The sequence below is a fragment of the Halalkalibacter sp. APA_J-10(15) genome (genome assembly GCF_023017105.1).
In the GTDB taxonomy this organism is placed as follows: domain Bacteria; phylum Bacillota; class Bacilli; order Bacillales; family Bacillaceae_D; genus Halalkalibacter.
Window position 1 is genome coordinate 1 of record NZ_JALKEV010000018.1, and the last position, 55,446, is coordinate 55,446.

Here is a 55,446-nt window from a genome sequence, read left to right on the forward strand (position 1 = left end):
CGTTCCCATGCCGAACACGGTCGTTAAGCTCTTCTGCGCCGATGGTAGTTGGGGGCTTCCCCCTGTGAGAGTAGGACGTTGCCGGGCGAACAAGTACAATCCGATAGGGTTGTGCTTTTTTTATGTGCACAAAAGGGAGTGCTCAAGGTGCAGACGAGCACTGTTCCGGAAGGAACAGCATCATCTGTGAAAGAACCGATGGATCGCCGTGAAGAAGCATCAAGAAAAGCAACAGGTCCCCCTGTGAGACGAATGGTTACTCTTCGTCAAGCAACAAGAGAGAACATCGAAGCGGAGTCTCCAAGATGATCATCCCGGTAGAAGAGAAAGCAAGAGCCAGGACGTTGCCGGGCGAACAAGTACAATCCGATAGGGTTGTGCTTTTTTATGTGCACAAAAGATGAAGAATAAGCCACAGAGGAGCTCTGTTTGAATGATTAGGTTAAGGAACGTGTTGCAAATCTATTATTTTCAGAACCTAGTAAGTAGGAATAGTTCTACAAAAAATGGGTATACTAAAAGCATTAGGGTTGCAATTCAAAAATAAAGTAATTATAATATGGTTAAAGTCAAAGATAGTCAAAGTCAAATAATAATTAATTTATAGAAAGGGGGGATAACATATGCGAAATATATCAGATATTATCGAAGAGTATCTCAAAGCAACCATTCAAAAAAGTGGAGGAACTCCACTGGAAATAAAAAGGAGTGAGATTGCCAAAAAGTTTCAATGTGTCCCCTCGCAAATTAATTATGTCATTCAAACACGATTTACATTAGAAAAAGGCTATCAAGTGGAAAGTAAAAGAGGCGGAGGAGGATATATACGAATTGTCAAAGTTAGTCCACATAATCAACTTGGCTTATTTGAACATATGATTCAATTAATCGGAAGACGTATTGATCAACATACAGCTGAAAATATTATCATAAGGTTGTATGAGGAGCAGATCATTACGAAGCGCGAAAGTCTTTTAATGCTAAGTGTTGTTGATAGGTCTAATTACCATTCGACTATATCACACCGAGATGAAGTACGAGCAAATATGCTTAAATCAATGATTAATTGTTTGAAATATAAAGAATTACATTAATGGAGAGGAGGCTGTCTTGTGTTATGTCAAGAATGTAATCAACGTGAGGCAACATTACATTTTGCGAAGATTATTAATGGAGAAAAAACAGAATTTCATATTTGCGAAAAATGCGCAAAGGAAAAAGGAGAGTATTCGCCTGGCTCTAATAGTTTTTCCATACATCAGCTTCTTTCCGGGTTGCTACATTTTGAACAACCAGTCCAAAGTGATAAAGGTCAAAAGAAAACGCATGAGGATCTAAACTGTTCAAAGTGCGGGATGACTTATGTTCAGTTTACAAAAGTCGGCCGATTTGGCTGTGCCCATTGTTATAAGAGCTTCTCTTCTAAACTAGACCCAATCTTAAAACGGGTTCACAGTGGAAATCATACACATGCAGGAAAGCTCCCTAAGCGGATAGGAGGAGGCATTCAAATACAAAGGAAAATTGATGGACTTAAGCAAAAGCTAAGGGGATATATTGATGATGAGGCTTTTGAAAAAGCGGCAGAAATACGTGATCAAATACGTGCATTAGAAAAAGAAAAAAATGAGCAAAAGGGGGGATGATCGATGTCGCTTGAACAATTTATATCAGAGGCATTAAGTCCATGGATGAAAAAGGACGGGCCGGATTCAGATATAGTCTTAAGCAGTCGTATTCGTCTCGCTCGAAATATAGAAGAATATAATTTCCCAATATTAGCAACGATGGAAGAGTCGTACGCCGTAATCAAACATGTAGGAGAAGCATTAACAGTAAGTCCTTATGACGAAATTGGCCCACTTGAAGTGTTTCATGTAGATGATATGAAGGCCAATGAAAAGCGAGTGCTAGTGGAAAAGCATTTAATTAGCCCCCACCTTGCTGATCATGCTAAGCACGGAGCAGTTTTATTAGATCGTGATCAGTCTGTCAGTATAATGGTTAATGAAGAAGATCATTTGCGTATTCAATGTCTGCTAGCAGGGTTTCAATTAGAAGAAGGATTAAAGAAGGCAAGTAATATAGATGATTGGGTAGAAAAGCGTGTAACGTATGCTTTTGATGAAAAAAGAGGTTATTTAACAAGCTGCCCAACAAATGTTGGGACAGGATTACGAGCATCAGTCATGATGCACTTACCTGCATTAGCGATGACACAGCAATTAAATCGAATTTTACCTGCAATTAATCAATTAGGACTCGTTGTTAGAGGGATTTATGGTGAAGGTAGCGAAGCTTTAGGTAACCTCTTTCAAGTCTCTAATCAATTAACATTAGGTAAATCAGAGCAGGACATTGTCGAGGATTTACAGGGGGTTGTTGCCCAACTTATTCAACAAGAGCGAGTTGCTAGACAATTGTTGATTGAACAGTCTAAATTACAATTAGAGGATCGTGTATATCGTTCCTTTGGCATTTTAGCTCATAGCCGTATGATTGAATCGAAGGAAGCTACTCAACGATTGTCGAACGTCCGATTGGGAATTGATTTAGGTTTGTTAAAAGGTTTATCAGGTAATATTTTAAATGAGTTAATGATTTTAACACAGCCTGGTTTTTTACAGCAATATGCACAAGAGGTGTTAACACCGGAACAACGCGACGAACGAAGAGCTAGTTTAATTCGTGAACGTCTAAAATTAGAAGAACAAATGGGTTAACTATTTTCGGAGGTGAATGAATCATGATGTTTGGACGATTTACAGAAAGAGCACAGAAAGTATTAGCGTTAGCACAAGAAGAAGCTGTTCGATTAGGGCATAATAATATTGGAACAGAACACATTTTATTAGGATTAATTCGCGAAGGTGAAGGAATTGCTGCTAAAGCATTACAAGCATTAGGACTTGGATCGGAGAAAATCCAAAAAGAAGTTGAATCGTTAATTGGAAAAGGACAAGAAGGATCTAAGACGATTCATTATACACCAAGAGCGAAGAAAGTAATTGAATTATCAATGGATGAGGCTCGTAAATTAGGCCACTCCTATGTCGGAACCGAGCATATCTTATTAGGACTTATTCGTGAAGGGGAGGGCGTCGCGGCTCGGGTTTTAAATAATTTAGGTGTAAGTTTAAATAAAGCCCGTCAGCAAGTTCTTCAATTATTAGGTAGTAATGAAGTTAATAATTCTTCTTCACAAGGTAGTGGATCCACTCATGCTAACACACCAACACTCGATAGTTTAGCTCGCGATTTAACAGCAGTTGCGAAGGAAGAGTCATTAGATCCAGTGATTGGACGTAGCAAAGAAATTGAGCGTGTGATTCAGGTGTTAAGTCGTCGAACAAAGAATAACCCTGTCTTAATCGGGGAGCCAGGTGTAGGTAAGACGGCAATAGCGGAAGGGTTAGCACAAGCGATTATTAATAATGAAGTTCCTGAAACGTTACGTGGGAAGCGCGTTATGACATTAGATATGGGTACGGTTGTAGCAGGGACGAAATACCGTGGGGAATTTGAAGATCGTCTGAAAAAAGTGATGGATGAAATTCGTCAAGCACAAAATGTCATTTTATTTATTGATGAGCTTCATACTCTTATTGGGGCAGGTGGAGCAGAAGGGGCGATCGACGCTTCAAACATTTTAAAGCCGTCCCTTGCTCGTGGAGAACTACAGTGTATCGGGGCAACAACATTAGATGAATATCGTAAGTACATTGAAAAGGATGCAGCGCTGGAGCGTCGTTTTCAGCCTATTCAAGTGAATGAACCTACACTTGATGAGTCTATTCAAATTTTAAAAGGGTTACGAGATCGGTATGAGGCCCACCACCGTGTAACTATAACAGATGATGCTATTGAAGAAGCGGTTAAGTTATCAGATCGATATATTTCAGATCGATTCTTACCAGATAAGGCGATCGATTTAATTGATGAAGCAGGTTCTAAGGTGCGACTTCGTTCGTATACAGCTCCACCAAATTTAAAGGAGCTTGAACAACGTTTAGAGGAAACACGTAAAGAAAAGGATGCAGCTGTTCAAAGCCAAGAGTTTGAAAAAGCAGCGTCATTGCGTGATTCAGAGCAACGTTTACGTGAAGAATTAGATGAAATGAAGAATGAGTGGAAAAAGAAGCAAGGTCAGGAAGCAACGGAAGTGACAGTGGATGACATTGCCCAAGTTGTTGCAAGCTGGACGGGAATCCCAGTATCAAAGCTAGCAGAAGAGGAAGCAGATCGCCTACTTAAGATGGAAGAAATCCTGCATGAACGTATCGTTGGTCAGGAAGAAGCAGTTGATTCGATTTCAAAAGCGATTCGACGAGCAAGAGCTGGATTAAAGGATCCAAAACGCCCAATTGGTTCGTTCATTTTCTTAGGACCAACAGGTGTAGGTAAAACAGAGCTAGCTCGAGCTGTTGCGGAAACGTTATTCGGTGATGAGGATTCCGTTATTCGAGTAGATATGTCTGAATATATGGAGAAGCATGCGACAAGTCGGTTAGTCGGATCACCGCCAGGGTATGTTGGTCATGACGATGGCGGTCAGTTAACAGAAAAGGTTCGTAGAAAGCCGTACTCAGTTATCTTACTCGACGAAATTGAAAAGGCTCATCCAGAGGTTTTTAATATTTTGTTACAAGTATTAGAGGATGGACGTTTAACGGACTCAAAAGGGCGTTCAGTGGATTTCCGTAATACCGTTATTATCATGACGTCCAACGTTGGAGCAAGCACCTTACGAAAAAATAAATTCTTAGGTTTTGCTGTTGACGGTGACAATCAAGAGTATTCGGATATGAAGAGCAAAGTGATGGATGAGCTAAAACGTAGCTTCCGTCCAGAGTTTTTAAACCGTATTGATGAGTTAATCGTATTCCACTCATTAGAGAAGAAGCATATTCGTGAAATTATCACTTTAATGGCTGATCAGTTGAAAAAACGCTTGAAAGAGCAAGGAATTGAATTTGAATTAACAGAAGCTGCAAAGGATAAGATTACAGACTTAGGCTATGATCCAGAATATGGAGCGCGCCCGTTACGTCGCGCACTACAAAAGCAAGTCGAGGATCGTTTATCTGAAGAACTTCTTAAAGGAACGATTGTAAAAGGACAAAAAGCAATTATTGATGTAAAAGATGATGAGCTGTTTGTTCAAACAATAGAAGACGTGCACGTGTAATAAAAAAGAAGGGCACTGAAAAAGTTGGATTTTCAACTTTTTTGGTGCCCTTTTAAAAAGTGGTGTACTTACGATTTATATCACCCCATAATGCTTTTTGGTCATATCAATGAATGCAGACAATGGAGCGGTAAGTGTTTTATCGTTATGCCATGCAAGCTGAGTATAGATATCTCTCACTTGTCCTATCCATATGATCTCTGAAACGGTTCCTTGATCAAGCTCTTTTTCGATCGTCATTCTAGGTATGAGGGCTACTCCTAATCCGGCGACAACGCACTGCTTTAATGCTTCAATACTAACAAATTCGATTTTGTCCAATGGATCAAGCTTTGAAAGAGAAAAGAAATCCTCTAGCGCACTGCGGTATGAGCAACCGGTTTCAGTAAGAAGCAATGTTTCTTTTGCGAGGTCTTTAGGTGTAACATATTCCTTTTGAGCGATCTGATGCTCAGGTGACGCGACAAGCACTAAATCTTCTTTGATCAAGGGCATAATTGTAAAATTTTCGTTTTCAATAAGGGAATCCATGATAAATGCAATATCTAATTTTCCATGGATGAGGTCTTCTCTACCAGCCTCATTAGAATGAACCGGTTTAAAGACCATCCTTACTTGGGGAAAGGACTTTTTAAATGTTTTTAAGATCGGGGGAAGACGATAGGTACACTGGCTTTCTTGAGCGCCGATGATGAGAGTACCAGAAACTTTACTATGGTTTTCTACAACGATTTTTGCTTGATGTGAGAGTGTCACGATGTTTTCTGCATAGTCTTTAAAGAGCTCTCCTGCTTCTGTTAATATAATTCGTTTTCCTAAACGTTCGAATAGCGGGCTTCCTAGTTCTTTTTCCAATGTTTTAATTTGTGCTGTCACACTCGATTGGGCAAAGTTTAGTTTCTTAGCAGTTTTTGTAAAGTTTAAACTTTCTGAAGCATCTATAAACGTAATCAATTGCTTGATTTCCATATTTCCCTCCTTTCAAATCGTAAATATCGATTGATCCAAACAAAATAATCAGCTTTAACGATTGTTAACTCCAGTATAGAATATAATTATAGTTCATTTCAACTAGAGCTATAGAAACGAGATCGTTAATCGGTATGAAGATTGAAGAAGTCATGATGATTGTGAAGGAGTGTGGAAATAGTGAGTGCGAAGTCCGTTTCAGTTAAACAAGGTGTAATGTTTCTTTTAGAAGAAGCTAATAGAAAAGGCTCTCTTAATAAAGCTAGATTAGAAAGTTATAAGAAGTCCTTGAATATTCTGATCGAGCTAGATCTTTTAGAAAAAGGTGAAGGAGACAGTTATTGTTTAAAGAAAGAGGTCATAAAGGAACTCTCTGCTTTATTCAAACGTATTTGCCCTGATAGTGAGGAAGATCTTTTAAAACTAAAGCCAAAGTATTATGTTTTATAAAAAAACGAAATGCCCTAGCTTCCATTTAAAGAGCTGGGGCGTTTCGTTTTTCTTTACATATAAAAAGTTATAAAGGTTTTCTTGAATAAAAATTGGTAATGTTTTTATCTTTTACATAGACTATAGAGTGACTATTTGAGCATGAGGGAGATCCGTCGTTTTTCTCTGAAAACTTTGCTACAATAAAGAGGAAGTGACCGTAAAGGAGAGAACGGCATGGCGAAAAAGAAAACAAAATTTGTTTGCCAAGAATGTGGGTATGAATCGGCGAAATGGATGGGGAAATGTCCTGGCTGTCAAGGCTGGAATACAATGGTCGAAGAGTTTGAACCGAGTGCGAAAAGCACCAGTCGAAGCTTTGTTACGTCAACGAGTACGGCAGGCTCAAAGCCGCAATTGATTATTTCCGTAAAAAGTGAGACAGAAGCTCGTATTAGTACAACGATGCTGGAGCTTGATCGAGTACTCGGGGGTGGCGTCGTGCCTGGATCACTTGTTTTAGTTGGTGGAGATCCTGGTATTGGAAAATCAACGTTACTTTTACAGTTAAGCTCGAAGCTTGCGGATGCCAAGCAACGAGTTCTATATATTTCTGGTGAGGAATCTGTTAAACAAACGAAGTTGCGTTCTGATCGATTAGGTGTGACTTCTTCTGATCTTTATGTATTAGCTGAAACGGATATATCGTTTATTGAGCGTGCTATCGATGAAGTTAAGCCGGCACTTGTGATCATTGACTCGATTCAAACGGTTTATCAAGAAGAGGTAACATCTGCACCTGGTAGTGTGGCACAAGTGAGAGAATGTACGGCAGCATGTATGCGCATTGCGAAAACAAAGGGGATTGCGATCTTTATTGTTGGTCACGTAACAAAACAAGGCTCGATTGCTGGTCCAAAGTTATTAGAGCATATGGTTGATTCGGTATTGTATTTTGAAGGTGAGCGTCACCATACATATCGCATATTACGCGCGGTGAAAAACCGTTTTGGCTCGACAAATGAGATGGGGATTTTTGAAATGAAGGAAAGTGGGTTAGAAGAAGTGTTAAACCCTTCTGAGATCTTTTTAGAAGAAAGATCGGATGGAGCTGCTGGGTCGATTGTAGTGGCTTCAATGGAAGGAACAAGGCCCGTCTTAGTGGAATTGCAAGCACTTATTTCGCCTACAAGCTTCGGAAATCCACGGCGAATGGCAACAGGAGTTGACCATAACCGTGTATCCTTGCTTATGGCTGTGCTTGAAAAGCGCGTTGGGCTCCTACTTCAAAATCAAGATGCTTACTTAAACGTTGCAGGGGGTATAAGGTTAGATGAACCGGCAATTGATTTAGCTATTGCATTAAGCATTGCTTCGAGCTTCCGTAATCAAGTAACAAGTCCGATGGATGTTGCCATCGGAGAGGTAGGTTTAACCGGTGAGATCAGACGGGTTTCAAGAATTGAGCAACGTGTGAACGAAGCTGCGAAACTAGGCTTTAAACGGGCCATTATTCCTGAAAAGAATTTAGGAGGCTGGACTTATCCAAGCAGCATACAGATTGTAGGCGTTCCAACTCTAGAAGAGGCGTTGGAAGTCGGACTAGGAGGATAGCTATGGCAGAAGCACAGAAAACAGAAGCATTTGTTCAGAATTTATTGAAATTTGTTGCACCTGGTACTCCATTGCGTTCTGGAATTGATAATGTGTTACGTGCCAAGACAGGTGGACTGATTGTTGTAGGCTATAATAATGGAATGGTTCCGATTGTCGATGGAGGATTTTTTATTAACTCGGATTTTTCACCAGCTTATTTATATGAGCTAGCGAAAATGGATGGTGCGATCATTATTAGTGAAGATGCGAAGAAAATTTTGTATGCAAACACACAATTAGTACCTAACAATACGATTTCATCAAATGAAACGGGGATTCGTCATCGTACCGCTCAGCGAGTAGCGAAGCAAACGGGTCATTTAGTTATATCAATTTCTCAAAGGCGAAATGTCATTACACTCTACCAAGGCGATTATCGTTATTCATTACGAGATATTGGAGTCATTTTAACAAAGGCTAACCAAGCGATTCAGACGTTAGAGAAGTATAAGGTTGTTCTCGATCAAGGCGTTACTAATCTAGGGGCGCTTGAATTTGAACAGCTTGTGACATTACATGAGGTGACACAAGTTATTTATCGTATACAAATGGTATTACGTATAAAGCGAGAGATTATTAAGTATGTAAATGAATTAGGTAGTGAAGGTAGACTTGTCTCTATGCAATTAAATGAGCTAGTAGGAAATACCGAGAAGGAAACGCTCCTTTTATTAAAGGATTATGTGAAGGAGCAAGTAGATGATGTGGAGGAGGTTTCGAAGGAATTATCGAAGCTAGATTCAGAAGAATTGTTAGATGAACATGCGATTGTAAAAGTGCTAGGCTATCCGAAAAGTGTCAATATTCATGAATATTCTTTGTCACCACGTGGATATCGTATTTTAAACCGGATTCCGCGGTTGCCTGCTCCTATTATTGAAAATTTAATTGATAAATATGGCAATTTATCAAATATTATGTTCGCGAGCATGGAAGAATTAGATGAAGTGGAAGGAATTGGAGAACCGAGAGCGAAAATGATAAAGGAAGGATTAAACCGAATTCAAGAGCAGTTATTTATTGATCGACATATTTAAACATAATGATACGAATGCGGAATAATTCTCATAATTTATGTGAAATCCAGTTTGATAGGTTTTAAAACGGAAATCTTGTCTATACTAGTAGGAGGAGGTGAATATGGATGTTAAAAAGGATGGTGCAGCTTTTCTTTTTGATTGCTGGTGGAACTATTGGATTTTTATTTATTCCAGATCTTATCCATATTTTAAATGTTGGCGAAATGCCTAGTTGGTTATTGCACCCATATGCAGGGGCTGTCATTGGAGCAGTATTATTTTATGTCTTAACGTTTTGGTTGGCGGATTATATCGTTGATTTTATGAAGCTAATGGAAGAAGCGATCGTCAAAGCGCCAATAACAGATGTCTTATTTGGATCGATGGGATTAATTATCGGATTAATTGTCGCTTACTTGATTACAATTCCCTTAAATGCTATTAATTTACCTGTTTTCAGTACCGTATTACCGATTTTTGTGACGATTTTCCTTGGTTATTTTGGTTTTCAGATTGGCTTCAAAAAGCGTGATGAACTTATTAATTTATTTACCATTACAAGGAATTTAGGTAAGAAAAAAGAGGAAGAAGCTAGCGCAGAAGGGAAGCACCTGAAAATATTAGATACAAGTGTGATTATAGATGGACGTATTGCTGATATTTGTAAGACAGGGTTTCTAGAAGGCACATTAGTGATTCCTGGTTTTGTGCTTGAAGAACTTCAGCATATTGCCGATTCTTCAGATGTTTTAAAACGCAATAGAGGCCGAAGAGGGTTGGATATTCTAAATAAGATTCAAAAGGAGCTACCTATTGCAGTTGAAATATATGAAGGCGACTTTGAGGATATTGCTGAAGTCGATAGTAAGCTAGTGAAGCTCGCTAAATTACTATCTGGTATGGTCGTAACAAATGATTTTAATTTAAACAAAGTATGCGAGCTTCAAGGTGTGTCCGTCTTAAATATTAATGACTTAGCAAATGCAGTTAAGCCAGTCGTGTTACCTGGTGAAGAGTTGACGATTCAAGTCATTAAAGATGGTAAGGAGCAGCATCAAGGTGTCGCTTATTTAGATGATGGAACGATGATCGTTGTTGAAGGTGGCCGTGATTATATCGGTAAGGACATTGAAGTCGTTGTGACAAGTGTGTTGCAAACAAGTGCAGGTCGTATGATATTTGCGAAGCCTAAATTACTTGAGAAAGCACTTTAAACGTTTGGTGGTTTTCCCCTTTTTGAATGACCTCGAAGCAATGAGTGCAGTCGCTACATCTTTTAAAATCCTGTGGTGAGTGGTTTTCCCGCCACTAGACGAGACGCGTAGCAAACGGAGCCATTGTCACATTTTTTATTGCTTTTTTGAACAGGATATAAACAAATATCAAGCGTTGAGACTACAAATCAGATTAATGTACTTGAATATCATTGAGGACACTGAAAAAGGACAATTTAACTTTTTCGGTGTCCTCTTCTATGATTGCGAGGAGGAACGTGCTAAAATAAGAACGATTTGGGATGTGTTAGGGGCGAGTGAGATGAAATATAGCGTAGTCATTGTAGCGGCAGGGCAAGGAAAAAGAATGAAAGCAGGAAAAAATAAAATGCTGCTGGAGTTAAGAGGTGAACCACTTGTGATTCATACTCTTCGCTTGTTTGTTCATGATGACCAATGTGATGAGGTAGTTCTTGTTGTGAATGAACATGAAATAGAAGCTATGAAGAAACTCGTTGGAGTAGTTGAAATGAATAAGCCATGTAAAATCGTTGCAGGAGGTAAAGAACGCCAGCACAGTGTTAAGAACGGAATAGATCAATTGCGTCATAAAGGGATTGTGTTAGTGCATGACGGAGCGAGGCCGTTTGTTCGAAATGATGTTTTACAGAAGCTTGTTGCTCAAGCAAAGCAAAGTGGAGCAGCAACAACTGCTGTCGCTGTTAAAGATACAGTGAAAAGGGTTCAGCACCATCGAGTGGTTGAGACATTAAATCGCAGTGAGCTATGGGCGGTACAAACACCTCAAGCGTTTGAGGTTGTATTGCTACAGAAAGCACATGAGAAGGCAGAAGAAGAGGGTTTCTTTGGGACTGATGATTGTAGCTTAATTGAATGGTTAGGCCACGAGGTTGTGATTGTTGAAAGTGATTACCATAATATTAAGCTTACAACACCCGAAGATTTGCTTTTTGCTGAGGCGATTTTACAAGAAAGGGAGAGACATTTATGAGAATAGGACAAGGCTTTGATGTTCATCAGTTAGTGGAGGGTAGGCCACTTATTTTGGGAGGAATTGAAATTCCATATAAGCAAGGGTTACTTGGGCATTCAGATGCAGATGTATTACTTCATACGATTACAGATGCTGCTCTTGGAGCAATAGGTGAAGGTGATATTGGACGTCATTTTCCAGATACAGATATCGCGTATAAAGATGCTGATTCTGCGAAACTGTTAACCGATGTGTGGGAGCTTGTGAAGCAACGGGGCTATCAATTAGGAAATATTGATTGTACGATTATTGCTCAAAAACCGAAAATGTCCCCTTATATTGAACAGATTCGTGGCCGGATTGCTGAGCTGTTAGAAGCAGATGTTAGTCAAGTGAACGTAAAGGCAACAACAACAGAAAAGCTAGGGTTCACAGGACGAGGGGAAGGGATTGCTGCACAGGCTGTGATCTTATTAGCTACGTAACGAAAACTTGACCATTGCAGTGTAATTGGTGCTAAAATAGAACAATGAAGGCGAGCAGAGGCTCGAATACAGGAGGTATAATGAGGATGGGAAGCGAAGTAAGAGTAAGGTTTGCTCCGAGTCCAACTGGACATTTACATATTGGTGGTGCACGTTCCGCCCTTTTTAACTATTTATTTGCTAAAAGCCAAGGTGGGCAATTTATTTTACGAATTGAAGATACCGACCAAGCACGAAATGTAGAGGATGCAAAAGAAAAGCTTTTAGAAAGCTTAAAGTGGTTAGGAATTCAATGGGATGAAAGCATTGATGTCGGTGGAGAATATGGTCCTTATAGCTGTATGGAGCGTACTCATATTTATCAAGAATATCTTGAGCGGCTATTAAAGGAAGGGAAGGCGTATTACTGTTTTATGACGGAAGAGGAGCTTGAGGCGGAACGTGAGGAGCAACGCTCACGTGGAGAAACACCAAAGTATAGTGGGCGTGATCGTGATTTAACAGAGGAGCAGCGTAAGGACTATGAGGCAAAAGGATTAAAGCCAGTCATTCGCTTCCGTGTGCCTGAAGGACAAATCATCAAAATTGATGATGCGATACGCGGGGAGGTATCGTTTGAATCTGATGGAATCGGGGACTTTGTCATCGCACGAAAAGATGGTATTCCGATGTATAATTTTGCCGTTACAGTTGATGATCATTTAATGAAAATTTCTCATGTGATCCGTGGGGAGGAACACCTTTCTAATACACCTTTACAAGTATTATTATATGGAGCATTTGGATGGGAGGTGCCACGTTTTGCTCATGCCTCTTTAATCTTAAATGCTGACCGCCAGAAGATGAGCAAGCGGGATGAATCCATTATTCAATTCGTAGAACAATATAAGGATTTAGGTTATAAACAAGAAGCATTAGTCAATTTCTTGGCACTACTTGGCTGGTCTCCTGGTGGAGAAGAAGAAATCTTTACATTGGCGGAGCTAGAAGAAATCTTTTCATTAGAGCGAGTATCAAAGGCTCCAGCGATATTCGATACAGACAAATTAGCATGGATGAATAATCAATATTTAAAGGAAGCTGATCTTGATGAGGTTGTTGCTTTATCATTACCTCATTTAATTAAAGCAGGTAGACTTCCGGCTGATTTAAGTGAGGAACAACGTCATTGGGCTAGAGACCTTATTGCCCTGTACCAAGAACAGCTTCAATATGGATCAGAAATTGTTGAGTTGACGGAACTTTTCTTTAAGAAGGAAATTGAGTATAATGAAGACGCACAAGTCGTATTAGACGAAGAACAAGTTCCTGAGGTGCTCGCTCAATTTGCAAAAGAGCTAAGTAAGCTAGAGGAGTTTACGGCGCAAGATGTGAAGAGCGCGATTAAAGCAACGCAGAAAGCAACAGGACAAAAAGGGAAGAAGCTGTTTATGCCAATTCGTGTAGCAACGACAGGCTTAACGCACGGCAGGGATCTTCCAGAATCGATAGCACTTATTGGAAAAGATGTTATTTTGGCACGCTTAGAGCAATTACGTGCATAAGATGGAGCATTATCATAATGAAAAGCGATGAGAGGGAAAAGTAGGATGAAGAAAGCCTCACAGAGAGAACTACATGAGCTGAAAGTAGTTTAGGTAGACTTTTTTTGAACATGCACCCTTGAGCCTCTTTCTGAACGAATAATCTGTGTAGGAAAGAGCGTGTTGCGGCGTTATTCGCATAGAGATAACAGATTTTGATCTGTTAAACAGAGTGGAACCGCGTAAATAAAGCGCCTCTGTGCTATGACGAGCACAGAGGCGCTTATCTTTTTGTAGATAGAAATAGAAAATGAAGGAACGGAAAGGGGGAGATGAAGTTGAGGAGGATGATTCGAACATTGCTTAATGATGTTGATGTCGTTTTTGATCAGGATCCTGCAGCTAGAAGTAGAATGGAAGTCATATTCACTTATTCCGGCGTACATGCGATTTGGTCTCATCGGCTCGCTCATTGGCTCTGGAAACGACGTATCTTCTTTTTAGCACGGTTTATCTCACAAGTTAGTCGCTTTTTTACAGGCATTGAAATTCACCCTGGTGCTGTTATTGGCCAACGTGTGTTTATTGATCATGGTATGGGTGTAGTGATAGGGGAAACGTGTGAAATTGGCGATCATGTTACGATTTACCAAGGGGTGACTCTCGGTGGAACTGGAAAGGAAAAGGGCAAGCGTCACCCGACAATAGAAGATCATGTCTTAATTGCTTCAGGGGCAAAGGTACTCGGTTCGTTTACGATTGGTCAGCATTCTCGCATAGGTGCAGGCTCTGTTGTATTAAAGGAGGTCCCCCCTAAGTCCACAGTTGTTGGTATACCAGGGAAGATTGTTGTTCAGGATGGAATCAAGGTTGAACATGGTTTAAATCATCATCAACTTCCAGACCCGATCGCTGATAAGTTAAAGGAATTAGAAGAAGAAATAAAAGAATTGAAGGCTGCTTTGAAGGAGCAAGATCATTCGTAAAGAAGGAGGGAATTGAAGGATGTCGATACATCTTTATAATAGCTTAACGAAGAAAAAGGAGCGATTTGTTCCGTTAGAAGAAGGTAAGGTGAAAATGTATGTATGTGGGCCGACGGTTTATAACTACATTCATATTGGAAATGCCAGACCAGCGATTGTATACGATATGGTACGACGCTATTTAGAGTATCGAGGATATGAAGTTGAATTTATTTCCAATTTCACAGATGTTGATGATAAAATCATCCGTGCTGCTAAGGAAATGGGAGAGGATGTCTTCGCTGTTGCTAATCGTTTTATTGATGCCTACCATGATGATACGTGCGCACTTGGTGTGAGAGAAGCTGATGTCCATCCGAGAGTGACAGATACGATGCCTGAAATTATAACCTTTATTGAAGGGCTTGTTGAAAAAGGTTATGCATATGAAGCTGATGGAGATGTGTATTTTCGCACACGGAAATTTAAGGATTATGGGAAGCTGTCAGCTCAGCCTCTTGAAGAATTACGTTCGGGTGCAAGAATTGAAGTTGACTCTCGTAAAGAGGACTCGTTAGACTTTGTTTTATGGAAAGCGGCGAAGCAAGGTGAGATTTCCTGGGAAAGTCCGTGGGGGAACGGACGTCCTGGCTGGCATATTGAGTGCTCAGCAATGGTCAAAAAATATTTAGGTGATACGATTGATATACATGCAGGGGGGCAAGATTTAACATTTCCTCACCATGAAAATGAGATTGCTCAAACTGAGGCTTTGACGGAAAAGCCAATGGCAAAATATTGGCTCCATAATGGATTTATAAATATTGATAATGAGAAAATGTCGAAATCGTTAGGAAACTTCGTATTGGCAAAAGATATTATTCAACAGCATTCGGCAGAAGTTGTCCGTTTCTTTATGTTAACGGCACACTATCGTAGTCCAATTAATTTTAGCGATGAGCTTCTTGAAGGAGCGAAGAATGGTCTCGAACGATTGAAAACGGCTGTTTCGGCGATTGGTCATCGTCTTGAAAAATCAGCTGACTTAGGAGATCGAGGAGACTGGATTGAAAAAATTGATCAGTTGAAACAACGTTTTATTGTAGAGATGGATGATGATTTTAATAGTGCTAACGCCATTTCAATTATGTTTGATTTAGCTAAAGAAGCCAATCGTTATTTACGTGAGGAACAGACGTCAAAGGAAATTCTTTCACGCTTTTTTGAGCAATTGAAGGAGTTTGCTGATGTACTAGGACTCTCTTTACAAGATCAGAGTGAATTATTGGATTCTGAAATTGAGGAGCTTATTGAAAAGCGTAACAGAGCGAGAAAGGAAAAGGATTTCTCATTAGCAGATGAAATACGTGATCAATTAAAGGAACAAGGGATTATTCTTGAGGATACACCTCAAGGGGTTCGTTGGAAGAGAGGCTAATCGATTTATGAAAATTATTGATCCTACCATTGATTTGACACAAGTAAATGCCTTGGCCCTAGCATATATGGGGGATAGCGTCCTTGATATGTATGTTCGCTATTTCCTCATCGCTAAGGGGAAGGTTCGACCACATCAATTACACGTAGAGGCGACGAAATATGTATCAGCTAAGGCGCAGGCGAACGCTGTCCGCTATCTTATCGATGAGGAATTTCTAACAGAGCAGGAAATGGCCGTTTTTAAGAGGGGCCGCAATGCAAAGTCTGGAACAATACCAAAGAATACTGATTTAAACACGTATCGCTATTCGACAGGGTTCGAAGCGGTACTCGGATTTTTGTATTTCCAGGGGAATAATGAACGGTTAGATAAGCTGATGATAAAAGCCATTTACTTTATTGAAAATGAAAGGAAAGGAGGCTAGGTGATGAGTCAGGAATTCATTTATGGAAAAAACCCTGTTATTGAAGCGTTAAAGTCTGGACATGCCATTAATAAAATTTGGATTGCAGAAGGATCACAAAAGGGACAAATGACAAAGGTTATCCAATTAGCAAAGGAAAAGGGTGTTTTAATTCAAAGTGCACCGAAGAGAAAGCTGGATCAGCTTGTTCAAGTTGATCAGCATCAAGGTGTCGTTGCGTCTGTGGCTGCCTATGAATACGCCGAGATTGATGATTTGTTTAACCGTGCAAACAAACAAGGTGAGGAACCCTTCTTCCTCATATTAGATGAAATAGAGGATCCGCATAACCTTGGCTCAATATTAAGGACAGCAGATGCTGTCGGAGCGCATGGAGTGATTATTCCTAAAAGGCGGGCGGTAGGTTTAACGCAAACCGTTGCAAAGGCATCTGCTGGTGCGATTGAATATATTCCGGTTGTGCGTGTGACTAATATCGCTCGGACAATGGAAGAGTTGAAAAAACTGGGCTTGTGGTTTGTTGGAACAGATGCAAAAGGGCAAGAGGATTACCGACAAGCGTCGTATGATATGCCAATTGGATTAGTCATTGGAAGTGAAGGCAAAGGGATAAGTCGATTAGTGAAGGAAAAGTGTGATTTCCTTGTGCAAATCCCAATGGCTGGTCGCGTCACTTCACTTAATGCATCTGTAGCAGCAAGCTTACTCATGTACGAAGTATATCGAAATCGCCACGAGCTAGGAAGAACGTGAGGACATGAAAGACATTTTATTAGTGGATGGCTACAACATGATTGGTGCATGGCCGAAGTTGAGTGATATGAAAGAGAAAGACTTTGAATTAGCACGTGATTGCCTTGTAGAAATGATGGCTGAGTATCAAGCATTTACAGGGTTTAAGGTTTACGTTGTTTTTGATGCTCATATGGTTGAGGGAATTGGAAAGACGTATCATAACTTTCGAGTTGATGTGATATACACAAGGAAAAATGAGACGGCTGATGAGCGCATTGAAAAGCTCGTTCATCAGCTTAAGCGGATCGATACGAGGATCCATGTGGCGACATCTGATTTTACAGAGCAGTCATTAATATTTGGTAGTGGGGCCTTGCGAAAATCAGCCCGTGAATTACTTATTGAAATTGAGTCAACAGAGAAAGGGATTGACAAAGAAGTACAAAATACTCTAAAACAACAGCGTTCGACAAACTTGCAATTAAAAGATGAAATTTTAGAAATTTTTGAAAAATGGCGTCGAGAGCGCTAAACAAAGGTTGACCGACTGGAAATATGTACTATATAATGTTTATAAAATTTCAATCAGAGCTGAGGTCGGAGGGGTTGTAAGTGGATATGAGCCTTCAAAGAACAGACGTAACGCCTATTTATGACAAGATTGATGATGATGCTTTAGTTTTATATGTTCGAAATGGTGATAGTGTAGCATTAGAATATTTAATTGATAAGTATAAAAATTTTGTTCGCGCAAAGGCTAGATCGTATTTTCTCATTGGTGCAGATCATGAGGACATTGTTCAAGAAGGGATGATTGGCCTCTATAAGGCTGTAAGGGATTTTAACGGCGATAAGTTGTCTTCTTTTAAAGCGTTTGCAGAGTTGTGTATTACTAGGCAAATTATTACAGCTATTAAGACGGCTACTCGTCAGAAGCACATTCCGCTAAACTCATACGTATCGTTGGACAAGCCTCTATATGATGAGGAATCTGAACGGACATTACTGGATGTTATATGTGGAACGAAAGTAACAGATCCGGAAGAGCTATTAATAAACCAAGAAGAATTTCAAGATATTGAACTTAAGATGGGCGAGCTGTTAAGCGATTTAGAAAGACAAGTGCTTATGCTCTATTTAGATGGACGCACATATCAGGAGATTTCCGTTGATTTAAATAGGCATGTGAAATCGATTGATAATGCCCTTCAACGTGTAAAGCGTAAGCTAGAACGATATGTTGAATTGAGAGGAGTATCACTTGCATAAGATTTTATTAAGAGGATACTGTTCGAATGAAAGGTACTGAAATAGTATAAATGAAGAGGCCACTTAAAAAGCACAAATTTTCAGTCGCATCGTTCGTAAGTATCCTCTTTTCATAATTCAAGAATAGAAAAAGGAGCGGTTCCTTTTGATCCATAAAACGATCACGATTCAAACGAAGCATACGGAAGTCCCCTTATATACATATTTTCTCAACCAATCACCTGAGATTGATCCAGAAAGAAAGCGGCCAATCGTTATCGTTTGTCCTGGTGGAGGTTATGAACGTACTTCAGACCGAGAGGCTGAACCAGTGGCCATTAAGTTTAATGCAATGGGGTTTCATGCGTGTGTCCTTAGATATAGTGTTAAACCCGCTCCGTTTCCAACATCATTAATTGAACTAGCCAAAGCAGTTGCCCTTATTAGGGAGAACGCAACAGAATGGAATGTGGACACGAGTAAAATTATTGTCGCTGGTTTTTCTGCTGGCGGACATTTAGCAGCAAGCTTGGGTGTATTTTGGAGGGAGTCTTTTCTCGCTGAATCATTAGGTGTATCGAGTGATGAACTGAAACCTAATGGCTTGTTGTTAAGTTATCCTGTTATTTCGTCTACAGAATATGCGCATAAAGGGTCATTTCGTGCATTATTAGGAGATAACTATAAAGAACTTTTATCTCAAGTTTCATTAGAAAATCATGTTACGGCACATACTCCGCCAACTTTTTTATGGCACACATATACGGATGAAGCAGTGCCTGTTCAAAATAGTTTCTTGTTTGCACAAGCCTTGTTAGAGTATCAAGTCCCGTTAGAGATGCATATTTATCCACGAGGAATACACGGACTATCACTTGGTACTGAAGAAACAAAGGCTTACAATAATCAAGCGACTGTTCAGGATGAAGTCGCAAATTGGATTGATATGGCTGGTGAGTGGATTAGAGGCATGTAATCTATATGGCCGCTGAATGAATAGGACAGAAGTGGTAAAAAAGGTCGCAATGATCTTACCACTTCTTTTTTTTGAATGATAAGAAAGTATAAAATTGTTAGACGCTTCATCAAGGAGGAAGTAGGTGGTATGACGGCATTGAGCAGGGCTTTGGAAAATCAACCATTTTAATTAAGCGCTTTCAAATATGTAAATTGACATTGTAGGTGGTTTATACTAGAATGAAATAGTATGTATGTTAGAAGGTGATGGTGCAAAGTGCGAACAAAGGTTGTACTAGCTTGCGAGAATTGTCATTCGAGAAATTACACAACACAAAAGAATACGCAAACCAAACCAAACCGCATTGAGGCGAGGAAGTTCTGTAAGACTTGTCAAGAGCACACCCTTCATCGTGAGACGAAGTAATGGAGCGGTTCTTTTTTATGAGCGGAAATGAACCTGCCTGTTTGATGGACAAGTTATTGCTTGATTTGTCCGAATAGATTTTGGCTCGTTTGTCTATATTGAATTGTGCTGGAGGTGTCTGTCATGGCTGACGGAGAAAAGAAAGGGATTGGCAACTTTTTTAGAGGTGTTGTAGCAGAGATGAAGCGCGTATCTTGGCCGACACGTAAGGAGTTAACACGGTACACGTGGGTTGTTATTGGTACAGTTATCTTTATTTCTATTTATTTCTTTGTAGTAGATTTAGGAATTTCTGAACTAGTTCGCCTCCTACTCGGTTAATGTTGGTTGATTTTGGTGAAACTGCTAAAATAGAGAGGAGGGAAGGGCATAATTGTCCGATTAATTGTGGAGAAAAATTGGTATGTAGTACATACGTACTCTGGTTATGAAAATAAGGTGAAGACAAATTTAGAAAAACGTGTCGAGTCGATGGAAATGGCAGATAAGATTTTCCGCGTGCTTGTTCCTGTCGAAGAAGAGACGGAAACGAAAAATGGAAAGAGTAAGACGGTTACCAAAAAGGTCTTTCCTGGTTACGTTATTGTAGAAATGATTATGACTGATGACTCATGGTATGTTGTTCGTAATACACCTGGAGTGACTGGATTTGTTGGGTCTTCGGGTGCAGGTTCTAAGCCAACAGCGCTTCTGCCTGAGGAAGCTGAAGTGATCTTGAAACAAATGGGTGTCGAGCAACCTAAAGTAGAAGTTGATTTCGAGTTAAAGGAATCCGTCAAAGTTAAAGAAGGTCCTTTTGCCAACTTTATTGGGGTCATTGAAGAGATTCAGGACGAAAAGCAGAAATTGAAAGTTCATGTAAATATGTTTGGGCGCGAAACGCCTGTTGAGCTCGAATTCAACCAAGTTGAAAAGATTTAAGAAATAACTTGATATCTTTCTCTGGAAGTGATAGAATCTTCATGGTTGACATTGGTTTATTACATGAGCCACCGGGTGCATGAATGCATCCGTTTTTTGAGTGGGAGGGTATGAGAATACGTACCCGATAACCACATCACGGACTAAGGAGGTGTGTCACGTGGCTAAAAAGGTTATTAAAATGGTAAAGTTACAAATTCCTGCTGGGAAAGCTAATCCAGCGCCACCAGTTGGTCCTGCATTAGGTCAAGCAGGTGTAAATATCATGGGTTTCTGTAAAGAATTTAACGCGCGTACTTCAGATCAAGCGGGTCTTATTATTCCTGTTGAGATCACAGTGTTTGAAGATCGTTCGTTTACATTCATCACAAAAACTCCGCCGGCAGCGGTTCTACTTAAAAAAGCTGCTGGGATTGATTCAGGTTCTGGTGAGCCGAACAAAACAAAGGTTGCTACATTAAAGCGTGATAAAGTACGCGAAATCGCTGAGACAAAGATGCCTGATTTAAACGCTGCAAACGTTGAGTCTGCAATGCGTATGGTTGAAGGTACAGCACGTAGCATGGGAATTGTGATTGAAGATTAATTAGTTTGATGAGATTCGCTAGCGTGAGGTTGCAACCAGTTGGTTCGCAACCTTTCATAGTGGGAGGTAACTACCGCTAAAACCACATTCGAGGAGGAAATAAACATGGCTAAGGGAAGTAAGAAGTATACAGATGCTCTTAAGCTTGTAGATCGTGATACAGCGTACCAAGTAGAAGAAGCAATTGAATTAGTGAAAAAGACGTCTACGGCTAAGTTCGATGAAACAGTTGAAGTGGCTGTTCGACTTGGTGTAGATCCGAAGAAAGCAGATCAACAAATTCGTGGAGCTGTTGTCCTTCCAAACGGAACAGGAAAAACGCAACGCGTATTAGTATTTGCTAAAGGTGAAAAGGCGAAAGAGGCAGAAGCAGCTGGTGCAGATTTCGTAGGAGAAGAGGATTTAATCAATAAGATCAACCAAGGTTGGTTTGACTTTGATGTAATCGTAGCGACTCCAGATATGATGGCGCAAGTTGGTAAGCTAGGCCGTGTGTTGGGGCCGAAAGGTTTAATGCCGAACCCTAAGACTGGTACGGTAACATTTGATGTTTCTAAGGCTGTTAATGAGATCAAAGCGGGTAAGGTTGAATACCGTGTTGATAAAGCCGGAAACATACATGTTCCGATTGGTAAAGTTTCATTTGAATCTGAGAAGCTTGTTGAAAACTTCACGACAATCATTGAAACGTTAGTAAAAGCAAAGCCGTCAGCGTCTAAAGGGACTTACATGAAAAATGTTGCGGTCGCTTCAACAATGGGACCAGGCGTGCGTGTGAACGCAACAGCGTTTTCAAAATAAAGATTGACTTCATTCAGTCGTGTCTGTATACTAATTAAGGTGTCATAACAGATGCGTTAAAATTTAAAAGTCATACCGTAGACAGTAGGAGTGCTTAGCACTTAATTACCTACCGAGGTAAGCAATAGATGCAGATAATAAAACTGTGTTTGTGTGCCCTCATGTCTACATGAGGGCACTTTTTATGCTTGAACGGTATAGGACAGCATAATAGGAGGTGTAAGGATGAGTGTATTAGAACAGAAGAAACAGGTTGTTTCAACGATTGCGACTAAGCTTCGTGATAGTAAAGCGACGGTTGTTGTTGATTACCGTGGTCTTAATGTTGCAGAAGTGACTGAGCTACGTAAACAACTGCGTGAAGCTGGAGTAGAATTTAAAGTATATAAGAATTCATTGGCTCGTCGTGCGACAGCTGAAGCTGGACTTACAGAGCTTGATGAGCAATTAGTTGGTCCGACTGCGATTGCTTTTAGTGAAGACGATGTTATTGCTCCGGCGAAAGTGTTAAACAACTTTGCTAAAGAACATGAAGCTTTAGAAATTAAAGCGGGTGTTCTTGAAGGTCAGGTTGTATCAGTAGCTGAAGTGAAGGCTCTTGCTGAACTTCCATCAAGAGAAGGCCTTCTTTCTATGCTTGCAAATGTACTACAAGCTCCAGTTCGCAGCTTCGCATTGGCTACAAAGGCCGTTGCCGAGCAAAAGGAAGAACAAGGCGCTTAATAGTGCGTAATGAAATGCGATTATTAATCGTATAGCTCGATTCGAAATAAAACCAATAAATAGGAGGATTTAAATCATGAGTAAAGAACAAATCATTGAAGCGATTAAAGAAATGTCAGTATTAGAACTTAACGACCTAGTTAAAGCAATTGAAGAAGAATTTGGTGTAACAGCAGCAGCTCCTGTAGCTGTAGCAGCAGCTGGCGGAGACGCTGGCGCAGCTGAGCAAACTGAGTTTGACGTTGTTCTTGAAGCAGCTGGTGGTTCTAAGATCAATGTTATCAAAGTTGTTCGTGAGCTTACTGGTCTTGGTCTTAAAGAAGCGAAGGCACTTGTTGATGGTGCTCCAGCTCCAATTAAAGAAGGCGTTGCGAAAGAAGAAGCGGAAGAAGCGAAAGCTAAGCTTGAAGAAGCTGGTGCTTCAGTAGAAGTTAAGTAAGTTTAATGCTGATATGAAAAAGACTCGCATTTGCGAGTCTTTTTCAATATAATCAGCTTCAATATTCAAGAAAGGGATGCTAAGACCAACAAACGTTTTTAGCTGAAATTCTGAGCAGTAGGGAAGAGGCTTTTGTCCCAGCACCTTTTCTAAAACGAAGGAGGATATGCGAACATTGTCAGAGCATTATTATAGTGAGAAGCCGACTGTCGATAGTGATGCGAAGGAATGGTCGGTCAATTTAAATGGTGAAAACTTTCTATTTGCGTCTGATCGAGGTGTCTTTTCGAAAGAAGGGATCGATTTTGGAAGTCGGTTATTAATTGAAACATTTGAGCTGCCGTCAGTTCCAGGTGGTATTGTTGATGTAGGTTGTGGGTATGGACCGATTGGAATTTCAGTTGCGTCCATGGACTCCTCAAGGGTGGTTCATATGGTTGATATGAATGAAAGAGCGCTTGCTCTAGCTAAGCATAATGCCAAACGCAATCAATGTGAAAATGTTGAGGTTTACAAAAGTGATTGTCTTGCGCAGGTTAAGGGCACTTTCGCTGCTATTGTGACAAACCCGCCGATACGCGCAGGGAAAAAGGTGGTTCATACCATTTTTGAACAGGCATCAACATCTCTTATCGAACAAGGTGAGTTATGGGTTGTTATTCAAAAAAAGCAAGGAGCTCCTTCTGCAATTGAACGTTTAAAACAATTATTTAATTCAGTGGAAGTTACCGTAAAGAAAAAAGGTTACTTTGTTTTATTAGCAAAAAAAGTTTGACCTGACTTGTCTTTTGTGATATTGTTATTTAATGCGTATAACTACCTATTTTTAGATCAAATCGTTCAAGAAAGTCAAGACTTTTTTGATGAATAGACTTGGATAAATGTGGTTATACTGGAGTAATCGTAGGGAAACGTACATAATCGTGTGTGCGCATTTTTGTGTGAATCTTAAAAATCATTCATTTCCCTTCATTATATTATGTAATTGAAGATGAAGAGATATGATTGTTTTTAGATACTATAACGCCAGATTTGAGGGGTGAATCAGTTGACAGGTCAACTAGTTCAGTATGGACGCCACCGCCAGCGAAGAAGTTATGCAAGAATTAATGAAGTGTTGGAGCTGCCGAATTTAATTGAGATTCAAACAGCATCCTATCAGTGGTTTCTTGATGAGGGATTAAGGGAAATGTTCCAAGATATTTCTCCTATTCAAGACTTCACAGGAAATTTAGTCCTAGAATTTATTGACTATAGTCTTGGAGAGCCGAAGTATCCAGTCGATGAATCAAAAGAACGTGATGTCACTTATGCAGCACCATTACGAGTGAAGGTTCGATTGATTAATAAGGAGACTGGAGAGGTCAAGGAACAGGAAGTCTTTATGGGAGATTTTCCATTAATGACTGAGACGGGTACGTTTGTTATAAATGGAGCAGAACGTGTCATTGTTTCACAGCTTGTTCGTTCGCCAAGTGTTTACTACAGTCAAAAAACGGACAAAAACGGTAAAAAAGGTTTTACGGCAACTGTTATTCCGAATCGTGGGGCATGGTTAGAGCTTGAAACAGATGCGAAAGATATCGTTTACGTTCGAATTGATCGTACGCGAAAGGTACCTGTTACAGTTCTATTGCGTGCGTTAGGTTTTGGATCTGATCAAGAGATCATTGATTTATTAGGGGAAGATGAGTATCTTCGTAATTCGTTGGAAAAGGATAATACAGACGGGACAGAAAAGGCACTTTTAGAAATTTATGAGCGCCTTCGTCCAGGTGAACCGCCAACTGTTGAGAATGCGAAGAGCTTACTTGATTCGCGTTTCTTTGACCCTAAAAGATATGATTTAGCTAATGTTGGTCGCTATAAAATCAACAAAAAGCTTCATATAAAGAACCGCTTATTTAACCAGCGCCTAGCAGAAACACTGATTGACCCTGAAACAGGTGAAGTGATTGCTGAAGAAGGCACGTTATTAGATCGACGTACGTTAGATCGCGTACTTCCTTATCTTGAAAATAACGTAGGCTTCCGTCGAGTTCGCGCTTCGGGTGGAGTTGTTGAGGATGCTGAGATTGATATTCAATCAATCTTAATTTATGCACCAGATGATCAAGATGGAGAGAATACCATTCGTGTTATTGGTAATGGATTAGTAGAGCGTGAAGTGAAGCATATTACACCTTCAGATATTATCGCTTCTATCAACTATTTCTTTAATTTATTACACAGTGTCGGTGATACAGATGACATTGATCATTTAGGAAACCGCAGGCTGCGTTCAGTTGGAGAGCTTTTACAAAACCAATTCCGTATTGGTTTATCACGTATGGAGCGTGTTGTTCGTGAAAGGATGTCCATTCAAGATCCTAACATGATCACACCACAAGCGCTTATTAATATTCGTCCGGTCATTGCTTCTATTAAGGAGTTCTTTGGTAGCTCACAGTTGTCTCAGTTTATGGATCAAACGAATCCATTGGCAGAGTTAACTCATAAGCGTCGTCTTTCAGCGCTAGGACCAGGTGGACTGACTCGTGAACGTGCTGGTTTTGAAGTGCGTGACGTTCACTACTCCCACTATGGCCGTATGTGTCCGATTGAAACGCCAGAGGGCCCTAATATTGGTCTTATTAACTCATTATCTTCTTACGCTAAGGTGAATGAGTTTGGGTTTATGGAAACTCCTTACCGTCGTGTAGACCCTGAGACGGGTAAAGTGACCGATCAGATCGACTACTTAACGGCTGATGAAGAAGATAACTACGTTGTTGCACAGGCAAACGCCATCTTAAAAGAAGATGGGTCATTTGTGAATGATAATATTATTGCTCGTTTCCGTGGTGAAAATACAGTTGTTCCGCGTGAACGTATTGATTATATGGATGTATCACCAAAACAAGTTGTTTCAGCGGCGACGTCATGTATACCGTTCTTAGAAAACGATGACTCTAACCGAGCATTAATGGGAGCGAACATGCAACGTCAAGCGGTACCGTTGCTCGTTCCTGAAGCGCCGTTTGTTGGAACTGGTATGGAACACGTTTCAGCGAAAGATTCCGGTGCAGCAATCGTTTCGAAGACGAAGGGTATTGTTGAGCGAGTGACAGCTAAGGAAATTTTGGTACGTCAATTAGAGGTTGTGGATGGTCAAGAAGTCAAAGGTGATTTAGACAAATATCGATTACAAAAATTTGTCCGTTCGAATCAAGGTACTAGTTACAATCAACGCCCGATTGTTGCGGAAGGTAATGTCGTTGAGAAGCGTGAAATCTTAGCTGACGGTCCTTCGATGGAGCAAGGTGAAATGGCACTAGGACGTAATGTACTAGTTGGATTTATGACTTGGGAAGGGTACAACTATGAGGATGCCATTATTCTGAGTGAGCGTCTTGTGAAAGATGACGTTTATACATCTGTCCACATTGAAGAATATGAGTCAGAAGCACGAGATACAAAATTAGGTCCTGAGGAAATCACTCGTGATATTCCGAATGTTGGTGAAGATGCGTTAAGAAATCTTGATGAGCGTGGAATTATTCGTGTCGGTGCTGAGGTGAAGGATGGAGACATTCTTGTCGGTAAAGTAACGCCAAAAGGTGTAACGGAATTGACAGCTGAAGAGCGCTTATTACATGCAATCTTCGGTGAAAAGGCGCGTGAAGTACGTGATACTTCGCTTCGAGCACCTCATGGTGGCGATGGAATTGTCCTCGATGTGAAAATATTTAATCGTGAAGATGGCGATGAATTACCTCCGGGTGTGAATCAGCTTGTACGTGTTTATATCGTACAGAAACGTAAGATTCATGAAGGGGACAAAATGGCTGGACGTCACGGTAACAAAGGGGTTATATCACGAATTCTTCCTGAAGAAGATATGCCTTATTTACCAGATGGAACACCGATTGACATCATGTTAAACCCATTAGGGGTACCATCACGTATGAATATTGGGCAAGTACTTGAGCTTCACTTAGGTATGGCTGCAAGGAAACTCGGTATTCATGTTGCTTCACCAGTATTTGATGGTGCGAGTGAGGATGATGTGTGGAATACGTTAGAAGAAGCGGGTCTTGCTCGTGACGGTAAAACGATCCTTTATGATGGACGTACTGGTGATCCGTTTGATAACCGAGTGTCTGTTGGTATTATGTATATGATTAAATTGGCACACATGGTTGATGATAAGTTGCATGCTCGTTCTACAGGACCGTACTCACTCGTTACACAGCAGCCACTAGGTGGTAAAGCACAGTTCGGTGGACAGCGTTTTGGTGAGATGGAGGTTTGGGCGTTAGAAGCATATGGCGCTGCATACACTCTCCAAGAAATCTTAACGGTGAAATCAGATGATGTTGTTGGACGTGTAAAAACGTATGAAGCGATAGTTAAAGGCGAAAATGTTCCTGAGCCAGGTGTACCAGAGTCATTTAAAGTATTAATTAAAGAGCTTCAATCGTTAGGTATGGATGTGAAAATGCTCTCGAGCAATGAAGAGGAAATTGAAATGAGAGAGCTTGATGATGAAGACGATCATGCAAGCGAGAAGCTTAACCTGAATTTTGAATCAAGTGAATCGAGCGTTTAATGGACATTTTGGGGGCTAGTTAGGTAACTAGTTCCCAGAACTGTCTCATTCTCATTATAGTTGAATGATTGGCAATTGAATTGATCCGGAAACCAAAAGGGAGGTTAGCCCCTTGATAGATGTAAACAACTTCGAATATATGAAAATTGGTCTTGCTTCACCAAAGAAGATTCGTTCTTGGTCAAGAGGAGAAGTTAAAAAGCCAGAAACCATTAACTACCGTACTTTAAAGCCAGAGAAAGACGGGCTTTTCTGTGAGCGTATTTTTGGTCCGACAAAAGATTGGGAATGCCACTGCGGAAAGTATAAGCGTGTACGCTACAAAGGTGTTGTCTGTGACCGCTGTGGTGTGGAAGTAACACGAGCAAAGGTTCGTCGTGAGCGTATGGGTCATATTGAACTAGCTGCACCTGTATCGCATATTTGGTATTTCAAAGGAATACCAAGTCGTATGGGGTTAGTATTAGATATGTCTCCTCGTTCTTTAGAAGAAGTCATTTATTTTGCTTCGTATGTTGTCACAGATCCAGGTGATACAGCTCTCGAGAAGAAGCAGCTGCTATCAGAAAAGGAATATCGCGCGTACCGTGATAAATATGGTCGTTCATTTCAAGCTCAAATGGGCGCGGAAGCGATTCGTAAGCTACTTGCGGATATCGATCTTGAAAAAGAAGTTTCGTTATTGAAAGAGGAGCTTGTCACAGCACAAGGCCAACGTCGTACACGAGCGATTAAACGCTTAGAAGTATTAGAAGCATTCCGTAATTCAGGAAACGAACCATCATGGATGATTCTTGATGTGTTACCTGTCATTCCACCAGAGTTACGACCAATGGTTCAATTAGACGGTGGTCGATTTGCTACATCTGATTTAAATGATTTGTATCGTCGTGTTATTAATCGAAATAATCGATTAAAGCGTCTATTGGATCTAGGAGCACCTAATATTATTGTTCAAAATGAAAAGCGAATGCTCCAAGAAGCAGTTGATGCGTTAATTGATAACGGTCGTCGTGGTCGTCCGGTTACTGGACCTGGGAATCGTCCGTTGAAGTCTCTTTCCCATATGTTGAAAGGGAAGCAAGGTCGTTTCCGTCAAAACTTATTAGGGAAACGCGTTGACTATTCAGGTCGTTCGGTAATCGTTGTAGGACCGAACTTAAAGATGTACCAATGTGGTCTACCGAAGGAAATGGCACTTGAGCTCTTTAAGCCGTTTGTTATGAAGGAATTAGTCAGCAAAGGTTTAGCTCATAACATTAAGAGTGCTAAACGTAAAGTGGAGCGCGTCCATCCAGAAGTTTGGGATGTGCTTGAAGAAGTCATTCGTGAACATCCGGTTCTTTTGAATCGTGCACCTACATTACACCGTCTTGGTATTCAAGCGTTTGAACCAACATTAGTAGAAGGGCGTGCAATTAGATTACACCCTCTAGTATGTACAGCGTATAACGCTGACTTTGACGGGGATCAGATGGCTGTGCACGTACCGTTATCAGCAGAAGCGCAAGCTGAAGCTCGTATTTTAATGTTGGCTGCTCAGAATATTTTGAATCCGAAAGATGGGAAGCCAGTTGTTACGCCGTCACAGGATATGGTTTTAGGGAACTACTATTTAACGATGGAGCGTAAAGATGCCATTGGTGAGGGGTCTGTCTTTAAGGATACGAATGAAGCGTTGATTGCTTATCAGAATGGCTTTGTACATTTACACAGTCGTGTTGCTATCCCTGTTCAATCACTAGGGAAAACGACATTTAGAGATGATCAATATGATAAGTTGCTCTTAACAACGGTTGGAAAGCTGATCTTTAATGAGATCTTACCTGATTCGTTCCCGTATGTGAATGAGTCAACGTTGATGAATTTAGAAGTAGCAATACCTGATAAATATATTGTACCAAGCTCGACAGATGTGAAAAAGCACTTTGCTGAAAATGAATTAGTTGAACCGTTTAAGAAAGGCTTCCTAGGTCTTGTTATTGCTGAAGTATTTAAGAAGTTTGCGATTGCTGAAACGTCTAAAATGCTTGATCGTATGAAGGAGCTTGGGTTTAAATATTCTACGCGCGCAGGTATTACAGTAGGTGTCGCTGATATTGTTGTATTAGCTGAGAAGAAAGAAATTTTAGCTGATGCTGAAAAGAAAGTTGATAAAGTACAAAAGCAATTCCGTCGTGGTTTAATTACCGAAGAGGAACGCTATGATCGTGTCATTTCAATCTGGAGTGAAGCGAAGGATATTATTCAAAGTAAGCTAATGGGCACGTTGGATCGTAGTAACCCAATCTTTATGATGAGTGATTCAGGTGCACGTGGTAATGCCTCAAACTTCACACAGCTTGCAGGTATGCGTGGATTAATGGCGAATCCATCTGGACGAATTATTGAATTACCGATTAAATCAAGCTTCCGTGAAGGTTTAACGGTATTGGAATACTTTATCTCTACACATGGGGCGCGTAAAGGTCTGGCAGATACTGCGCTTAAGACTGCCGATTCAGGTTACTTAACACGTCGACTCGTTGATGTTGCTCAAGATGTCATCGTTCGTTCTGATGACTGTGGTACAGATCGTGGCTTAGAAGTGAAAGCTATTAAAGAAGGTAATGAAGTCATCGAAGACTTATATGACCGTTTAGTTGGTCGGGTTGCCTTTAAGACGGTTAAGCACCCAGAAACAGGTGAAGTATTAGTATCAAGAAATGAACTTATTCATGAGGACATTGCGAAACAAATCATTGAAGCTGATGTAGAAGAAGTAACGATTCGCTCTGTGTTTACTTGTGATACACGTCACGGTGTTTGTAAGAAGTGTTATGGGCGTAACTTAGCGACCGGCAGTGATGTCGAAGTAGGTGAGGCAGTCGGAATTATCGCTGCTCAATCAATCGGGGAACCAGGTACACAGCTTACAATGCGTACATTCCATACTGGTGGGGTTGCAGGAGACGATATTACACAAGGTCTTCCTCGTATCCAAGAATTGTTTGAAGCGCGTAACCCTAAAGGGCAGGCGGTTATTACTGAAATCGATGGAGAAATTATTGACTTCAAAGAAGGCGATAAGCGCGAAGTCGTTATTAAGAGTGAAATGGAAACGAAGAATTATGCGATCCCGTACGGTTCTAGGTTGAAAGTTACAGTTGGTGACTTCGTTCAAGCGGGTGAGCCTATTACAGAAGGTTCAATTGATCCGAAAGAGCTTCTGAAAGTAAAAGGTATGAATGGCGTTCAAGAGTATCTCTTAAGAGAAGTGCAAAAGGTTTATCGAATGCAAGGGGTAGAAATTGGTGACAAGCACGTAGAAGTGATGGTTCGTCAAATGCTACGTAAAGTACGTGTCGTTGACGCAGGTGAAACGGCTGTCCTACCAGGTTCGTTAATTGAGATTCAGCAATTTAACGATGAAAACAAAAAAGTGCTCCTTGATCGTAAGCGCCCTGCTACTGGGAAGCCAGTCTTGCTTGGTATTACAAAAGCATCTCTTGAAACAGACTCATTCTTATCTGCTGCTTCCTTCCAAGAAACAACTCGTGTCTTAACCGATGCAGCGATTAAAGGCAAGCGTGATGAGTTGTTAGGTCTGAAGGAAAATGTTATTATCGGAAAGCTTGTCCCAGCTGGGACAGGAATGAATCGTTATCGCAATTTAGCGATTCGCTCTAAGTACGATGAAGAACAGCCAGAAGTGGCGGAGGAATCCGTGGCTGAAGAAGCTCTAACGCACGAATAAATGTTGTTAAAGACCTTGTTGTTTAAAAAGCACCAAAAATGATGGCGAGGGCTCCGTTCTTTACTCGTCTTGTGGTGAGAAAAGCACTCACCACAAGACTTTAAAAGATGTAGCGACTACATTCATTGCTTAGAGGTCATTCAAAAAGGGGAAAAACGCTCTTTTTGAACAACCTCTAAAAGAAACGTTGACACTTGATGCATCAAAGTGTTAATATATCAAAGTGTGCCTGATAAACCTGTTGCTTTGGAGGATCATTCATGTCTTATGAAAAAGTTTTACAGGCTAGTAACCTAATTATAGGGACAAAACAAACCCTTAAGGCGCTTGATGATGGAATTGTTTCTGAAGTATTAATAGCAAAAGATGCGGAGTACCGTGTGATCTATAAGGTTGAGGCATTAGCTAAGGAGAAGCAGGTTCCATTAGTATATGTCGACTCGATGAAGCGACTTGGAAAGGCTGCTGACATCGAAGTCGGTGCAGCCACAGTAGCTCTAAGGAAATAAATATGTTTTTGCCAGACGGGGCCATCCGGATGGCAAAAACTTTCCTTTTGTCTAAAGATGATCCACCAGGATCAGTGGTCTTAATTCAGTATGAGAGAGGAGGAAAAAAGATGCCTACAATTAATCAGTTAATTCGTAAAGGTCGTGTAGCAAAGTCTAAGAAGTCTGACTCGCCAGCACTTAACAAAGGTTATAATAGTTTCAAAAAGTCTCAAACAAACCTTTCATCACCACAAAAGCGTGGGGTGTGTACGCGTGTTGGTACAATGACACCGAAGAAGCCAAACTCAGCTCTTCGTAAATATGCTCGTGTACGTTTAACGAACCAAATCGAAGTAACAGCATATATCCCAGGTATTGGTCACAACCTTCAAGAGCACAGCGTTGTTCTTATCCGTGGAGGACGTGTAAAAGACTTACCAGGGGTTCGTTACCATATTGTCCGTGGTGCGTTAGATACTGCTGGTGTTCAAGATCGTATGCAAGGTCGCTCTAAGTATGGTACGAAGCGTCCTAAGAAATAATAAATAAGAATGGAAAGGAGGGGGAATTATGCCTCGTAAAGGACCAGTCGCTCGTCGTGATGTATTACCTGATCCGATTTACAAATCTAAGCTTGTTACACGTCTTATTAACCGTATTATGGAAGATGGTAAGCGTGGTAAAGCACAAACGATTCTTTACAATGCATTTGAACTTGTGAAGGAACGTAGTGGTAATGATCCAATGGAAGTATTTGATCAAGCACTTAAAAACATTATGCCAGTTCTTGAAGTTAAGGCTCGTCGTGTTGGTGGTGCAAACTATCAAGTACCAATTGAGGTTAAGCCTGAACGTCGTACAACATTAGGTCTTCGTTGGTTAGTCAATTATTCACGTTTACGTGGAGAAAAGACGATGGAAGAACGTCTTGCTAATGAAATCCTTGATGCTGCGAACAACACAGGTGCTTCTGTTAAGAAGCGTGAAGATACTCATAAGATGGCAGAAGCGAACAAAGCATTCGCTCACTATCGTTGGTAAGATCAAACTATTAATAAACTTTGAATTAGGAAGGAGAAAGACATTATGGCAAGAGAGTTCTCCTTGAAAGATACGCGAAATATCGGGATCATGGCTCATATTGATGCTGGTAAAACAACAACTACAGAGCGTATTCTTTTCTATACTGGACGTATCCACAAAATTGGTGAAACTCACGAAGGTGCTTCTCAAATGGACTGGATGGCACAGGAGCAAGAGCGTGGTATCACGATCACTTCTGCTGCGACAACAGCACAATGGAAAGACCATCGTATTAATATCATTGATACTCCAGGGCACGTCGATTTTACAGTTGAAGTAGAACGTTCATTACGTGTATTAGATGGTGCTGTAGCGGTACTTGATGCTCAATCGGGTGTTGAGCCACAAACAGAAACGGTATGGCGTCAAGCGACAACATACGGAGTACCACGTGTCGTGTTCATTAACAAAATGGACAAAACAGGTGCTGATTTCCTTTATTCAGTAGGGACGCTTCGTGACCGACTTCAAGCAAATGCTCACCCAATCCAATTACCAATTGGAGCTGAAGATGAGTTTAATGGTATTATCGATTTAATTGATATGGTTGCGTACTTCTATGAAGATGACCTAGGTACTCGCACGGAAGCGAAAGAAATTCCTGATGAGTATAAGGACAAAGCGCAAGAATTACATGAGCAACTAGTCGAAGCAGTAGCTGAACTAGATGAAGAGCTCATGATGAAGTATTTAGAAGGTGAAGAACTAACAAAAGATGAATTAAAAGCAGCGATTCGTAAGGGTACGTGTAATGTAGAATTTTACCCAGTACTTTGTGGATCTGCATTTAAGAACAAAGGTGTTCAGTTAATGTTAGATGCTGTTCTTGATTATCTTCCATCACCTCTAGATGTACCAGCAATTAATGGTACAGTACCTGAAACAGAAGAAGAAGTAACTCGCGAACCTGGTGATGACCAACCTTTCTCTGCTTTAGCATTTAAGGTTATGACAGATCCATACGTTGGTAAGTTAACATTCTTCCGAGTATATTCAGGAACATTAGATTCAGGTTCATATGTAAAGAACTCTACTAAGGATAAGCGTGAACGTGTAGGTCGTATCCTACAAATGCATGCGAACTCTCGTGAAGAGATCTCTACTGTGTACTCTGGTGATATTGCAGCAGCAGTAGGTTTGAAAGACACATCTACTGGGGATACTCTATGTGATGAGAAGAATCTTGTTATTCTTGAATCTATGGAATTCCCTGAGCCTGTTATCTCACTATCTGTTGAGCCGAAATCAAAGGCTGACCAAGATAAGATGGGTATTGCATTAGCTAAGCTTGCTGAAGAGGATCCGACGTTCCATACTGAAACGAACGAAGAAACAGGTCAAACGATTATCTCTGGTATGGGTGAGCTTCACCTTGACATTATCGTTGACCGTATGAAGCGTGAGTTTAAAGTAGAAGCTAACGTTGGTGCTCCACAAGTATCGTATCGTGAGACAATTAGACAATCTGCTCAAGTAGAAGGAAAGTTCGTCCGTCAATCTGGTGGTCGTGGACAATTCGGTCACGTTTGGGTAGAGTTTTCTCCAAATGAAGAGGGAGCAGGCTTCGAATTCGAAAATGCGGTTGTCGGTGGATCGGTTCCTCGTGAATACATCAGTTCTGTTGAAGCGGGTATTAAAGAGTCTTTGCAAAATGGTATGATCGCTGGGTATCCAGTTATTGACCTCAAAGCGAAACTTTATGATGGTTCATATCATGATGTTGACTCAAGTGAGATGGCATTTAAGATTGCCGCTTCAATGGCACTTAAGAATGCTAAATCAAAATGTAGTCCTGTACTACTAGAGCCACTTATGAAAGTAGAAGTTGTTATTCCAGAAGAGTACATGGGTGATGTAATGGGTGACGTTACAGCACGTCGTGGACGCGTTGAAGGAATGGAAGCACGCGGAAACGCACAAATCGTTAAGGCGTTTGTTCCTTTAGCAGAAATGTTTGGTTATGCAACTTCACTTCGTTCACGTACTCAAGGTCGCGGAACGTACTCAATGTTCTTTGATCATTATGAAGAAGTACCTAAGAGTGTCGCTGAAGAAATTATTAAGAAGCAAACTGGCGAATAATTTTTCGTTTAGGAATTGTTTCGACATTATGTTTGTTGTAAGCTAAGAAAGGTGATATTCTACAATGGGTACGCACCTTTCTTACCCATAAAATACTTATACTTTTCTTAATTAAGGGAGGAAATGAATCATGGCTAAAGAAAAATTCGACCGTTCCAAAACACATGCCAACATTGGTACAATTGGACACGTTGACCACGGTAAAACAACTTTAACTGCTGCAATTACAACAGTATTAGCTAAGCAATCTGGTAAAGGTACTGCAATGGCGTATGACGCAATTGACGGTGCACCGGAAGAGCGTGAGCGTGGAATCACAATCTCAACGGCTCACGTTGAGTACGAAACTGAAACTCGTCACTATGCACACGTTGACTGCCCAGGACACGCAGACTACGTTAAGAACATGATCACTGGTGCTGCACAAATGGATGGAGGTATCTTAGTAGTATCTGCTGCTGACGGTCCAATGCCTCAAACTCGTGAGCACATCCTATTATCTCGTCAAGTAGGTGTTCCATACCTTGTTGTATTCTTAAACAAGTGTGACATGGTTGATGACGAAGAATTACTTGAGTTAGTAGAAATGGAAGTACGTGACCTTCTTTCTGAGTACGATTTCCCTGGTGATGATGTTCCTGTTATCCAAGGTTCTGCTCTTAAAGCACTAGAAGGAGATGCTGCATGGGAAGCGAAAATCATCGAGCTTATGGAAGCTGTTGATAGCTACATCCCAACTCCAGAGCGTGACAACGAGAAACCATTCATGATGCCAGTTGAGGATGTATTCTCAATCACTGGTCGTGGTACAGTTGCTACTGGTCGTGTTGAGCGTGGACAATTAAATGTTGGTGATGAAATTGAAATCATCGGTATCACTGAAGATGCTCAAAAGACAACTTGTACTGGAGTAGAAATGTTCCGTAAGCTTCTTGACTATGCAGAAGCTGGTGATAACATTGGTGCGCTACTTCGTGGTGTAAGCCGTGAAGAAGTACAACGTGGTCAAGTACTTGCAAAGCCAGGTTCTATTACACCACATACAAACTTCAAAGCTGAAGTTTATGTTCTTTCAAAAGAAGAGGGTGGACGTCATACTCCATTCTTTTCAAACTACCGTCCTCAGTTCTACTTCCGTACAACTGACGTAACTGGAATTGTTCAACTTCCAGAAGGCGTTGAGATGGTAATGCCTGGTGACAACATCGAAATGACGGTTGAGCTTATCGCTCCAATCGCAATTGAAGAAGGTACTAAGTTCTCTATCCGTGAGGGTGGACGTACAGTTGGTGCCGGCGTTGTTGCTTCAATTCAAAAGTAATTAATTTCTATTTAAAGAAGACTCCTGTCATGTGACAGGAGTCTTTTCTATTCTTTTGAAAGCAATCATGCAGATAGGTGCGATCAAGGTAAGAAGTCCAATAGTCGTGAAGGCAGCTCCCCATGAATAATAGTCTAGGATGAATCCAAACAATAATGGAGCAAATATAGTAGTCGAAAACCCAACAATTGATTGAATCCCAAGAGCTAGCCCTGTTAATTCTGGATCAGTGACTTCACTAATCGCAGTGCTGTAAATGGGTGAGTCTGCTATAATACTGAAGCCATATACGATTAAAAGAATAACCATGAATGCAATCGGTAAAGATGTTAGCCAACCGATGACGACCGAACAACTAATGCTTGTCATAAGAAACCAAGTTGATGTGGTCCCTCTTCCAAATCGATCAGAAGCCTTTCCTCCTAGATAAGAGGCGATTCCACCTAGCATGATGATGAAGGATGCTAACATATTTCCGGCGGTAATCGCATTTGTTGCATGAACACCATGAACGGTAAAATAATAGACTAGAAATGGACCTATCCATGACCACATCGCATATAGCTCCCAACAATGAGCAGCATACCCTCCGTTAATGAGAACATTCCTTTTTCGGAAACGTCCTGTAGTAATTGTTTAGAAATGACTAAAGGTTTAGAAGGAAGCTGTGGTATCTTTGTCATGAAAACAACGAAGCCTGCAATTAAACTAAACACAGAGGTTAACAGTATGACACCTTTCCAGCCAATAGAAGAAATAAGAAATCCTGAAATGAATAATGAAAATCCTGAGCCGATGACAAGTGACCCAACATAGATCCCCATTGCCTTCCCACGAGTCGAGGGTGGGAATAATTGAGATACTAGCTTCATTCCGGGAACGTAAATACCTGCAACGCCAACCCCTGTTACTGTTCGTAAAATGACAGCTGTCCAAAAACCGTTAGCTAGAAGAGGGAACCATACCCCGGATAGACCCGCAATAAGAGCGCCAATTATGATGATGTACTTTGGGTTATAGGCTGATAGAAAGAAACTGTAACTAATAATAGCTAGAACATATCCGATATGAAAGAAAGCAATAATGATGCCAGACTGAGTTGCTGTTAGCATCCATTCGCTTTCTAAGACAGGTATAATAGAAGAAAAATTAAACCATACTTGCATAATAAGAAATTGCGCAATAGACAAAGTCCACAAAAGTCTCGTTGATTGCTGCATTACTTACTGCCTCCGCTGACGTACATTATTTGTGATACGATAATGTATTGTAACATGAAACATATGGAAACGAAGAAAATTGAGATTTCTTGAATAAAACATTGCTTTTTGCATGTTAGACTATTATAATAGATAAGGTGTGATCAGCGTAGGTTCTTCACTTGCACTGGTTATTATTTTTGTGTATAATGTTGAACGTTGGTCACTGACAGCGATGAAGCGAAAGGTTGCTGACACACCCGGCTCCTTTGCCATGGCAGGGTGTAGGAAATTTTCGCAGAGTATGTCTGTTTATAAAATGGACGATAAAGGAGGGGCTATTATGGCAAAACAAAAGATTCGCATTCGTTTGAAAGCATATGATCACAGAGTCCTTGATCAATCAGCAGTGAAGATTGTAGAAACAGCAAAACGTTCTGGTGCTAGTGTATCGGGTCCGATCCCACTACCAACTGAGAAATCTGTTTACACGGTTTTACGTGCTGTACACAAGTATAAAGATTCTCGTGAGCAATTTGAAATGCGCACACATAAGCGTTTGATTGACATTGTGAATCCTACACCGCAAACGGTAGATGCGCTAATGCGTCTGGATTTACCATCTGGTGTGGACATTGAAATTAAGCTATAAACATTTTGATGAGAAGGTCGTTTCTCATTTAATGATATGAAAATGGCAAAATAAACTGAACAATAATAGGAGGTGTAACGGATGTCCAAAGGAATCTTAGGTAGAAAAATTGGTATGACACAAGTATTTGCTGAAAATGGTGAAGTAATCCCGGTTACAGTTATTGAAGCAGAGCCAAACGTTGTTCTTCAAAAGAAGACAGTTGACTCTGATGGATATGAAGCTATTCAAGTCGGTTTTGCTGATCAAAAGAAAGCAAATGTCAACAAGCCAGCTGAAGGCCATGCTGCTAAAGCAAACACGGCTCCTAAGCGCTTCATCAAGGAAATCCGTAACGTTAATCTTGACGATTATGAAGTTGGTCAAGAAGTTAAGGTAGATACATTTGCAGAAGGTGACACAGTTGATGTGACAGGCACTTCTAAAGGTAAAGGATTCCAAGGTGCGATTAAGCGTCACAATCAATCTCGTGGACCGATGTCCCATGGTTCTCGTTATCATCGTCGTCCTGGTTCAATGGGTCCAGTTGATCCGAACCGTGTATTTAAAGGGAAGCTTCTTCCTGGACGTATGGGTGGAGAGCAAATTACAGTACAAAATCTAGAAATCGTAAAAGTGGACACAGAGCGCAACTTGCTACTAGTTAAAGGGAATGTTCCTGGAGCTAAGAAAAGTTACGTAGAAGTTCAAAGTGCGATTAAAGCAAAATAAGATTGACAGAAAGGAGGACACATCATGCCAAAAGTAGCTTTATTTAATCAAAGTGGATCTCAAGTTGGAGATGTTGAATTAAATGATTCGGTATTTGGTATTGAACCAAATAACAGTGTACTTCATGACGCAGTAGTAATGCAGCAAGCATCTCTACGTCAAGGTACACACAAAACAAAAGGACGTTCTGAAGTACGTGGTGGTGGTCGTAAGCCATGGCGTCAAAAGGGAACTGGACGCGCTCGTCAAGGGTCAATCCGTTCTCCACAATGGGTTGGTGGTGGAGTTGTATTTGGGCCGACTCCTCGTAGCTACAGCTACAACCTTCCAAAGAAAGTTCGTCGCTTAGCGATTAAATCTGCTCTTTCTAGTAAGGTGAAAGCAGAAGAGATTATTGTTCTTGAAGAGCTTGCGTTTGATGCTCCGAAGACAAAGGAAATGAAGTCAGTGCTTGCTAACATTTCAGCTGATCGTAAAGTGTTAGTCGTAACAGCTGACTACAATGATCAAGTTGCACTATCTGCTCGTAATATCCCAGGTGTTACGTTTGTTTCAGCAGACGGAATTAACGTTCTTGATCTATTAAAGCATGATAAGCTTGTCATAACGAAAGGTGCCGTTGAAAAGGTAGAGGAGGTGCTTGCGTAATGTCAAATGCTCGTGATATCATTAAGCGCCCTGTAATTACAGAACGTTCAACAGATTTAATGAGTGATAAGAAATACACGTTTGAAGTGGACGTTCGAGCAAACAAAACTCAAATTAAAGATGCAATCGAAGAGATCTTTGATGTGAAGGTTGATAATGTAAATACGCAAAATTACAAAGGTAAATCTAAACGTTTTGGTCGTTATACAGGTTTTACTGCTCGTCGTAAAAAAGCGATTGTTACATTGTCAGCAGATAGCAAAGAATTAGAATTCTTTGAAGGTGTTTAAGAACTACTAGTGAAGGAGGGAATTAAAGATGGCGGTAAAGAAGTATAAACCAACCAGTGCCGGTCGTCGTGGTATGTCTGTATTAGATTATGCAGAAATCACTACAGACAAACCAGAAAAGTCATTGTTAGCCCCTTTACACAAAAAAGGCGGACGCAATAACCAAGGTAAATTAACTGTACGTCATCAAGGTGGCGGACATAAGCGCCAATACCGTGTGATTGACTTTAAGCGTAATAAAGATGGAATTCCAGGGCGCGTTGCTACAATCGAGTATGATCCGAACCGTTCAGCGAATATCGCACTTATTCATTATGTTGATGGTGAAAAGCGTTATATTTTAGCTCCGAAAGGTCTTAAGGTTGGAGTAACAATTGAATCTGGTCCGGAAGCTGATATCAAAGTTGGGAATGCATTACCACTTAAGAACATCCCTGTTGGTACAGTTATTCATAATATCGAATTGAAGCCAGGTAAAGGCGGTCAATTAGTACGTTCAGCCGGTGCAGAAGCACAGCTTTTAGGTAAAGAAGGCGATTATGTACTTGTTCGTTTGAAGTCTGGTGAAACTCGTTATATTCTAGCAACTTGCCGTGCGACAATCGGTCAAGTAGGAAATCTTGAGCACGAACTTGTTAACATCGGTAAAGCAGGTCGTTCGCGTTGGTTAGGCAAGCGCCCAACTGTTCGTGGATCTGTTATGAACCCTAACGATCACCCACATGGTGGTGGTGAAGGTCGTGCGCCGATCGGTCGTAAGTCTCCTATGTCTCCATGGGGTAAGCCGACTCTTGGCTACAAGACTCGTAAGAAGAACAAAGATACTGATAAGTATATTGTACGTCGTCGTAAAAAATAACGGGATTGGGCTACGGTTCTTAATAAGAACCGTGGGACGGTCACGAAGGGAGGAATTCTCATGGGTCGCAGTTTGAAAAAGGGACCTTTTGTCGATGATCATTTAATGAAGAAAGTTGAAGGATTAAATGAAGCAAATGACAAGAAGGTTGTTAAGACATGGTCTCGTCGTTCAACTATTTTCCCTGAATTTATCGGTCATACAATCGCAGTATATGATGGCCGTAAGCATGTACCTGTTTACATTTCTGAAGACATGGTAGGACACAAGCTTGGTGAGTTTGCACCTACTCGTACGTATAAAGGTCATGCAGCAGATGATAAGAAAACAAGACGTTAAATGTAAGAGGGGAGGTCAATCCTATGCAAGCTAAAGCTATAGCAAAACAAGTCCGTATTGCTCCTCGTAAGGTGCGTCTAGTCGTGGATCTTATTCGTGGAAAGCAAGTCGGTGAAGCTATTGCCATTCTTCGCCACACGCCAAAAGCAGCATCTCCTGTAGTAGAGAAGCTTTTGAACTCAGCGATTGCGAATGCAGAGCACAACTATGAAATGGAGCCAAATAATCTTGTAATTAGTGAAGTTTTTGTTGATGAAGGCGTAACGTTGAAACGTTTCCGTCCTCGCGCAATGGGGCGCGCAAGTCGCATCAACAAGCGTACTAGTCATATCACATTAGTGGTAACAGAAAAGAAGGAGGGATAAAACGTGGGTCAAAAAATAAATCCTACCGGACTTCGAGTCGGTGTTATCCATGACTGGGAGTCAAAATGGTATGCTGATAAAGATTTTGCTGATCTACTACACGAGGATATTAAAATTCGTGAGTATATCGAAAAGCGTTTGAAGGATGCTTCAGTTTCTAAGGTTGAAATTGAGCGTGCTGCAAACCGTGTAAATATTACCGTTTCTACTGCTAAGCCAGGTATGGTGATCGGTAAAGGTGGTTCAGAAGTAGAGGCGCTACGTAAAGCCCTAAATACACTAACAGGTAAAAGAGTTCATATTAACATTTTTGAAATTAAGCAAGCAGATTTAGATGCGAAGCTTGTTGCAGAGAACATTGCTCGTCAATTAGAAAATCGTATTTCATTCCGACGTGCGATGAAGCAAGCGATTCAACGTACAATGCGCTCCGGTGCAAAGGGGATTAAGACTCAAGTGTCTGGTCGTCTTGGTGGTGCGGATATCGCTCGTGCTGAACATTATAGTGAAGGAACGGTTCCACTTCACACACTTCGTGCTGATATCGATTATGGTACAGCAGAAGCTGATACAACATACGGTAAGTTAGGTGTTAAAATCTGGATTTATCGTGGTGAAGTCCTTCCTACAAAAGGAACGAACAAAGTGGAAGGAGGCAACTAATCATGTTAATGCCTAAACGCGTAAAATATCGCCGTGAGCACCGTGGTAAGATGAGAGGTCGTGCTAAGGGCGGGACTGAAGTGCATTTTGGCGAATATGGTCTACAAGCACTTGATGCTTCATGGATCACGAATCGTCAAATTGAAGCTGCTCGTATTGCAATGACACGTTACATGAAACGTGGCGGTAAAGTTTGGATTAAGATTTTTCCTTCAAAGCCATATACTGCTAAGCCATTAGAAGTTCGAATGGGTTCTGGTAAAGGGGCTCCTGAAGGTTGGGTAGCTGTTGTTAAACCAGGTAAGATTATGTTTGAAATTGCTGGTGTTCCTGAGGAAGTTGCACGTGAAGCATTACGTCTGGCCGCACATAAGTTACCAGTGAAATGTAAGTTTGTAAAACGCGAAGAAGTGGGTGGTGACGCAAATGAAAGCTAATGAGATTCGTAACTTAACCACTGCTGAAATTGAGCAAAAGACACAATCATTAAAAGAAGAGTTGTTTAACCTTCGCTTTCAACTAGCGACTGGTCAATTGGATAATCCAACCCGTATTCGTGAAGTTCGCAAAGCAATCGCTCGTGCGAAGACTGTACTACGTGAACGTGAGCTTGGAATTAACAACGGCTAAAAAGGAGGTTTGCTTAAATGGAACGCAACCAACGTAAGGTTTATACAGGGCGCGTTGTTTCAGACAAGATGGATAAGACCATTTCGGTTCTTGTTGAAACATATAAGAAAGATCGTCTTTACGGTAAACGCGTAAAGTATTCTAAGAAGTTCAAAGCGCACGATGAAGAAAATAGTGCAAAAGTTGGCGATATCGTTAAAATCATGGAAACTCGTCCGCTTTCTAAAGATAAACGTTTCCGCTTAGTAGAGATCGTTGAAGTAGCGGTAATTATCTAATAAGATCCTTTAGTTGAAGGGAGGTAAGATCTTATGATCCAACAAGAAAGTCGTTTAAAAGTTGCTGATAACTCTGGTGCTCGTGAAGTGCTTTGTATTAAAGTACTAGGTGGCTCAGGTCGTAAAACAGCTAATATTGGTGATGTTATTGTTTGTTCGGTAAAACAAGCAACACCAGGCGGCGTTGTCAAGAAAGGTGAAGTCGTTAAAGCGGTTGTTGTACGTACGAAGAGTGGTGCTCGTCGTAAAGATGGTTCTTACATTAAATTTGATGAGAATGCAGCGGTTATTATCCGTGACGATAAGAGCCCAAGAGGTACTCGTATTTTTGGACCTGTTGCACGTGAACTTCGTGAAAATCAATTCATGAAAATTGTTTCTCTTGCTCCAGAAGTTCTTTAATTAAGATATAAGTTAGGCCCGCTCAAGGAGGTGCAATAATGTCAATGCATGTCAAAAAAGGTGATACGGTTAAAGTCATCTCAGGAAAAGACAAAGGAAAACAAGGTGTAATTCTAGAGGCATTTCCTAAGAAGAGTCGCGTTCTTGTAGAAGGAGTTAACATGATCAAGAAGCATGCGAAGCCTTCTCAAGATAATCCACAAGGTGGGATCTTGAACCAAGAAGCGCCAATTCACTCTTCTAACGTAATGCCAATTGATCCTAAATCTGGCGAACCTACCCGAGTAGGTTTCAGAGAAGAGAATGGTAAAAAGGTAAGAGTTGCGAAAAAGTCTGGCGAAGTTTTAGATAAATAGTCAGAGTGTGAAAGGAGGTCAATAGTATGAGTCGTTTAAAGGAGAAATATTCAACTGAAATTGTTCCTTCTCTTGTTGAGAAGTTCAACCATTCTTCAGTAATGGGTGTACCTAAGCTTGAGAAAATCGTTGTCAACATGGGTGTTGGTGATGCTGTATCAAACGCAAAGGCACTTGATAAAGCTGTTGAAGAATTAACAGAAATCACAGGTCAAAAGCCATTAATTACGAAGGCGAAAAAGTCTATTGCTGGATTTAAATTACGTGAAGGTATGCCGATCGGTGCTAAGGTGACATTACGCGGAGAGCGTATGTATCAATTCCTTGATAAGTTAATTACTGTTGCATTACCTCGTGTACGTGACTTCCGTGGTGTATCAAAGAAAGCATTTGACGGCCGTGGGAATTACACATTAGGTGTGAAAGAACAATTAATTTTCCCTGAAGTTGACTATGATAAAGTGGATAAAGTTCGCGGAATGGATGTTGTTTTAGTAACAACTGCTGAAACGGATGAAGAAGCTCGTGAATTATTAACACAAATGGGAATGCCATTTCAAAAATAATCGAAGACTTTTCGAAGAGGAGGGAAAACGTTGGCGAAGAAATCTATGATTGCAAAGCAAAAGCGCACACAAAAGTATAAAGTACAAGAGTATACTCGTTGTGAACGTTGCGGTCGTCCTCATTCAGTATTACGCAAGTTTAAACTTTGCAGAATTTGCTTTAGAGAACTTGCGCATAAGGGTCAAATCCCTGGTGTGAAAAAAGCTAGTTGGTAATCCCTAGAACGGGAAGGAGGTAAAGAATAATGGTCATGACAGATCCAATTGCAGATATGCTTACTCGTATCCGTAATGCTAATACGGTACGTCACGAGAAGCTAGAACTACCTGCTTCAAAGGTAAAGAAGGAAATTGCTGATATTCTTAAGCGCGAAGGGTTTATTCGTGATTATGAGTACATTGAAGATAACAAACAAGGTGTCATCCGTATTTTCTTGAAATATGGTGTAACTAATGAGCGTGTTATTACTGGTCTAAAGCGTATTAGTAAGCCTGGACTTCGCGTATATGCGAAAGCTGGCGAGCTTCCTCGTGTATTAGGTGGACTAGGAATCGCTATTGTTTCTACATCTAATGGTGTAATGACGGATAAGGATGCACGTCAACAACAAGTCGGTGGGGAAGTTTTAGCGTACGTTTGGTAATAGATATGATAAGAACGGAGGTGTAGACGAATGTCTCGTATTGGTAAAAAGCCAGTTGAGGTCCCAAGTGGTGTTACTGTAACACTTGATAGTCATCTTATGACAGTTAAAGGTCCTAAAGGCGAACTTAAGCGAAAGCTACACGAAGAAATGAAGATCAATATTGCTGAAAACGAAGTGACAGTAGAACGTCCTTCGGATAATAAAGTACATCGTGCTCTTCATGGTACAACTCGTAGCTTAATTCAAAATATGGTTGAGGGAGTAACAAAAGGTTTCGAGCGTTCTCTTGAACTTGTCGGTGTCGGTTACCGTGCTAGTAAATCAGGTCAGAAGCTTGTACTAAACGTTGGTTACTCACATCCGGTTGAAATTACTCCTGAACAAGGAATTGAAATTGAAGTTCCTTCAAACACGAAAGTGATTGTAAAGGGGATTGATAAGGAACGCGTAGGTGCGATTGCATCTAACATCCGTTCTGTTCGTTTACCTGAACCTTATAAAGGTAAAGGAATTCGTTATGAAGGCGAATATATTCGTCGTAAAGAAGGTAAAACAGGTAAATAATCACTAACATACGGAAAGGATTGACGTTCAATGATTACGAAGCCTAATAAAAATGCGGCACGTAAAAAACGACACTTACATGTACGTCGTTCAATCACTGGAACACCTGAACGTCCTCGTCTAAATGTATTCCGTTCTTCGAAGCACATTTACGCGCAATTAATTGACGATGTAAATGGGGTTACACTTGCGTCAGCATCTACTTTAGATAACGAAGTAAATGCGAGTGAGTTAACAAAGACGGAAGCAGCGAAGGCCGTAGGCGAACTAGTTGCAAAACGTGCAGTTGAAAAAGGTCATGAATCAGTAGTATTTGATCGTGGCGGATATTTATATCATGGTCGAGTAGCGACGCTTGCAGATGCAGCGCGCGAAAACGGTTTGAAATTCTAAAAAAGGAGGGAAAAACGAATGCGTCGTATTGACCCTAACACGTTAGAACTTGAAGAAAAAGTAGTAGCTGTCAATCGTGTAGCGAAAGTTGTTAAAGGTGGACGTCGTTTCCGCTTTGCTGCACTTGTTGTTGTCGGCGATAAGAATGGACACGTAGGATTCGGAATGGGTAAAGCACAAGAGGTTCCAGAAGCAATTCGCAAAGCTGTCGAAGATGCAAAGAAGAACCTTATCGAAGTACCAGTTGTGGGTACGACAATCCCTCATGAGATTGTTGGACACTTCGGTGCAGGTCGCGTTCTACTTAAGAATGCATCAGAAGGTACTGGAGTTATTGCTGGAGGACCGGTACGTGCGGTACTAGAGCTTGCTGGTGTTGGTGACATTCTATCTAAATCACTAGGTTCAAACAATCCAATCAATATGGTTCGTGCTACAATCGAAGGCTTAAAGAACCTAAAACGTGCTGAAGAAGTTGCGAAACTTCGCGGAAAATCAGTAGAAGAACTGTTAGGTTAAGGGAGGGATAGGAATTGGCTAAGAAATTAGAAATTACCCTCACTCGTAGTCTTATCGGACGTCCAGAAGACCAACGTGTAACGGTTAATACACTTGGTTTACGTAAAATGCACCAAACGGTTGTTCAAGAAGATAATGCTGCGATTCGCGGTATGGTGAACAAAGTTGCTCACCTTGTAACTGTAAATGAAATCGAAGCATAATAGGATTACTTAAATTTGAGGAGGTGTCAACATGAAACTTCATGAGTTGAAGCCTGCAGAGGGATCTCGTAAAGTACGTAACCGTGTCGGACGCGGGATCGGTTCTGGTAATGGGAAAACAGCAGGAAAAGGGCACAAAGGTCAAAATGCTCGTTCAGGCGGTGGAGTAAGACCAGGTTTTGAAGGTGGTCAAAATCCAATTTACCGTCGTCTACCTAAGCGCGGATTTACGAATCCTACTCGTAAGGAATGGACGATTGTGAATGTAGAAACGCTGAATCGTTTCGATGCAGGAACTGATGTAACTCCTGAGTTGCTAATTGAAACAGGTGTAGTAAAGAACGTTAAGCATGGTATTAAGATTTTAGGAAATGGAAATCTTGAAAAAAGCCTAACTGTGAAAGCTCACAAGTTTTCTTCTTCAGCATTAGAAGCGATTGAAGCAGCTGGCGGAAAAACTGAGGTGATTTAATGTTCCGGACGATCTCCAACATTTTTCGGGTGGGTGATTTACGAAATAAAGTAATTTTCACCCTACTCATGCTCATTGTTTTTCGGATCGGAAGTTTTATTCCTGTTCCAGGCACGAACAAGGACGTATTAAATTTCTATGACGATCAAGCAAATGCATTTGGGTTTTTAAACACGTTTGGTGGTGGAGCATTAGGGAACTTTTCTATTTTTGCGATGGGGATTATGCCATACATTACAGCATCGATTGTCGTTCAATTGTTGCAAATGGATGTCGTCCCTAAATTCGCAGAATGGGCGAAAGAAGGGGAAACTGGTAGACGTAAATTAGCTCAGTTTACCCGCTATGGAACAATCGTATTAGGCTTTATCCAGGCGCTCGGAATGTCAATCGGATTTAATTCGATTTTCCCAGGATTAATTCCTAATCCATCTGTGCCAACATATATCTTTATTGCACTCGTACTAACAGCGGGTACGGCCTTCTTAATGTGGTTAGGTGAACAAATCACAGCTAAAGGCGTTGGTAATGGTATTTCTATCATTATCTTTGCAGGTATCGCTGCTGGTATTCCAGGTGGAGTCAATCAATTATATGCGACACAAATTGAGACTGCTGGAGAACAGCTATTTTTAAGTATTGTTACAGTGCTTCTACTTGCACTTGCCGTGTTAGCAATTGTCGTTGGAGTCATTTTTGTTCAGCAAGCATTAAGAAAGGTGCCTGTACAATATGCAAAGCGTTTAGTTGGTCGTAGTCCAGTAGGCGGTCAGTCTACTCATTTACCGTTAAAGGTTAATGCAGCAGGGGTTATTCCAGTTATCTTTGCACTCTCTCTCTTTATTTTCCCACCAACGATTGCTGGATTCTTTGGTTCAGGAAATGAGATTGCAAATTGGGTAACGAGAGTTTTCGACTATACGAATCCTATCGGCATGGTCATCTATGCTGCGTTGATTATTGGGTTTACGTATTTTTACACGTTCATTCAGGTCAACCCTGAAAAAATGGCTGACAACCTGAAGAAGCAAGGTGGCTATATTCCAGGAATCCGTCCAGGTAAAACAACGCAATTTTACTTAACACGCATTTTATATCGTTTGACGTTTGTTGGCGCGCTATTCTTAGCTACAGTTTCCATTATTCCTGTGTTCTTCACAAACTTAATGGACTTACCAGCCGCTGTACAAATTGGCGGTACTGGATTATTAATTGTAGTTGGTGTAGCATTAGATACGATGAAGCAAATTGAAAGTCAGTTGATAAAACGTTCTTATAAAGGCTTTATTAAGTAATAGGGGGAACAGGGGAAGGTGTTCTTCCTGTTCGCCTGTTGTTAAGACCGAAGATGGGGTGAATGAACGAATGAATCTTATTTTGATGGGTTTACCGGGCGCTGGTAAAGGAACTCAGGCTGAGCGTATTGTCGAGAAGTATGAGATCCCTCATATTTCAACGGGAGATATGTTCAGAGCTGCAATTAAAAACAAAACCGAGCTTGGTTTAGAAGCGAAATCTTACATGGATAAGGGAGAGCTTGTTCCAGATGAAGTAACGATTGGAATAGTGCGTGAACGCTTATCTGAGTCAGATTGTCAAAAGGGCTTCTTGCTAGACGGCTTTCCTCGAACAGTAGCACAAGCTGAAGCATTAGAAGAAATGCTCAATTCTATGGGTCGTAAGCTTGACTTCGTGCTAAATGTTGAAGTTCCTGTTGAGCTTTTGCTTGAGCGTCTAACAGGTCGTCGCGTTTCTCCAACGACAGGAAGAACATATCATGTCTTATTTAACCCACCAAAGGTTGAAGGCAAATGTGATGTCGATGGTAGTGAATTAATTCAGCGTGATGACGATAAACCCGAAACTGTTAAGAAAAGACTAGAAGTTAACCAACAACAAGCTAAGCCGCTTTATGATTTCTATTCAGAAAAAGGATATCTCAAGAACGTCAATGGCGACCAAGATATCAATGAAGTCTTTGCAAATATTGACTCATTGCTGAAAGGGATTCATGCATGATCATTTGTAAAACGGAACGAGAATTAGAAATCATGCGGGAAGCTGGTAAGATTGTTGCTCTGACACATCAAGAGTTAAAGCAGCATATTCAACCCGGTATATCTACTAAGGAATTGGATGGGATTGCAGAAAAGCTGATTCGTTCACATGGTGCAACACCCTCATTCAAAGGTTATAATGGATTTACTGGTAGCATCTGCGCTTCGGTAAATGAGGAATTGGTGCACGGTATTCCTGGTAAGCGAGTGCTTAAAGAAGGGGACATCATTAGTATTGACATTGGTGCAAAGCTAAATGGCTATCATGGAGATTCAGCTTGGACCTATGCCGTTGGCGACATTGCAGAAAATGATCAAGAACTATTAGAAGTGACGGAAACGTCCTTGTATCAAGGTCTCGATCAAGCAAAATTTGGCGCGCGATTGTCTGATATCTCTCATGCGATTCAATCTTATGCAGAGCCATTAGGTTATTCAATTGTACGTGAGTATGTCGGGCACGGCGTTGGGCAAGACTTACATGAGGACCCACAAATACCTCATTATGGTCCCCCTGGGAAAGGTCCACGCCTAAAGCCGGGTATGGTGTTAGCGATTGAGCCGATGATTAATGCTGGAACCAGGTACGTACGCACACTTTCTGATCAGTGGACAGTTGTTACAGTTGATGGAAAGAATTGTGCGCACTTTGAGCATACAATTGCAATCACAGAATCAGGGTATGAGATTTTAACAAAAGCTTAAATGTAGGTGATGGTATTTATGAATGACTCTGGTCCAAGTCCAGAGCTTGGTCGAATCGTACTTATCAAGAAAGGTCGTGACCAAGGACAGTTTGGCATCATTGTTGAATTGATTGATGATCGCTTTGTTGGTATCGCAAACGGTGATACTCGTAAGGTTGACCGTGTCAAAAGGAAAAACCTCAATCACCTTGAGCTCGTTGATTATATTGCTGATGAAGTACGCAATAGCTTTGTAGAGACAGGACGTGTTACTAATGGAAAGTTACGGTATGCAATTACAAACTTTCTTGAGCAACACTCTGATTTACTGAAGGAAGGAGAGTAAATCCATGGCAAAAGAAGATGTTATCGAGGTAGAAGGAACGGTTATTGAACCTCTTCCAAATGCAATGTTTCGTGTTGAATTAGAAAATGGTCATAAGATTCTTGCCCATGTTTCTGGTAAAATCAGAATGCACTTTATTCGTATTTTACCAGGTGATAAGGTGACAGTGGAGTTATCACCTTATGATTTAACACGTGGACGAATCACATATCGATATAAATAAATTGTTACGCTGATTCTATAATCAGACGACTCCGTACTAAATAGGAGGTAAAAAAAATGAAGGTAAGACCATCAGTCAAGCCTATTTGTGAGAAGTGTAAGGTTATCCGTCGTAAGGGTACGGTTATGGTTATTTGTGAAAACCCTAAACACAAACAAAAACAAGGTTAATTTACAAGGAGGTGCGCATACATGGCACGTGTTGCAGGTGTTGATATTCCTCGTGATAAGCGCGTTGTGATTTCACTTACGTATGTATTTGGAATTGGTAAAACAACAGCTTCTGAAGTTCTTGCTCAAGCAGGTGTTTCTGAGGATACTCGTGTACGTGACTTAACGGAAGAAGAGTTAGGACGTATTCGTGAAGCAGTAGAAGGTCAAACAGTAGAAGGGGATCTTCGTCGTGAAGTTTCTCTAAATATTAAGCGTCTAATTGAAATTGGTTCATATCGTGGTATCCGCCATCGTCGTGGGTTACCAGTACGTGGCCAAAATTCTAAGAACAATGCTCGTACACGTAAAGGTCCTCGTCGTACGGTAGCAAATAAGAAGAAGTAGGAAAGGAGGTAACATAGTAAATGGCTAAGAAAACGAATACTCGTCCAAAGCGTCGTCAACGTAAAAATATTGAAACTGGTATTGCTCACATTCGTTCTACTTTTAACAATACAATTGTGACAATTACAGATCCACACGGTAATGCTATTTCTTGGGCAAGTGCTGGCGCGCTAGGTTTTAAAGGTTCTCGTAAATCAACTCCGTTCGCTGCGCAAATGGCTGCTGAAGCTGCTGCAAAAACAGCGATGGAACATGGCATGAAAGTAATTGAGGTTACTGTTAAAGGTCCTGGTGCTGGTCGTGAGGCAGCAATCCGTTCTTTACAAGCTGTTGGACTTGAAGTAAACATGATCAAAGATGTTACTCCGGTTCCGCACAACGGTTGCCGTCCACCAAAACGTCGTAGAGTGTAACCTGACACATATTGTATAGAATCTTCTAATTTGTCTATAATGGATAGAGCGATAATCGTCCGTTAGAAGATTAGTATCATGCAAAGGAATTGCCGACTGAATCACCGGTCAGGCAATCCCTGCAAGTCTACCGGAGTTCGACGTTTTGAAGGAGGGTTTGTTAATGATTGAAATCGAAAAGCCAAATATTGAAGCGGTTGAAATAAGTGAAGACGCAAAGTATGGAAAATTTGTAGTTGAGCCACTCGAAAGAGGTTACGGGACAACACTAGGTAACTCCTTACGTCGTATTCTACTTTCTTCTTTACCTGGCGCCGCTGTTTCAACGGTTCAAATTGACTCGGTCTTACATGAATTCTCAACCATTGAAGGGGTTGTAGAGGATGTAACGACGATCATCTTGAATGTAAAGAACCTTGCCCTGAAGATCTATTCTGAAGAGGAGAAGACTTTAGAAATTGATGTTCAAGGTGAAGGGGTCGTAACAGCAGCAGACATTACTCATGATAGTGATGTTGAAATCTTAAATCCAGACTTACACATTGCAACGTTAGCAAAAGGAGCTCATTTGCATATGCGTTTGACTGCTCAGCGTGGCCGTGGATATGTGTTAGCAGAAGGGAATAAGAGAGACGATCAACCTATCGGGGTTCTTCCTATTGATGCCATTTACACACCTGTTTCTCGTGTGAATTATCAAGTTGAGAATACGCGCGTCGGTCAAGTGACCAACTATGACAAACTAACTCTTGATGTCTGGACTGACGGAAGCATTCGCCCTGAAGAAGCTGTTTCAATCGGGGCAAAAATCTTGACTGAGCATTTGAATATCTTTGTTGGATTAACTGATCAAGCGCAAAACGCTGAGATTATGGTTGAAAAAGAGGAAGATCAAAAAGAGAAAGTTCTTGAAATGACGATTGAAGAGCTTGACCTATCTGTTCGTTCTTACAACTGTTTAAAGCGTGCTGGCATCAATACGGTGCAAGAGCTTACTCATAAATCGGAAGAAGATATGATGAAAGTGCGTAACCTTGGTCGTAAATCTTTAGAAGAAGTTCAAGAGAAATTAGGAGAACTTGGTTTAGCCCTTCGCAATGAAGAATAAGCTAAGTCACATAGTGAATTGCAATAGTGACAAAGGAGGGGAATTTACATGGCATATGCAAAATTAGGTCGTGATAGTGCTGGTCGTAAGGCGTTGTTCCGTGACCTTGCTACTGATCTTATTATTAATGAGCGTATTGAAACAACAGAAGCAAAAGCAAAAGAGCTTCGTTCAATCGTGGAGAAAATGATCACTCTTGGTAAGCGTGGAGATCTTCACGCTCGTCGTCAAGCAGCTGCTTTCATTCGTAAAGAAGTGGCAAATGAAGAGTCTGGTCAAGATGCTGTACAAAAGCTTTTCTCAGACATCGCACCACGCTTTGAAGACCGTCAAGGTGGATACACTCGTATTTTGAAAGTCGGTCCTCGTCGTGGAGATGGTGCACCGATGGTTATTATCGAGCTTGTTGAAAAAGGTGAATAAGTAACGTGATTTTAAAGGGCAAATCAGATCCGGGCTATTACGCTCTGACACTGGGCCCTTTTTTTGATAGATATGAAAGTATCACATTGTTAGATGTTTCATCATGGAGGAAATAGGTGGATTGCAGCAGTCGACGGCCATGCTTATTGCATGCTTTATGAAAGAACCTCATTTTCATAAACGCTCAACTCCTTTGTAACGGCCCATCACGATGGAATGAAGAAAAGACTTGCCGATGGACTGCACAGGGATGGACGGAGAAGGAGCACATAGGTCAGCTGCTGTATGCGGTTCCTCATTCCTCTATTTCGTTTTTTATGGTTCGTTTTGGCCTCTATTTTGGCTTTTCTCCCTCGTTTTGAATGCTTTCTCTTATTTTAAAGTGAACCTTAAAAGTTAAAAACAAACTTTTTCAGTGTCCATTTTTGAAGACACTAGTTTTGTTGTTTATATAGTTGAACACTATGGAAAAAGGTGTTGGTCGTTTTGTCGAGTTTAATTGCAATGAAGGATGTCTTTTTTCGTTATCATGAAGACGTACCATGGACATTACAAGCGTTGAATATAACAGTGGAAAAGGGTGAATGGCTGACGATTGTTGGTCGTAATGGCTCGGGGAAGTCAACGTTTGCTAAACTACTAAACGGACTTCTTCTTCCTACTGAAGGCGAAGTGATTGTTGACGGATATAATACGAAAGATGAGCAAGCTTTGTTTCCAATCCGACAAAGGGTTGGAATGGTCTTTCAAAACCCCGATAACCAGTTTGTTGCGACAACTGTGGAGGATGATATCGCATTTGGCCTTGAAAATATGGGGATAGCACCTGCTGAGATGAAGGTACGTATTGAAAAATATGCCTCCTTAACGGGAACTCGACATTTGCTTAAGGAAGAGCCTCATCGCTTATCAGGTGGACAAAAGCAACGAGTCGTGATAGCAGGAGTTGCAGCGATGGAGCCAGAATTAATTGTATTTGATGAAGCTACATCTATGCTCGATCCTACGGGACGAGAAGATGTGCTTACTACGATTAAAAGCCTTCAACAACAAGGCTCTGCGATTGTGACGATTACGCATTACATGGAAGAAGCGTTAGAGAGTGATCGAGTTGTGTTGATTCAAGGAGGTCAAGTGACGGTCGATGAGGCTCCGATGTCTTTTTTTGAAAAGGCGGTTCAAATTCGTGAAGCGGGCTTAACGGTTCCACCTCTTGTCGCATTACAGCATCAATTAAGGGAAAGAGGCATTCCGATTCAGCGTCTTTTCTTGAAGGAAGAGGAGTTGATGGAGCAGTTATGGATATTGTCTTCAACAACGTAAGTCACATATATATGCGCAAAACACCGTTTGAGAAGTATGCATTAAAGAATATCGAGGTCACAATCCCATCAGGCTCATTTACGGCTATTATCGGAGCAACAGGATCTGGGAAATCAACGTTCACTCAGCATATCAATGGGCTTCTAACGCCCACAGAGGGAACGGTCCAAATTGGATCACATCACATTACGCGAAAATCGCGAGGAGATATGAGAGCGTTACGTCAGGATGTTGGCTACATCTTTCAATATCCAGAGCATCAACTGTTTGAGGAAACAGTAGAGAAGGATATTTGCTTTGGACCGCTTAACTTTGATGTTTCGGAAAGTGATGCTAAGCGAAAGGCGCATACGATGATTGAATTAGTCGGCTTATCTAAGGATGTTCTACAAAGGTCTCCTTTTGAATTAAGTGGGGGACAAATGCGCCGAGTGGCGATTGCGGGAGTGTTGGCAAGTGAACCAAAGGTGATCGTGCTAGATGAGCCAACAGCAAGCCTTGATCCGATTGGGAGAGAGGAAATGATGACGCTATTTACAACGTATCAAAAGGAGCATGAGGCGACGATTGTACTTGTAACCCACCAGATGGATGAAGTCGCTCGATATGCGGATCACGTAATCGTTATGAACAAAGGTGAAATAACAATGCAAGGGACACCTTCAGAAGTCTTTTCACAAGGCGAGGTGCTTTCTTCGGTCGGATTACATACTCCACCTGTTATGAAGCTCGGGAATCTGTTTAAGAGACGATTAAACTTGGGAGAATGGCCAACGGTATTTGATGAAGGTGAGCTAGCAGAGCATATGGCGACATTTCTTCTTTCGGGGAGGGAGAAATGATGTTTCAGCATATTTTGATTGGTCAATATTTCCCGGGACAATCGATTGTCCACCGGCTTGACGCAAGAGCGAAATTACTTGCTGTCATGGTGCTAGTTGTCGTGATCTTCCTAGCGAGAAATTGGCTTTCCTTAGGGATCATCTGCTTCTGTCTATTTGTTCTCATTCTACTTTCAAGAGTTACTATTTCTTATATTTGGCGTGCAATGAAGCCGATTCTATTATTAGTGATCATTTTATTTCTTATTCAGTTGTATACGTATC

The 55,446-nt window shown here is 40.9% G+C and carries 71 protein-coding genes, 1 rRNA gene and 2 other annotated features (1 of these 74 only partly in view); of the genes, 69 read left to right on the forward strand and 3 right to left on the reverse strand.

Annotated elements, in window-relative coordinates:
* From rrf to clpC, 6 genes are all read left to right on the forward strand, one after another.
* A 5S ribosomal RNA gene (gene rrf / locus MW695_RS18235) occupies positions 1-87 on the forward strand; the annotation flags it as partial.
* Positions 88-147: 60 nt separating this feature from the next.
* Complete coding sequence (locus MW695_RS18240) at positions 148-309, forward strand: hypothetical protein (protein ID WP_247106922.1); 162 nt, start codon at positions 148-150, stop codon at positions 307-309.
* A 314-nt stretch (positions 310-623) separates the two neighbouring features.
* Positions 624-1,094: a CtsR family transcriptional regulator gene (locus tag MW695_RS18245; RefSeq protein ID WP_247106923.1), complete on the forward strand. Its 471-nt coding sequence runs from the start codon at positions 624-626 to the stop codon at positions 1,092-1,094.
* Between the two features lie 18 nt (positions 1,095-1,112).
* Positions 1,113-1,646 (forward strand): protein-arginine kinase activator protein McsA, encoded by a 534-nt coding sequence (gene mcsA, locus MW695_RS18250; RefSeq protein ID WP_247106925.1) that lies wholly within the window; start codon positions 1,113-1,115, stop codon positions 1,644-1,646.
* A 3-nt stretch (positions 1,647-1,649) separates the two neighbouring features.
* Entirely contained in the window at positions 1,650-2,723 is a 1,074-nt protein-coding gene (gene mcsB / locus MW695_RS18255; RefSeq protein ID WP_247106926.1) for a protein-arginine kinase McsB, read from the forward strand.
* A 23-nt stretch (positions 2,724-2,746) separates the two neighbouring features.
* On the forward strand, positions 2,747-5,188 hold the full coding sequence (gene clpC / locus MW695_RS18260) for an ATP-dependent protease ATP-binding subunit ClpC (protein WP_247106927.1): 2,442 nt from the start codon (positions 2,747-2,749) through the stop codon (positions 5,186-5,188).
* A gap of 75 nt (positions 5,189-5,263) precedes the next feature.
* Here the strand turns inward: clpC and MW695_RS18265 are convergent, their stop codons facing one another.
* Positions 5,264-6,157, reverse strand: coding sequence for a LysR family transcriptional regulator (locus MW695_RS18265; protein WP_247106928.1), 894 nt, complete (start codon positions 6,155-6,157; stop codon positions 5,264-5,266).
* 180 nt (positions 6,158-6,337) lie between these two features.
* Here MW695_RS18265 and MW695_RS18270 point away from each other — a divergent pair, with 180 nt between their 5' ends.
* The 29 genes from MW695_RS18270 to tuf all read left to right on the forward strand — a co-directional run bounded on the left by MW695_RS18270 (position 6,338) and on the right by tuf (position 36,448).
* Positions 6,338-6,607 carry a hypothetical protein gene (locus MW695_RS18270; protein WP_247106929.1) on the forward strand — a complete coding sequence of 90 codons (270 nt, stop codon included), beginning with the start codon at positions 6,338-6,340 and terminating at the stop codon, positions 6,605-6,607.
* A 216-nt stretch (positions 6,608-6,823) separates the two neighbouring features.
* On the forward strand, positions 6,824-8,200 hold the full coding sequence (gene radA, locus MW695_RS18275) for a DNA repair protein RadA (RefSeq protein ID WP_247106930.1): 1,377 nt from the start codon (positions 6,824-6,826) through the stop codon (positions 8,198-8,200).
* A gap of 2 nt (positions 8,201-8,202) precedes the next feature.
* Positions 8,203-9,279: a DNA integrity scanning diadenylate cyclase DisA gene (disA, locus tag MW695_RS18280; RefSeq protein ID WP_247106931.1), complete on the forward strand. Its 1,077-nt coding sequence runs from the start codon at positions 8,203-8,205 to the stop codon at positions 9,277-9,279.
* 107 nt (positions 9,280-9,386) lie between these two features.
* A complete protein-coding gene (locus MW695_RS18285) occupies positions 9,387-10,475 on the forward strand; it encodes a PIN/TRAM domain-containing protein (protein WP_247106933.1) in 1,089 nt (362 codons plus the stop codon).
* Positions 10,476-10,797: 322 nt separating this feature from the next.
* Entirely contained in the window at positions 10,798-11,487 is a 690-nt protein-coding gene (gene ispD / locus MW695_RS18290; protein WP_247107045.1) for a 2-C-methyl-D-erythritol 4-phosphate cytidylyltransferase, read from the forward strand.
* Positions 11,484-11,954 carry a 2-C-methyl-D-erythritol 2,4-cyclodiphosphate synthase gene (gene ispF / locus MW695_RS18295; RefSeq protein ID WP_247106934.1) on the forward strand — a complete coding sequence of 157 codons (471 nt, stop codon included), beginning with the start codon at positions 11,484-11,486 and terminating at the stop codon, positions 11,952-11,954. The genes ispD and ispF overlap by 4 nt, the downstream gene beginning before the upstream one ends.
* Positions 11,955-12,040: 86 nt before the next feature.
* On the forward strand, positions 12,041-13,498 hold the full coding sequence (gene gltX, locus MW695_RS18300; RefSeq protein ID WP_247106936.1) for a glutamate--tRNA ligase: 1,458 nt from the start codon (positions 12,041-12,043) through the stop codon (positions 13,496-13,498).
* A gap of 18 nt (positions 13,499-13,516) precedes the next feature.
* Positions 13,517-13,739: a binding site (T-box leader), on the forward strand.
* Positions 13,740-13,824: 85 nt separating this feature from the next.
* Positions 13,825-14,463: a serine O-acetyltransferase gene (gene cysE, locus MW695_RS18305; RefSeq protein ID WP_247107046.1), complete on the forward strand. Its 639-nt coding sequence runs from the start codon at positions 13,825-13,827 to the stop codon at positions 14,461-14,463.
* 19 nt (positions 14,464-14,482) lie between these two features.
* The gene (gene cysS, locus MW695_RS18310; protein WP_247106939.1) at positions 14,483-15,880 is read left to right on the forward strand and encodes a cysteine--tRNA ligase; all 1,398 of its coding nucleotides are present in this window, start codon (positions 14,483-14,485) and stop codon (positions 15,878-15,880) included.
* 7 nt (positions 15,881-15,887) lie between these two features.
* Positions 15,888-16,307, forward strand: a complete 420-nt coding sequence (locus MW695_RS18315; RefSeq protein WP_247106942.1) for a Mini-ribonuclease 3 — start codon at positions 15,888-15,890, stop codon at positions 16,305-16,307.
* 3 nt (positions 16,308-16,310) lie between these two features.
* Entirely contained in the window at positions 16,311-17,060 is a 750-nt protein-coding gene (gene rlmB / locus MW695_RS18320; RefSeq protein ID WP_247106943.1) for a 23S rRNA (guanosine(2251)-2'-O)-methyltransferase RlmB, read from the forward strand.
* A gap of 4 nt (positions 17,061-17,064) precedes the next feature.
* Complete coding sequence (locus MW695_RS18325) at positions 17,065-17,574, forward strand: NYN domain-containing protein (protein ID WP_247106944.1); 510 nt, start codon at positions 17,065-17,067, stop codon at positions 17,572-17,574.
* A gap of 86 nt (positions 17,575-17,660) precedes the next feature.
* Entirely contained in the window at positions 17,661-18,311 is a 651-nt protein-coding gene (gene sigH, locus MW695_RS18330; RefSeq protein ID WP_247107047.1) for an RNA polymerase sporulation sigma factor SigH, read from the forward strand.
* A 145-nt stretch (positions 18,312-18,456) separates the two neighbouring features.
* The gene (locus MW695_RS18335) at positions 18,457-19,266 is read left to right on the forward strand and encodes an alpha/beta hydrolase (protein WP_247106945.1); all 810 of its coding nucleotides are present in this window, start codon (positions 18,457-18,459) and stop codon (positions 19,264-19,266) included.
* A gap of 258 nt (positions 19,267-19,524) precedes the next feature.
* On the forward strand, positions 19,525-19,674 hold the full coding sequence (rpmG, locus tag MW695_RS18340; RefSeq protein WP_081728048.1) for a 50S ribosomal protein L33: 150 nt from the start codon (positions 19,525-19,527) through the stop codon (positions 19,672-19,674).
* Between the two features lie 123 nt (positions 19,675-19,797).
* Complete coding sequence (secE, locus tag MW695_RS18345) at positions 19,798-19,995, forward strand: preprotein translocase subunit SecE (protein ID WP_173402078.1); 198 nt, start codon at positions 19,798-19,800, stop codon at positions 19,993-19,995.
* A gap of 66 nt (positions 19,996-20,061) precedes the next feature.
* Positions 20,062-20,595, forward strand: coding sequence for a transcription termination/antitermination protein NusG (nusG, locus tag MW695_RS18350; RefSeq protein ID WP_247106946.1), 534 nt, complete (start codon positions 20,062-20,064; stop codon positions 20,593-20,595).
* 160 nt (positions 20,596-20,755) lie between these two features.
* Positions 20,756-21,181, forward strand: a complete 426-nt coding sequence (gene rplK / locus MW695_RS18355) for a 50S ribosomal protein L11 (protein ID WP_035345171.1) — start codon at positions 20,756-20,758, stop codon at positions 21,179-21,181.
* Positions 21,182-21,286: 105 nt separating this feature from the next.
* Positions 21,287-21,982, forward strand: a complete 696-nt coding sequence (rplA, locus tag MW695_RS18360; protein WP_247106947.1) for a 50S ribosomal protein L1 — start codon at positions 21,287-21,289, stop codon at positions 21,980-21,982.
* 57 nt (positions 21,983-22,039) lie between these two features.
* Positions 22,040-22,174, forward strand: a sequence feature (ribosomal protein L10 leader region).
* Positions 22,175-22,207: 33 nt separating this feature from the next.
* On the forward strand, positions 22,208-22,705 hold the full coding sequence (rplJ, locus tag MW695_RS18365) for a 50S ribosomal protein L10 (RefSeq protein WP_247106948.1): 498 nt from the start codon (positions 22,208-22,210) through the stop codon (positions 22,703-22,705).
* Between the two features lie 76 nt (positions 22,706-22,781).
* Positions 22,782-23,144 (forward strand): 50S ribosomal protein L7/L12, encoded by a 363-nt coding sequence (gene rplL, locus MW695_RS18370; protein ID WP_247106949.1) that lies wholly within the window; start codon positions 22,782-22,784, stop codon positions 23,142-23,144.
* A gap of 175 nt (positions 23,145-23,319) precedes the next feature.
* The gene (locus MW695_RS18375; RefSeq protein WP_247107048.1) at positions 23,320-23,919 is read left to right on the forward strand and encodes a class I SAM-dependent methyltransferase; all 600 of its coding nucleotides are present in this window, start codon (positions 23,320-23,322) and stop codon (positions 23,917-23,919) included.
* Between the two features lie 273 nt (positions 23,920-24,192).
* Positions 24,193-27,735 carry a DNA-directed RNA polymerase subunit beta gene (gene rpoB, locus MW695_RS18380; RefSeq protein ID WP_247106950.1) on the forward strand — a complete coding sequence of 1,181 codons (3,543 nt, stop codon included), beginning with the start codon at positions 24,193-24,195 and terminating at the stop codon, positions 27,733-27,735.
* 112 nt (positions 27,736-27,847) lie between these two features.
* On the forward strand, positions 27,848-31,471 hold the full coding sequence (rpoC, locus tag MW695_RS18385) for a DNA-directed RNA polymerase subunit beta' (RefSeq protein ID WP_247106952.1): 3,624 nt from the start codon (positions 27,848-27,850) through the stop codon (positions 31,469-31,471).
* 260 nt (positions 31,472-31,731) lie between these two features.
* A complete protein-coding gene (locus tag MW695_RS18390; protein WP_247106953.1) occupies positions 31,732-31,980 on the forward strand; it encodes a 50S ribosomal protein L7ae-like protein in 249 nt (82 codons plus the stop codon).
* A 110-nt stretch (positions 31,981-32,090) separates the two neighbouring features.
* Positions 32,091-32,504: a 30S ribosomal protein S12 gene (gene rpsL / locus MW695_RS18395; protein ID WP_035345197.1), complete on the forward strand. Its 414-nt coding sequence runs from the start codon at positions 32,091-32,093 to the stop codon at positions 32,502-32,504.
* A 28-nt stretch (positions 32,505-32,532) separates the two neighbouring features.
* Positions 32,533-33,003: a 30S ribosomal protein S7 gene (rpsG, locus tag MW695_RS18400; RefSeq protein WP_035345200.1), complete on the forward strand. Its 471-nt coding sequence runs from the start codon at positions 32,533-32,535 to the stop codon at positions 33,001-33,003.
* Between the two features lie 45 nt (positions 33,004-33,048).
* A complete protein-coding gene (gene fusA, locus MW695_RS18405; protein ID WP_247106954.1) occupies positions 33,049-35,127 on the forward strand; it encodes an elongation factor G in 2,079 nt (692 codons plus the stop codon).
* Positions 35,128-35,257: 130 nt separating this feature from the next.
* Positions 35,258-36,448 carry an elongation factor Tu gene (gene tuf, locus MW695_RS18410; RefSeq protein WP_247106955.1) on the forward strand — a complete coding sequence of 397 codons (1,191 nt, stop codon included), beginning with the start codon at positions 35,258-35,260 and terminating at the stop codon, positions 36,446-36,448.
* A gap of 27 nt (positions 36,449-36,475) precedes the next feature.
* Here the strand turns inward: tuf and MW695_RS18415 are convergent, their stop codons facing one another.
* Both MW695_RS18415 and MW695_RS18420 read right to left on the reverse strand, forming a co-directional pair.
* Complete coding sequence (locus tag MW695_RS18415) at positions 36,476-37,003, reverse strand: MFS transporter (protein WP_247106956.1); 528 nt, start codon at positions 37,001-37,003, stop codon at positions 36,476-36,478.
* Entirely contained in the window at positions 36,988-37,668 is a 681-nt protein-coding gene (locus MW695_RS18420) for an MFS transporter (protein WP_247106957.1), read from the reverse strand. Before MW695_RS18420 ends, MW695_RS18415 begins: the two co-directional genes overlap by 16 nt.
* Positions 37,669-37,990: 322 nt before the next feature.
* Here MW695_RS18420 and rpsJ point away from each other — a divergent pair, with 322 nt between their 5' ends.
* From rpsJ to MW695_RS18590, 34 genes are all read left to right on the forward strand, one after another.
* Complete coding sequence (gene rpsJ / locus MW695_RS18425; protein WP_099305467.1) at positions 37,991-38,299, forward strand: 30S ribosomal protein S10; 309 nt, start codon at positions 37,991-37,993, stop codon at positions 38,297-38,299.
* Positions 38,300-38,380: 81 nt separating this feature from the next.
* Positions 38,381-39,010 (forward strand): 50S ribosomal protein L3, encoded by a 630-nt coding sequence (gene rplC / locus MW695_RS18430; RefSeq protein WP_247106958.1) that lies wholly within the window; start codon positions 38,381-38,383, stop codon positions 39,008-39,010.
* 24 nt (positions 39,011-39,034) lie between these two features.
* Positions 39,035-39,658 (forward strand): 50S ribosomal protein L4, encoded by a 624-nt coding sequence (gene rplD, locus MW695_RS18435; RefSeq protein WP_247106960.1) that lies wholly within the window; start codon positions 39,035-39,037, stop codon positions 39,656-39,658.
* Entirely contained in the window at positions 39,658-39,948 is a 291-nt protein-coding gene (gene rplW, locus MW695_RS18440) for a 50S ribosomal protein L23 (protein ID WP_247106962.1), read from the forward strand. The genes rplD and rplW overlap by 1 nt, the downstream gene beginning before the upstream one ends.
* Before the next feature lie 28 nt (positions 39,949-39,976).
* A complete protein-coding gene (gene rplB, locus MW695_RS18445; protein WP_247106964.1) occupies positions 39,977-40,807 on the forward strand; it encodes a 50S ribosomal protein L2 in 831 nt (276 codons plus the stop codon).
* A 60-nt stretch (positions 40,808-40,867) separates the two neighbouring features.
* Positions 40,868-41,146: a 30S ribosomal protein S19 gene (gene rpsS, locus MW695_RS18450; RefSeq protein ID WP_035345220.1), complete on the forward strand. Its 279-nt coding sequence runs from the start codon at positions 40,868-40,870 to the stop codon at positions 41,144-41,146.
* Positions 41,147-41,169: 23 nt separating this feature from the next.
* Complete coding sequence (gene rplV / locus MW695_RS18455; protein WP_247106965.1) at positions 41,170-41,511, forward strand: 50S ribosomal protein L22; 342 nt, start codon at positions 41,170-41,172, stop codon at positions 41,509-41,511.
* 3 nt (positions 41,512-41,514) lie between these two features.
* On the forward strand, positions 41,515-42,174 hold the full coding sequence (rpsC, locus tag MW695_RS18460) for a 30S ribosomal protein S3 (protein WP_247106966.1): 660 nt from the start codon (positions 41,515-41,517) through the stop codon (positions 42,172-42,174).
* Positions 42,175-42,176: 2 nt separating this feature from the next.
* Positions 42,177-42,611: a 50S ribosomal protein L16 gene (gene rplP / locus MW695_RS18465; protein ID WP_247106967.1), complete on the forward strand. Its 435-nt coding sequence runs from the start codon at positions 42,177-42,179 to the stop codon at positions 42,609-42,611.
* Positions 42,601-42,804, forward strand: a complete 204-nt coding sequence (gene rpmC, locus MW695_RS18470) for a 50S ribosomal protein L29 (protein ID WP_035345231.1) — start codon at positions 42,601-42,603, stop codon at positions 42,802-42,804. Before rplP ends, rpmC begins: the two co-directional genes overlap by 11 nt.
* A gap of 17 nt (positions 42,805-42,821) precedes the next feature.
* A complete protein-coding gene (gene rpsQ, locus MW695_RS18475; RefSeq protein WP_247106969.1) occupies positions 42,822-43,082 on the forward strand; it encodes a 30S ribosomal protein S17 in 261 nt (86 codons plus the stop codon).
* 33 nt (positions 43,083-43,115) lie between these two features.
* Positions 43,116-43,484 carry a 50S ribosomal protein L14 gene (gene rplN / locus MW695_RS18480; RefSeq protein WP_035345236.1) on the forward strand — a complete coding sequence of 123 codons (369 nt, stop codon included), beginning with the start codon at positions 43,116-43,118 and terminating at the stop codon, positions 43,482-43,484.
* 44 nt (positions 43,485-43,528) lie between these two features.
* Positions 43,529-43,840: a 50S ribosomal protein L24 gene (gene rplX / locus MW695_RS18485; protein WP_247107049.1), complete on the forward strand. Its 312-nt coding sequence runs from the start codon at positions 43,529-43,531 to the stop codon at positions 43,838-43,840.
* 26 nt (positions 43,841-43,866) lie between these two features.
* Entirely contained in the window at positions 43,867-44,406 is a 540-nt protein-coding gene (rplE, locus tag MW695_RS18490) for a 50S ribosomal protein L5 (protein ID WP_247106970.1), read from the forward strand.
* Between the two features lie 30 nt (positions 44,407-44,436).
* Positions 44,437-44,622 (forward strand): type Z 30S ribosomal protein S14, encoded by a 186-nt coding sequence (locus MW695_RS18495; RefSeq protein WP_012957149.1) that lies wholly within the window; start codon positions 44,437-44,439, stop codon positions 44,620-44,622.
* A 29-nt stretch (positions 44,623-44,651) separates the two neighbouring features.
* Positions 44,652-45,050: a 30S ribosomal protein S8 gene (gene rpsH / locus MW695_RS18500; RefSeq protein WP_247106971.1), complete on the forward strand. Its 399-nt coding sequence runs from the start codon at positions 44,652-44,654 to the stop codon at positions 45,048-45,050.
* Between the two features lie 30 nt (positions 45,051-45,080).
* Entirely contained in the window at positions 45,081-45,617 is a 537-nt protein-coding gene (gene rplF / locus MW695_RS18505; protein WP_247106972.1) for a 50S ribosomal protein L6, read from the forward strand.
* Positions 45,618-45,647: 30 nt separating this feature from the next.
* A complete protein-coding gene (gene rplR, locus MW695_RS18510) occupies positions 45,648-46,010 on the forward strand; it encodes a 50S ribosomal protein L18 (protein WP_247106974.1) in 363 nt (120 codons plus the stop codon).
* An 18-nt stretch (positions 46,011-46,028) separates the two neighbouring features.
* Positions 46,029-46,529 carry a 30S ribosomal protein S5 gene (gene rpsE / locus MW695_RS18515; protein WP_035345252.1) on the forward strand — a complete coding sequence of 167 codons (501 nt, stop codon included), beginning with the start codon at positions 46,029-46,031 and terminating at the stop codon, positions 46,527-46,529.
* A 14-nt stretch (positions 46,530-46,543) separates the two neighbouring features.
* Positions 46,544-46,732 carry a 50S ribosomal protein L30 gene (rpmD, locus tag MW695_RS18520; RefSeq protein WP_247106976.1) on the forward strand — a complete coding sequence of 63 codons (189 nt, stop codon included), beginning with the start codon at positions 46,544-46,546 and terminating at the stop codon, positions 46,730-46,732.
* Positions 46,733-46,763: 31 nt separating this feature from the next.
* Positions 46,764-47,204: a 50S ribosomal protein L15 gene (rplO, locus tag MW695_RS18525; protein WP_247106977.1), complete on the forward strand. Its 441-nt coding sequence runs from the start codon at positions 46,764-46,766 to the stop codon at positions 47,202-47,204.
* Entirely contained in the window at positions 47,204-48,499 is a 1,296-nt protein-coding gene (gene secY, locus MW695_RS18530; RefSeq protein WP_247106979.1) for a preprotein translocase subunit SecY, read from the forward strand. Before rplO ends, secY begins: the two co-directional genes overlap by 1 nt.
* Before the next feature lie 70 nt (positions 48,500-48,569).
* Positions 48,570-49,223, forward strand: a complete 654-nt coding sequence (locus MW695_RS18535) for an adenylate kinase (RefSeq protein WP_247106981.1) — start codon at positions 48,570-48,572, stop codon at positions 49,221-49,223.
* Positions 49,220-49,966, forward strand: a complete 747-nt coding sequence (gene map, locus MW695_RS18540; protein WP_247106982.1) for a type I methionyl aminopeptidase — start codon at positions 49,220-49,222, stop codon at positions 49,964-49,966. The genes MW695_RS18535 and map overlap by 4 nt, the downstream gene beginning before the upstream one ends.
* A gap of 18 nt (positions 49,967-49,984) precedes the next feature.
* Entirely contained in the window at positions 49,985-50,293 is a 309-nt protein-coding gene (locus MW695_RS18545; RefSeq protein ID WP_247106984.1) for a KOW domain-containing RNA-binding protein, read from the forward strand.
* Positions 50,294-50,297: 4 nt separating this feature from the next.
* A complete protein-coding gene (gene infA, locus MW695_RS18550) occupies positions 50,298-50,516 on the forward strand; it encodes a translation initiation factor IF-1 (RefSeq protein ID WP_010896341.1) in 219 nt (72 codons plus the stop codon).
* Positions 50,517-50,572: 56 nt separating this feature from the next.
* Positions 50,573-50,686, forward strand: a complete 114-nt coding sequence (gene rpmJ, locus MW695_RS18555; protein ID WP_003322638.1) for a 50S ribosomal protein L36 — start codon at positions 50,573-50,575, stop codon at positions 50,684-50,686.
* 21 nt (positions 50,687-50,707) lie between these two features.
* Positions 50,708-51,073: a 30S ribosomal protein S13 gene (gene rpsM / locus MW695_RS18560; RefSeq protein ID WP_247106985.1), complete on the forward strand. Its 366-nt coding sequence runs from the start codon at positions 50,708-50,710 to the stop codon at positions 51,071-51,073.
* A gap of 20 nt (positions 51,074-51,093) precedes the next feature.
* Complete coding sequence (gene rpsK, locus MW695_RS18565; protein ID WP_247106987.1) at positions 51,094-51,486, forward strand: 30S ribosomal protein S11; 393 nt, start codon at positions 51,094-51,096, stop codon at positions 51,484-51,486.
* 163 nt (positions 51,487-51,649) lie between these two features.
* Positions 51,650-52,594: a DNA-directed RNA polymerase subunit alpha gene (locus MW695_RS18570; RefSeq protein WP_247106989.1), complete on the forward strand. Its 945-nt coding sequence runs from the start codon at positions 51,650-51,652 to the stop codon at positions 52,592-52,594.
* Between the two features lie 48 nt (positions 52,595-52,642).
* Positions 52,643-53,017: a 50S ribosomal protein L17 gene (rplQ, locus tag MW695_RS18575; RefSeq protein WP_247106991.1), complete on the forward strand. Its 375-nt coding sequence runs from the start codon at positions 52,643-52,645 to the stop codon at positions 53,015-53,017.
* Positions 53,018-53,503: 486 nt separating this feature from the next.
* Positions 53,504-54,340: an energy-coupling factor transporter ATPase gene (locus MW695_RS18580; protein ID WP_247106993.1), complete on the forward strand. Its 837-nt coding sequence runs from the start codon at positions 53,504-53,506 to the stop codon at positions 54,338-54,340.
* On the forward strand, positions 54,316-55,182 hold the full coding sequence (locus MW695_RS18585) for an energy-coupling factor transporter ATPase (RefSeq protein WP_483299872.1): 867 nt from the start codon (positions 54,316-54,318) through the stop codon (positions 55,180-55,182). The genes MW695_RS18580 and MW695_RS18585 overlap by 25 nt, the downstream gene beginning before the upstream one ends.
* Positions 55,179-55,446, forward strand: the 5' portion of a protein-coding gene (locus tag MW695_RS18590) for an energy-coupling factor transporter transmembrane component T family protein (RefSeq protein WP_306421237.1). 536 nt of this gene lie beyond the right edge of the window; the window shows 268 of its 804 coding nt (coding positions 1-268); its start codon is at positions 55,179-55,181; its stop codon lies beyond the right edge, outside the window. The genes MW695_RS18585 and MW695_RS18590 overlap by 4 nt, the downstream gene beginning before the upstream one ends.

Excerpts from the sequence above, each read along its gene's own strand:
- MW695_RS18245 (WP_247106923.1), top strand. The coding sequence starts at position 624 with ATGCGAAATATATCAGATATTATCGAAGAGTATCTCAAAGCAACCATT.
- mcsB (WP_247106926.1), top strand. The coding sequence starts at position 1,650 with ATGTCGCTTGAACAATTTATATCAGAGGCATTAAGTCCATGGATGAAA.
- clpC (WP_247106927.1), top strand. The coding sequence starts at position 2,747 with ATGATGTTTGGACGATTTACAGAAAGAGCACAGAAAGTATTAGCGTTA.
- MW695_RS18265 (WP_247106928.1), bottom strand. The coding sequence starts at position 6,157 with ATGGAAATCAAGCAATTGATTACGTTTATAGATGCTTCAGAAAGTTTA.
- radA (WP_247106930.1), top strand. The coding sequence starts at position 6,824 with ATGGCGAAAAAGAAAACAAAATTTGTTTGCCAAGAATGTGGGTATGAA.
- disA (WP_247106931.1), top strand. The coding sequence starts at position 8,203 with ATGGCAGAAGCACAGAAAACAGAAGCATTTGTTCAGAATTTATTGAAA.
- MW695_RS18285 (WP_247106933.1), top strand. The coding sequence starts at position 9,387 with ATGTTAAAAAGGATGGTGCAGCTTTTCTTTTTGATTGCTGGTGGAACT.
- ispD (WP_247107045.1), top strand. The coding sequence starts at position 10,798 with ATGAAATATAGCGTAGTCATTGTAGCGGCAGGGCAAGGAAAAAGAATG.
- ispF (WP_247106934.1), top strand. The coding sequence starts at position 11,484 with ATGAGAATAGGACAAGGCTTTGATGTTCATCAGTTAGTGGAGGGTAGG.
- gltX (WP_247106936.1), top strand. The coding sequence starts at position 12,041 with ATGGGAAGCGAAGTAAGAGTAAGGTTTGCTCCGAGTCCAACTGGACAT.
- cysE (WP_247107046.1), top strand. The coding sequence starts at position 13,825 with ATGATTCGAACATTGCTTAATGATGTTGATGTCGTTTTTGATCAGGAT.
- cysS (WP_247106939.1), top strand. The coding sequence starts at position 14,483 with ATGTCGATACATCTTTATAATAGCTTAACGAAGAAAAAGGAGCGATTT.
- MW695_RS18315 (WP_247106942.1), top strand. The coding sequence starts at position 15,888 with ATGAAAATTATTGATCCTACCATTGATTTGACACAAGTAAATGCCTTG.
- rlmB (WP_247106943.1), top strand. The coding sequence starts at position 16,311 with ATGAGTCAGGAATTCATTTATGGAAAAAACCCTGTTATTGAAGCGTTA.
- MW695_RS18325 (WP_247106944.1), top strand. The coding sequence starts at position 17,065 with ATGAAAGACATTTTATTAGTGGATGGCTACAACATGATTGGTGCATGG.
- sigH (WP_247107047.1), top strand. The coding sequence starts at position 17,661 with ATGAGCCTTCAAAGAACAGACGTAACGCCTATTTATGACAAGATTGAT.
- secE (WP_173402078.1), top strand. The coding sequence starts at position 19,798 with ATGGCTGACGGAGAAAAGAAAGGGATTGGCAACTTTTTTAGAGGTGTT.
- rplA (WP_247106947.1), top strand. The coding sequence starts at position 21,287 with ATGGCTAAGGGAAGTAAGAAGTATACAGATGCTCTTAAGCTTGTAGAT.
- rplJ (WP_247106948.1), top strand. The coding sequence starts at position 22,208 with ATGAGTGTATTAGAACAGAAGAAACAGGTTGTTTCAACGATTGCGACT.
- rplL (WP_247106949.1), top strand. The coding sequence starts at position 22,782 with ATGAGTAAAGAACAAATCATTGAAGCGATTAAAGAAATGTCAGTATTA.
- MW695_RS18390 (WP_247106953.1), top strand. The coding sequence starts at position 31,732 with ATGTCTTATGAAAAAGTTTTACAGGCTAGTAACCTAATTATAGGGACA.
- rpsL (WP_035345197.1), top strand. The coding sequence starts at position 32,091 with ATGCCTACAATTAATCAGTTAATTCGTAAAGGTCGTGTAGCAAAGTCT.
- rpsG (WP_035345200.1), top strand. The coding sequence starts at position 32,533 with ATGCCTCGTAAAGGACCAGTCGCTCGTCGTGATGTATTACCTGATCCG.
- fusA (WP_247106954.1), top strand. The coding sequence starts at position 33,049 with ATGGCAAGAGAGTTCTCCTTGAAAGATACGCGAAATATCGGGATCATG.
- tuf (WP_247106955.1), top strand. The coding sequence starts at position 35,258 with ATGGCTAAAGAAAAATTCGACCGTTCCAAAACACATGCCAACATTGGT.
- MW695_RS18415 (WP_247106956.1), bottom strand. The coding sequence starts at position 37,003 with ATGTGGTCATGGATAGGTCCATTTCTAGTCTATTATTTTACCGTTCAT.
- MW695_RS18420 (WP_247106957.1), bottom strand. The coding sequence starts at position 37,668 with ATGCAGCAATCAACGAGACTTTTGTGGACTTTGTCTATTGCGCAATTT.
- rpsJ (WP_099305467.1), top strand. The coding sequence starts at position 37,991 with ATGGCAAAACAAAAGATTCGCATTCGTTTGAAAGCATATGATCACAGA.
- rplC (WP_247106958.1), top strand. The coding sequence starts at position 38,381 with ATGTCCAAAGGAATCTTAGGTAGAAAAATTGGTATGACACAAGTATTT.
- rplD (WP_247106960.1), top strand. The coding sequence starts at position 39,035 with ATGCCAAAAGTAGCTTTATTTAATCAAAGTGGATCTCAAGTTGGAGAT.
- rplW (WP_247106962.1), top strand. The coding sequence starts at position 39,658 with ATGTCAAATGCTCGTGATATCATTAAGCGCCCTGTAATTACAGAACGT.
- rplB (WP_247106964.1), top strand. The coding sequence starts at position 39,977 with ATGGCGGTAAAGAAGTATAAACCAACCAGTGCCGGTCGTCGTGGTATG.
- rpsS (WP_035345220.1), top strand. The coding sequence starts at position 40,868 with ATGGGTCGCAGTTTGAAAAAGGGACCTTTTGTCGATGATCATTTAATG.
- rplV (WP_247106965.1), top strand. The coding sequence starts at position 41,170 with ATGCAAGCTAAAGCTATAGCAAAACAAGTCCGTATTGCTCCTCGTAAG.
- rplP (WP_247106967.1), top strand. The coding sequence starts at position 42,177 with ATGTTAATGCCTAAACGCGTAAAATATCGCCGTGAGCACCGTGGTAAG.
- rpmC (WP_035345231.1), top strand. The coding sequence starts at position 42,601 with ATGAAAGCTAATGAGATTCGTAACTTAACCACTGCTGAAATTGAGCAA.
- rpsQ (WP_247106969.1), top strand. The coding sequence starts at position 42,822 with ATGGAACGCAACCAACGTAAGGTTTATACAGGGCGCGTTGTTTCAGAC.
- rplN (WP_035345236.1), top strand. The coding sequence starts at position 43,116 with ATGATCCAACAAGAAAGTCGTTTAAAAGTTGCTGATAACTCTGGTGCT.
- rplX (WP_247107049.1), top strand. The coding sequence starts at position 43,529 with ATGCATGTCAAAAAAGGTGATACGGTTAAAGTCATCTCAGGAAAAGAC.
- rplE (WP_247106970.1), top strand. The coding sequence starts at position 43,867 with ATGAGTCGTTTAAAGGAGAAATATTCAACTGAAATTGTTCCTTCTCTT.
- rpsH (WP_247106971.1), top strand. The coding sequence starts at position 44,652 with ATGGTCATGACAGATCCAATTGCAGATATGCTTACTCGTATCCGTAAT.
- rplF (WP_247106972.1), top strand. The coding sequence starts at position 45,081 with ATGTCTCGTATTGGTAAAAAGCCAGTTGAGGTCCCAAGTGGTGTTACT.
- rplR (WP_247106974.1), top strand. The coding sequence starts at position 45,648 with ATGATTACGAAGCCTAATAAAAATGCGGCACGTAAAAAACGACACTTA.
- rpsE (WP_035345252.1), top strand. The coding sequence starts at position 46,029 with ATGCGTCGTATTGACCCTAACACGTTAGAACTTGAAGAAAAAGTAGTA.
- rplO (WP_247106977.1), top strand. The coding sequence starts at position 46,764 with ATGAAACTTCATGAGTTGAAGCCTGCAGAGGGATCTCGTAAAGTACGT.
- secY (WP_247106979.1), top strand. The coding sequence starts at position 47,204 with ATGTTCCGGACGATCTCCAACATTTTTCGGGTGGGTGATTTACGAAAT.
- MW695_RS18535 (WP_247106981.1), top strand. The coding sequence starts at position 48,570 with ATGAATCTTATTTTGATGGGTTTACCGGGCGCTGGTAAAGGAACTCAG.
- map (WP_247106982.1), top strand. The coding sequence starts at position 49,220 with ATGATCATTTGTAAAACGGAACGAGAATTAGAAATCATGCGGGAAGCT.
- MW695_RS18545 (WP_247106984.1), top strand. The coding sequence starts at position 49,985 with ATGAATGACTCTGGTCCAAGTCCAGAGCTTGGTCGAATCGTACTTATC.
- infA (WP_010896341.1), top strand. The coding sequence starts at position 50,298 with ATGGCAAAAGAAGATGTTATCGAGGTAGAAGGAACGGTTATTGAACCT.
- rpmJ (WP_003322638.1), top strand. The coding sequence starts at position 50,573 with ATGAAGGTAAGACCATCAGTCAAGCCTATTTGTGAGAAGTGTAAGGTT.
- rpsM (WP_247106985.1), top strand. The coding sequence starts at position 50,708 with ATGGCACGTGTTGCAGGTGTTGATATTCCTCGTGATAAGCGCGTTGTG.
- rpsK (WP_247106987.1), top strand. The coding sequence starts at position 51,094 with ATGGCTAAGAAAACGAATACTCGTCCAAAGCGTCGTCAACGTAAAAAT.
- MW695_RS18570 (WP_247106989.1), top strand. The coding sequence starts at position 51,650 with ATGATTGAAATCGAAAAGCCAAATATTGAAGCGGTTGAAATAAGTGAA.
- rplQ (WP_247106991.1), top strand. The coding sequence starts at position 52,643 with ATGGCATATGCAAAATTAGGTCGTGATAGTGCTGGTCGTAAGGCGTTG.
- MW695_RS18585 (WP_483299872.1), top strand. The coding sequence starts at position 54,316 with ATGGATATTGTCTTCAACAACGTAAGTCACATATATATGCGCAAAACA.